This is a genomic window from Thermoflexus sp., from assembly GCF_034432235.1.
Taxonomy (GTDB): Bacteria; Chloroflexota; Anaerolineae; order Thermoflexales; family Thermoflexaceae; genus Thermoflexus.
The window spans coordinates 1-43,989 of sequence record NZ_DAOUCJ010000104.1 but is presented as its reverse complement, the minus strand read 5'-3'; the positions used below and the strand labels follow the sequence as shown (position 1 = coordinate 43,989).

General features: G+C 64.5%; 40 protein-coding genes and 3 pseudogenes. 37 read left to right on the top strand and 6 right to left on the bottom strand.

Annotated elements, in window-relative coordinates:
- The 25 genes and pseudogenes from acnA to VAE54_RS12230 all read left to right on the top strand — a co-directional run.
- Nucleotides 1-2,326: aconitate hydratase AcnA (gene acnA / locus VAE54_RS12340; protein ID WP_322802273.1), on the top strand; the 2,326-nt coding region annotated here is incomplete at its 5' end.
- A 33-nt stretch (nt 2,327-2,359) separates the two neighbouring features.
- Entirely contained in the window at nt 2,360-2,791 is a 432-nt protein-coding gene (locus VAE54_RS12335; protein WP_322802272.1) for a ferritin-like domain-containing protein, read from the top strand.
- Between the two features lie 104 nt (nt 2,792-2,895).
- Entirely contained in the window at nt 2,896-3,306 is a 411-nt protein-coding gene (locus VAE54_RS12330) for a nucleotidyltransferase domain-containing protein (RefSeq protein WP_322802271.1), read from the top strand.
- Between the two features lie 40 nt (nt 3,307-3,346).
- Complete coding sequence (locus VAE54_RS14680) at nt 3,347-3,451, top strand: hypothetical protein (protein ID WP_416223807.1); 105 nt, start codon at nt 3,347-3,349, stop codon at nt 3,449-3,451.
- Nucleotides 3,452-3,483: 32 nt separating this feature from the next.
- Nucleotides 3,484-3,609 carry a hypothetical protein gene (locus VAE54_RS12325; RefSeq protein ID WP_416223806.1) on the top strand — a complete coding sequence of 42 codons (126 nt, stop codon included), beginning with the start codon at nt 3,484-3,486 and terminating at the stop codon, nt 3,607-3,609.
- 114 nt (nt 3,610-3,723) lie between these two features.
- A complete protein-coding gene (holB, locus tag VAE54_RS12320; protein ID WP_322802269.1) occupies nt 3,724-4,719 on the top strand; it encodes a DNA polymerase III subunit delta' in 996 nt (331 codons plus the stop codon).
- Nucleotides 4,649-5,146, top strand: a pseudogene (locus tag VAE54_RS14675) (Uma2 family endonuclease); the annotation flags it as partial. The gene holB and the pseudogene VAE54_RS14675, both read left to right, overlap by 71 nt.
- Before the next feature lie 16 nt (nt 5,147-5,162).
- Entirely contained in the window at nt 5,163-5,387 is a 225-nt protein-coding gene (locus VAE54_RS12315) for a hypothetical protein (RefSeq protein WP_322802268.1), read from the top strand.
- A gap of 513 nt (nt 5,388-5,900) precedes the next feature.
- A complete protein-coding gene (gene glmS, locus VAE54_RS12310) occupies nt 5,901-7,745 on the top strand; it encodes a glutamine--fructose-6-phosphate transaminase (isomerizing) (RefSeq protein WP_322802267.1) in 1,845 nt (614 codons plus the stop codon).
- Nucleotides 7,746-8,963, top strand: coding sequence for a glycosyltransferase family 4 protein (locus tag VAE54_RS12305; RefSeq protein ID WP_322802266.1), 1,218 nt, complete (start codon nt 7,746-7,748; stop codon nt 8,961-8,963).
- Between the two features lie 111 nt (nt 8,964-9,074).
- Nucleotides 9,075-9,452 (top strand): VanZ family protein, encoded by a 378-nt coding sequence (locus tag VAE54_RS12300; protein WP_322802265.1) that lies wholly within the window; start codon nt 9,075-9,077, stop codon nt 9,450-9,452.
- Between the two features lie 55 nt (nt 9,453-9,507).
- Nucleotides 9,508-9,939 (top strand): methylmalonyl-CoA epimerase, encoded by a 432-nt coding sequence (gene mce / locus VAE54_RS12295; RefSeq protein WP_322802264.1) that lies wholly within the window; start codon nt 9,508-9,510, stop codon nt 9,937-9,939.
- An 83-nt stretch (nt 9,940-10,022) separates the two neighbouring features.
- Nucleotides 10,023-11,144 (top strand): glycosyltransferase family 1 protein, encoded by a 1,122-nt coding sequence (locus VAE54_RS12290; protein WP_322802263.1) that lies wholly within the window; start codon nt 10,023-10,025, stop codon nt 11,142-11,144.
- A 313-nt stretch (nt 11,145-11,457) separates the two neighbouring features.
- Nucleotides 11,458-12,225 carry a DeoR/GlpR family DNA-binding transcription regulator gene (locus VAE54_RS12285; RefSeq protein WP_322802262.1) on the top strand — a complete coding sequence of 256 codons (768 nt, stop codon included), beginning with the start codon at nt 11,458-11,460 and terminating at the stop codon, nt 12,223-12,225.
- A 27-nt stretch (nt 12,226-12,252) separates the two neighbouring features.
- Entirely contained in the window at nt 12,253-12,648 is a 396-nt protein-coding gene (locus tag VAE54_RS12280; protein WP_322802261.1) for a sensory rhodopsin transducer, read from the top strand.
- A gap of 9 nt (nt 12,649-12,657) precedes the next feature.
- Nucleotides 12,658-14,196, top strand: coding sequence for a sugar ABC transporter ATP-binding protein (locus VAE54_RS12275; protein WP_322802260.1), 1,539 nt, complete (start codon nt 12,658-12,660; stop codon nt 14,194-14,196).
- Entirely contained in the window at nt 14,193-15,173 is a 981-nt protein-coding gene (locus tag VAE54_RS12270; protein ID WP_322802259.1) for an ABC transporter permease, read from the top strand. Before VAE54_RS12275 ends, VAE54_RS12270 begins: the two co-directional genes overlap by 4 nt.
- Nucleotides 15,170-16,216: an ABC transporter permease gene (locus VAE54_RS12265; RefSeq protein ID WP_322802258.1), complete on the top strand. Its 1,047-nt coding sequence runs from the start codon at nt 15,170-15,172 to the stop codon at nt 16,214-16,216. The genes VAE54_RS12270 and VAE54_RS12265 overlap by 4 nt, the downstream gene beginning before the upstream one ends.
- A 77-nt stretch (nt 16,217-16,293) precedes the next feature.
- A complete protein-coding gene (locus VAE54_RS12260) occupies nt 16,294-17,373 on the top strand; it encodes a substrate-binding domain-containing protein (RefSeq protein WP_322802257.1) in 1,080 nt (359 codons plus the stop codon).
- A gap of 91 nt (nt 17,374-17,464) precedes the next feature.
- Nucleotides 17,465-18,703 (top strand): L-rhamnose isomerase, encoded by a 1,239-nt coding sequence (gene rhaI / locus VAE54_RS12255; RefSeq protein ID WP_322802256.1) that lies wholly within the window; start codon nt 17,465-17,467, stop codon nt 18,701-18,703.
- A gap of 38 nt (nt 18,704-18,741) precedes the next feature.
- A complete protein-coding gene (locus VAE54_RS12250; protein ID WP_322802255.1) occupies nt 18,742-20,802 on the top strand; it encodes a bifunctional aldolase/short-chain dehydrogenase in 2,061 nt (686 codons plus the stop codon).
- 101 nt (nt 20,803-20,903) lie between these two features.
- Nucleotides 20,904-22,472, top strand: a complete 1,569-nt coding sequence (locus VAE54_RS12245; RefSeq protein WP_322802254.1) for a rhamnulokinase family protein — start codon at nt 20,904-20,906, stop codon at nt 22,470-22,472.
- A gap of 212 nt (nt 22,473-22,684) precedes the next feature.
- Nucleotides 22,685-24,091 carry a LutB/LldF family L-lactate oxidation iron-sulfur protein gene (locus VAE54_RS12240; RefSeq protein WP_322802253.1) on the top strand — a complete coding sequence of 469 codons (1,407 nt, stop codon included), beginning with the start codon at nt 22,685-22,687 and terminating at the stop codon, nt 24,089-24,091.
- Nucleotides 24,088-24,780: a LutC/YkgG family protein gene (locus VAE54_RS12235; RefSeq protein ID WP_322802252.1), complete on the top strand. Its 693-nt coding sequence runs from the start codon at nt 24,088-24,090 to the stop codon at nt 24,778-24,780. Before VAE54_RS12240 ends, VAE54_RS12235 begins: the two co-directional genes overlap by 4 nt.
- Entirely contained in the window at nt 24,777-25,502 is a 726-nt protein-coding gene (locus tag VAE54_RS12230) for a (Fe-S)-binding protein (RefSeq protein ID WP_322802251.1), read from the top strand. Before VAE54_RS12235 ends, VAE54_RS12230 begins: the two co-directional genes overlap by 4 nt.
- A 265-nt stretch (nt 25,503-25,767) precedes the next feature.
- Here the strand turns inward: VAE54_RS12230 and VAE54_RS12225 are convergent, their stop codons facing one another.
- A complete protein-coding gene (locus VAE54_RS12225; RefSeq protein WP_322802250.1) occupies nt 25,768-27,954 on the bottom strand; it encodes a CopD family protein in 2,187 nt (728 codons plus the stop codon).
- 22 nt (nt 27,955-27,976) lie between these two features.
- Nucleotides 27,977-28,594, bottom strand: coding sequence for a copper resistance protein CopC (locus VAE54_RS12220; protein ID WP_322802249.1), 618 nt, complete (start codon nt 28,592-28,594; stop codon nt 27,977-27,979).
- Nucleotides 28,595-28,925: 331 nt separating this feature from the next.
- Between VAE54_RS12220 and VAE54_RS12215 the strand changes: the two are divergent.
- The 9 genes and pseudogenes from VAE54_RS12215 (at nt 28,926) to VAE54_RS12180 (ending at nt 35,692) form a co-directional block, all read left to right on the top strand.
- A pseudogene (locus VAE54_RS12215) lies at nt 28,926-29,169 on the top strand (DUF433 domain-containing protein).
- Nucleotides 29,166-29,399, top strand: a pseudogene (locus VAE54_RS14670) (DUF5615 family PIN-like protein); the annotation flags it as partial. The pseudogenes VAE54_RS12215 and VAE54_RS14670, both read left to right, overlap by 4 nt.
- 268 nt (nt 29,400-29,667) lie before the next feature.
- Nucleotides 29,668-30,174: a DUF4149 domain-containing protein gene (locus VAE54_RS12210; RefSeq protein ID WP_322802248.1), complete on the top strand. Its 507-nt coding sequence runs from the start codon at nt 29,668-29,670 to the stop codon at nt 30,172-30,174.
- 23 nt (nt 30,175-30,197) lie between these two features.
- On the top strand, nt 30,198-30,617 hold the full coding sequence (locus tag VAE54_RS12205; protein WP_322802247.1) for a hypothetical protein: 420 nt from the start codon (nt 30,198-30,200) through the stop codon (nt 30,615-30,617).
- A 1-nt stretch (nt 30,618) separates the two neighbouring features.
- The gene (locus tag VAE54_RS12200) at nt 30,619-31,035 is read left to right on the top strand and encodes a hypothetical protein (RefSeq protein WP_322802246.1); all 417 of its coding nucleotides are present in this window, start codon (nt 30,619-30,621) and stop codon (nt 31,033-31,035) included.
- A gap of 40 nt (nt 31,036-31,075) precedes the next feature.
- Nucleotides 31,076-31,825, top strand: a complete 750-nt coding sequence (locus tag VAE54_RS12195; protein WP_322802245.1) for a sulfite exporter TauE/SafE family protein — start codon at nt 31,076-31,078, stop codon at nt 31,823-31,825.
- Between the two features lie 64 nt (nt 31,826-31,889).
- Entirely contained in the window at nt 31,890-32,912 is a 1,023-nt protein-coding gene (locus VAE54_RS12190; protein ID WP_322802244.1) for an SPFH domain-containing protein, read from the top strand.
- Nucleotides 32,913-33,017: 105 nt separating this feature from the next.
- Nucleotides 33,018-34,535 (top strand): bifunctional phosphoribosylaminoimidazolecarboxamide formyltransferase/IMP cyclohydrolase, encoded by a 1,518-nt coding sequence (purH, locus tag VAE54_RS12185; RefSeq protein WP_322802243.1) that lies wholly within the window; start codon nt 33,018-33,020, stop codon nt 34,533-34,535.
- 44 nt (nt 34,536-34,579) lie between these two features.
- Nucleotides 34,580-35,692, top strand: a complete 1,113-nt coding sequence (locus tag VAE54_RS12180; protein ID WP_322802242.1) for a hypothetical protein — start codon at nt 34,580-34,582, stop codon at nt 35,690-35,692.
- Between the two features lie 21 nt (nt 35,693-35,713).
- On the opposite strand, the gene VAE54_RS12175 is transcribed toward VAE54_RS12180, so the two are convergent.
- A complete protein-coding gene (locus VAE54_RS12175) occupies nt 35,714-37,387 on the bottom strand; it encodes a R3H domain-containing nucleic acid-binding protein (protein WP_322802241.1) in 1,674 nt (557 codons plus the stop codon).
- A gap of 173 nt (nt 37,388-37,560) precedes the next feature.
- Nucleotides 37,561-38,418 carry a shikimate dehydrogenase gene (locus VAE54_RS12170; RefSeq protein ID WP_322802240.1) on the bottom strand — a complete coding sequence of 286 codons (858 nt, stop codon included), beginning with the start codon at nt 38,416-38,418 and terminating at the stop codon, nt 37,561-37,563.
- A 252-nt stretch (nt 38,419-38,670) separates the two neighbouring features.
- Between VAE54_RS12170 and prmC the strand changes: the two genes are divergently transcribed.
- From prmC to VAE54_RS12155, 3 genes are all read left to right on the top strand, one after another.
- A complete protein-coding gene (prmC, locus tag VAE54_RS12165) occupies nt 38,671-39,546 on the top strand; it encodes a peptide chain release factor N(5)-glutamine methyltransferase (RefSeq protein ID WP_322802239.1) in 876 nt (291 codons plus the stop codon).
- 68 nt (nt 39,547-39,614) lie between these two features.
- Nucleotides 39,615-40,070 (top strand): ribose 5-phosphate isomerase B, encoded by a 456-nt coding sequence (gene rpiB / locus VAE54_RS12160; protein ID WP_322802238.1) that lies wholly within the window; start codon nt 39,615-39,617, stop codon nt 40,068-40,070.
- Nucleotides 40,071-40,150: 80 nt separating this feature from the next.
- Complete coding sequence (locus tag VAE54_RS12155; protein WP_322802237.1) at nt 40,151-41,713, top strand: carbon-nitrogen hydrolase family protein; 1,563 nt, start codon at nt 40,151-40,153, stop codon at nt 41,711-41,713.
- Nucleotides 41,714-41,789: 76 nt separating this feature from the next.
- Here the strand turns inward: VAE54_RS12155 and VAE54_RS12150 are convergent, their stop codons facing one another.
- On the bottom strand, nt 41,790-42,956 hold the full coding sequence (locus VAE54_RS12150; RefSeq protein ID WP_322802236.1) for an alanine--glyoxylate aminotransferase family protein: 1,167 nt from the start codon (nt 42,954-42,956) through the stop codon (nt 41,790-41,792).
- Between the two features lie 105 nt (nt 42,957-43,061).
- Nucleotides 43,062-43,989: hypothetical protein (locus VAE54_RS12145; protein ID WP_322802235.1), on the bottom strand; the 928-nt coding region annotated here is incomplete at its 5' end.

The window sequence follows — 43,989 nt, the reverse complement described above, 5'->3', positions numbered from 1 at the left end:
GTTCGAACGCAACCGGGAGCGCTATGCGCTGCTGCGCTGGGCCCAGAAGGCCTTCCGGAACTTTCGCGTGGTCCCTCCCGGCACCGGCATCGTCCACCAGGTGAACCTGGAATACCTGGCGAAGGTGGTCCAGACCCGGGAGGTAAATGGGGAGGCGGTGGCCTTCCCGGATACCCTGGTGGGCACGGATTCCCATACCACGATGATCAACGCCCTGGGGGTGCTGGGCTGGGGCGTGGGCGGCATCGAGGCCGAAGCAGTGATGCTGGGCCAGCCTTACTATATGCGCATCCCCGAGGTGATCGGCGTCCGCCTGACGGGCCGGCTCCCCGAGGGCGCCACCGCCACCGACCTGGTCCTCACCGTCACCCAGCTCCTCCGCAAGCGGGGGGTGGTGGATAAGTTCGTAGAGTTCTTCGGGCCGGGCCTGCGAAGCCTCAGCCTTCCGGATCGGGCGACCATCGCCAACATGGCCCCGGAGTATGGGGCGACCTGCGGATTCTTCCCGGTCGACGATGAGACGCTGGCCTATCTGCGGGGCACCGGCCGGGATCCGGAGCTGGTGGATCTGGTGGAGCGCTACACGAAAGCCCAGGGCCTCTTTTACGATGGCCAGGGTCCGGATCCTGTATACACCGATGTGCTGGAGCTGGACCTGGGGACCATTGAGCCCACCCTGGCCGGGCCGCGCCGCCCCCATGACCGGGTGCCTCTGCGGGAGGTGAAGCGCCAGTTCTGGGAGAACATCGCCTCGATGCTGCCCGCCTCGAATCCCACGAACGCTCCGGCGGTCGGCCGGCTGGAGGGGGAGGGAGGCGCAGCCGCGCCGGCGCCGGCAGCGACAGCCGCCCCTTCCACGCCGGCCCCCTGGGTCAGCCTGGATGGTCAGATGGTGGCCCTGGGGCATGGATCCGTGGTCATCGCGGCCATCACTTCCTGCACGAACACCTCCAACCCCTCCGTGATGATCGGCGCGGGGCTGCTGGCCCGCAACGCGGTGAAGCGGGGGCTGACGGTGAAGCCCTACGTGAAGACCAGCCTGGCTCCCGGCTCGCCGGTGGTGGTGGATTATCTGCGCCGGGCCAACCTGATGCCGTATCTGGAGGCCCTGCGCTTCCACCTGGTGGGCTTCGGTTGCACCACCTGCATCGGCAACAGCGGCCCGCTCCCGGAGCCCATCGCCAAAGCGATCCGGGAGCATAACCTGGTGGTCGTCGCCGTCCTGAGCGGCAACCGCAACTTTGAGGCCCGCATCCATCCGCTGGTGCGCGCGAACTATCTGGCCTCTCCAATGCTGGTGGTGGCCTATGCCCTGGCTGGCCGCATCGATATCGATTTCGAACGCGAGCCCCTGGGATATGACCCCAACGGCCAGCCGGTTTTCCTGCGGGACATCTGGCCCTCCCAGGAGGAGATCCAGCGGACGATCCGCGAGAGCCTGGACCCGGAGATGTTCCGGGCCCGCTATGCCCGCGTCTTCGAAGGGGATGAGCGGTGGCGGAGCCTCCCCGTCCCGGAGGGGGATCTCTACGAGTGGGATCCGGATTCCACCTACATCCAGGAGCCGCCGTTCTTCCGGGAGTTCTCCCTGGAGCCGCCGCCGCTGCAGGACATCCGGGGGGCGCGGGTCCTGGCGGTGCTGGGCGATACCATCACGACGGATCACATCTCGCCCGCAGGCAGCATCGCGGTCAACAGCCCGGCCGGGCAGTATCTGATCTCCCGGGGGGTTCCACCCGCCGACTTCAACACCTACGGCGCGCGACGGGGCAACCACGAGGTGATGATCCGCGGCACCTTCGCCAACATCCGTTTAAAGAACATGCTGGTGCCGGGGACGGAGGGCGGCTACACGGTTTACCACCCCACCGGGGAGAAGATGACGATCTATGAGGCCGCGATGCGGTATCAGGAGGCCGGCATCCCGCTCATCATCATCGCCGGCAAGGAATACGGGAGCGGCTCCTCCCGGGATTGGGCGGCCAAGGGCACGGCGCTGCTGGGGGTGAAGGCGGTGCTGGCCGAGTCCTTCGAGCGGATCCACCGCAGCAATCTGGTGGGGATGGGCGTGCTGCCATTGCAGTTCCGCCCCGGCGAGAACCGGGAAACCCTGGGCCTCACCGGCTTCGAAGTCTACGACCTCGAGGGGATCGCCGCCGGGTTGCGGCCGCGGCAGGAGGTGACCGTGCGGGCCCGACGGGCCGATGGGACGGAGGTCGTCTTCTCGGCCATCGCCCGCCTGGATACGCCGGTGGAGGTGGAATACTACCGGCATGGGGGGATCCTCCCGGCGGTATTGCGGCGGATCCTTCAGGAGGCCGCATAGGCTTTCTCCATTCTCAGCAAAGGGGAGGTCACCATGGATGAGAAGCTGACGCAGCTCATCGAAGGGCTGAACCGGGATCTCAACGCCGAGCTCAACACCATCATCCGCTACATCCGCCACGCCAGCGTCCTCAAGGGCCTGGCCGGCCACGAGGTCCGGGAGCTCCTCCAGAAGGAGGTCATGGACGAGGTCAAGCACGCCATGTATCTGGCCGACAAGATCGTCGCCCTGGGCGGGACCCCCCGGGTCCAGCCGCAGGCGCCCACGGAGGTCTCCGACTGGCGGGGCGTGCTGGAGGATTCCCTCAAATTCGAGCTCGAGGCGATCGCCGGCTATCGGGAGCGGGCGGCCCAGGCCGAGGCAGTCGGGGACATCGGCCTGAAGGCCACCCTGGAGATGTTCGCTGAGGACGAAACCCGGCACAAAGAGGAGATCGAACGCCTCCTGGGCGGCCCCGCCTTTTAGGTTAGGGTTGAAAGGTCAGGGAGGTGCGGCCATCCGGTCGCACCTCCCCACTTCCCGGATTCAAGTTTTCTCAAATTGAAACCGGAAAATTGGAGCTAATTATAATGAGCATAAATCGAAAGGCCAATATTGAAGAAATTTACGAAATTGTTCAGCAAATTGTGGAGCAATTCCATCCACAATCGGTCATTTTATTCGGGTCCTATGCCTATGGGGAGCCCGGACCCGAGAGTGATGTGGATTTGCTGGTGGTGATGGATACGCCATTGAAAGAAGTAGATCAGGCCGTCGAAATATGCCGGCATGTTCGATGCAGTTTTCCGATAGATTTGATCGTTTATAAGCCCGATAATTTTTTAAAAATGATTAAAATGTGCGATTTTATGCTCATAGATATTGTAAATAAGGGGAAGATACTTTATGAACGAGCTCACGCGGGAGTGGATTGCGAAAGCGGAGGGGGATTGGAGAACCAGTGCGCGAGAGCTCCGGGCGCGGCGACACCCGAACTATGATGCGGTCTGCTTTCATGCTCAGTAAACCGCTGAAAAATACCTGAAGGCTTTTCTTCAAGAGCATGAAGTTTACTTTCCCAAGACACATCATTTAATTGAACTGCTTCAGCTTTGCGTCCGTGTCGACCCGGCTTCGAGTTTTTGAGAGATCTGCTGATTCTGCTGGATCGATATGCGGTGCGATATCGCTATCCGGGTGAGGCGGCGGATCGAGAGGAGGCACGTCGGGCATTCCAGGCGGCGACGCAGGTTCGGGCTTTTGTTCGCCGGCGTCTGGGGCTGGGGGAGGCTCCTTCTCTGTAGGCAGTTTGTTGGGTTTCCGGAGGATTTTCCTGCGCTCACCCGGGAACAGACCATTGAGGTTCTGGAGTATCTGAAAGCCCTTCTGTGGGGGATAAAAGGGAAATCGAGGGGTTTATGACGCTGGCTCGTTGGGTGGTAGGCCATCCGTCAGTGATCGGGCGACTGGAGCGCCAGCGGGCGGAGGGACGGATCGCCCACGCGTATCTGTTTGCGGGACCGCCGCAGGTGGGGCGGCGAACCCTGGCCTGGACGTGGGGGATGGCGCTGTTATGCCAGGAAGACGACCCCCCATGCGGCTCGTGCCGGTCCTGCCGGCGGATGCAGGCCGGTCATCATCCCGACGCGTTCCTCATCGCCCCGGAGGGGAGCAGCCTGAAGATCGATCAGGTGCGGGAGGCCCAGCGGCTCCTCGCCCACACGCCCGTGGAGGGGCCCTACCGGATCCTGGTGTTCGATCAGGCCCAGGAGATGACGACCGAGGCAGCCAACGCCCTGCTCAAGACGCTGGAGGAGCCGCCCTCCTATGCGGTGTTGATGCTCATCGCGCCCTCCCCGGAGTCCCTGCCGCCCACCGTGGTCTCCCGCTGCCAGGTTTTCCCGCTGGACCCCCTCCCGGTCCCGGTGGTTCGCCAGGCGCTCCAGGAGCGATGGGGTCTGGCGCCGGACCTGGCGGATCGCCTGGCTCGACTGTCGGGGGGGCGGATCGGGTGGGCGGTGCAGGCCGCGCAGGATCCGGAGGTCCTGTCGGCGTATGAGGAGCGGATCCGGCAGATCCACCAGCTGCTCACCCAGGGGCGTGCCGAGCGTTTTGCTTTTGCCGAGGCGATGGCGGATGAAGACGAGGAGATGCGTTCCGCCTTCCTGGAAACCGCTATGGCATGGTGGCGGGATGCCCTGATCCTGGCCAGCGGCGCGGATCTCCCCCTCATCCATGAGGAGGATCGCCCGGCCTTGCAGGAAGTGTCCAGGCGGATCGGGTTAACCGGGGCGCGGGCCGCGCTGGAGGCGACCCGTCGCGCATGGCTGGCGTTGCAGCGGAATGCCAACGTGCGGCTGGCTCTGGAGGCGATGTTCCTGGACTGGCCGGAGCCCGTGGGGGAGCGCATATAGGGAGAACGAGATGCGGGTTCGCGTGATGACCGATGCCGGTGAGGAGATCGAGGGGACGTTCCTCCTGCGCCTGAGCGGGTGGACCGAGGAACGTTACTTTCAGGAGGCCCCTGAGGATCGGATCTGGGAGTTTGAAGATGGGGAGGTGACTGTGCATTCGCCTGCAACGCTGCACCATCAACGGCGGGTCGGCTTTTTAACCTTCCTGTTGAAAGGATACGTGGAAGCGCGAGGGCTGGGTGAGGTCTTGAACGGGCCGGCGGTCCTGCGGTTGAGGCCTGGAGCCGCGAAAGAACCGGATCTGTTTTTCATCCATCGGGATCGCCGTTCGGGCATCCGGGAGGAGTGGGTGGATGGTCCGGCAGATTGGGTAATCGAGGTCAGCTCGCCGGGGACATGGCGTTATGATCGGGAGGAGAAGGCTCGCGTTTATCAGGAGGGAAGTGAAGGAATACGGGGCGGTGGATCCCGAGCGACGGGAGGTGCTGATCCACCGAGCGGATCATCCAGGATATCGGGTGGGCGGGATCTCGGAGGGCCGCCGGGTCTCGACCGCCGTTCCCGGATTCTGGATCGAGGTGGAGTGGCTGTGGAGGCACCCCCTTCCTTCTGCCCTGGATTGCCTTCGCCAGATCCTTGGCCCCGGCGGCCTGGAGGAGGGGGCTTAAACGGATGGGGGGCGGATGGTTTCATCATCCCCCCTCACCTCGAACCCTGGGCTCAAATCCCTGCGAAGGAGGTCCAGCGATGCCTTGTGAATGTGAAAGGGAAAGTGGGGGGAAGCCAGCGCCTGGCCCGTGAGGGATCCCTCGCGGGTGACGAGGGAGGCGGTTCCCCGCATACGCGGGGCTAACCCGGTGCCAGCCGGGGAAAATCGAGGGTTCGGCGGATGCCGCCGGGGGCCTGGCCGCGGTCCCCACTTCCCCCCCATCGAAGCCGGCCGACAAAACCATCGGGCAACCGGTGGGACAAAACGGCCGGCGGCGGCCTCATCCACATCCCCCAGAGCCAGGATGCTCGGGGACAGCGTCCGCTCCTGTGTTCCCAGGGAATCCATCGCGCAGGGGCTGTGGTTCGGGTGTTCCCGAATGCGGGCTGTGGATCGTTGTCCGGGTCCGCGGAGCGGGTGACCATTCGATTTGGATCTCCAGAACCTGCATCAGAACATCAGGAGGTTTTCCATGTGCGGGATTGTTGGCTATGTGGGGGATCGGGATGCGGTGCCCATCCTGATCGAGGGCCTGAGACGCCTGGAGTATCGCGGCTATGACTCCGCCGGACTGGTGGTGGTTCGGGACGGCCGTCTGGAGATCCGGCGGCGCGCCGGGAAGATCCGGGAGCTGATCGACCTGCTGGAGGCGGAGCCGGCCTCCGGACCCATCGGGATGGGTCATACCCGCTGGGCCACCCACGGTGCCCCGGCGGATCATAACGCCCATCCCCATCGGGATTGCACCGGGCGCATCGCGGTGATCCACAACGGGATCGTGGAGAATTTCGCCGAGCTACGCCAGCAGCTGGAATCCCGCGGCCATCGTTTCACTTCGGAAACGGACACCGAGGTGATCGCCCATCTGATCGAAGACTACCTCCGGGGGGGCGCGGATCTGGAGACGGCCGCCCGCCACGCCTTCCGGGCTCTCCGGGGCGCCCATGCGATCGTGGTGCTTTCGGCGGATCATCCGGACCGTCTGATCGCGGTGCGCATCGGCAATGCGGGCGGGGTGGTGATCGGGCTGGGGGAAGGGGAGATGTTCGTCGCCTCGGATATCCCGGCCATCCTGGAGCACACCCGCCGCATGCTCTTCCTGGAGAGCCGCCAGATGGCGATCGTGCGCCGGGATGCGGTGCAGGTGATGACCCTGGAAGGGGAACCGGTGACGCTGCCGGCGCATATCATCCCCTGGGATCCAGTGGCCGCCGCGAAGGGGCCTTACCGGCACTTCATGCACAAGGAGATCCACGAGCAGCCCCGGGCGGTGACGGACACGCTGCGGGGACGGGTGGACTTCGAACATGGCCGGGTGCGGCTGGAGGAGGTGCCCCTGACCGAGGACGAGGCCCGTCGGATCTCGCGCCTGATCATCGTTGCCTGTGGGACCTCTTATTACGCCGGCCTCGTCGGAAAGTTCTACTTCGAGTCCCTGGCCCGCATTCCCACGGAGGTCGATTATGGGAGCGAGTTCCGATATCGCGATCCGGTGCTGGGGGACGGGACGGTGGTGCTGGCCATCTCCCAGAGCGGCGAGACTGTGGACACGCTCGCGGCGATGGAGCGGGCGCGGGATCAAGGGGTGCGGCTGTGGAGCATCGTCAACGCCATCGGCTCCCAGGCCCATCGGATCGCTGATGCCTGTATCCTGATGCACGCGGGCCCGGAGATCGGGGTGGCCTCCTCCAAGGCGTTCACGGCCTCTCTGGTGGACCAGTTGCTGCTGGCGTTGCGGCTCGCGGAGCTCCGGGGAGCCATGGGCCCGGAGGCGATTCGGGAACACGTTCAGGCGCTTGCCCGCCTCCCAGACCTCCTGGGTCGGGTTCTGGATCGCGAGGGGGAGGTCGAGAAGGTAGCCCAGGGGTTCTATCGCTATGAGGACTTCCTGTATCTGGGGCGAGGGTTGCTGTATCCCATCGCCCTCGAGGGGGCCCTGAAGCTGAAGGAGCTGAGCTATATTCATGCGGAAGGCTACCCGGCGGGGGAGATGAAGCACGGGCCCATCGCCCTCATCGATGAGCGGATGCCCACGGTGGCCCTGGCGCTTCAGGATCCGGTGACCTATGAGAAAATGCTCAGCCAGATGGAACAGGTGCGGGCCCGGCGGGGGCAGGTGATCGCCCTGATCACCGAGGGAGATCCTATGGCCGCCGCCCGCGCCGATGTGGTCCTTGAAGTCCCATCTGCCCCCCGATGGCTGTTGCCGATGGTGGCAGTGATCCCCTTGCAGCTGCTGGCCTATCATATGGCGGTGCTGCGAGGCTGTGATGTCGATCAGCCTCGGAACCTGGCCAAGAGTGTGACGGTGGAATGAATGGGCGAGGCCGTCGTGAGCGGCGAGCGCTGTTCGGTTGTGATGATCGGCCCCTTCGGGCTGCGCCCGCGAGGGACGATGCGGGCGCGCGCGCTCCCGATGGCCCGGGCGCTGGCCCGTCGGGGTCACCAGGTGACGATCCTCCTGCCTCCATGGCCAGGCCCGGAGGATGCCGGACGGTCCTGGGTAGAGGAGGGTGTGCGCATCCATTGCCTGCCCCTGCCCCAGGGACCGTTTTTCCATCTCCGGCTCGCCGGGAGGATGGCGCGGGAGATCCTGCGGTTGCGGCCGGACGTGGTGCACGGCTTCAAGCCGAAGGCGTATCCGGGCCTGGTCCACTGGGCGTTCTGGCACCTGCGCCGGATCGGGCGATTCCGGGGGGCGCTGGTGGTGGATACGGATGACTGGGAGGGGCCCGGGGGCTGGAACGATCGCAATCCCTACACGCCATGGCAGCGCCGCTTCTTCGCCTGGCAGGAGCGCTGGGGGATGACCCATGCGGATGCCCTCACCGTCGCCAGCCGGGCCCTGGAGACCCTGGCATGGGCGATGGGGATCCCGCCGCAGCGGGTGTTCTATCTCCCCAACGCCGCTTGGTTCGTCGGCCCGCCGCGCTTGTTGCCCCCGGCTCCTCCCAAAGTGGTGCTTTACACCCGTTTTCTGGAATTCCAGCTTGACCGCCTGATCCGGGTGATGGAGGGCCTCGCCCGGCGCTCCTCCGATTTGCGCTTTCTCTACGTGGGACAGCCGTTGGGGGATGAGGAGGCCCGCTTCCGGGAGGCGGTGGCCGAGGCAGGTCTGATGCACCGCATCGATTGGGAAGGATGGGTGGAGCCCACGCGGCTCCCGGAAGTTCTGGGGCGTGGCCATCTGGCGCTCTACCTGATGGACGATGATCTGGTCAACCGGGCGAAATGTCCGATGAAGCTGATCGATCTGCTGGCGGCCGGCCTGCCCGTGGTCGCCGACGCCGTGGGACAGGTCCCGGAGTATATTCGCCATGGAGAAACCGGGTGGCTGGTGCCGCCAGGGGACGTATCCGCTATGGTGGAAGCGGCGTGGAGGCTTCTGCAGGATCCATCGGCCGCGTGGCGGATCGGGGAGAACGCCCGCCAGATGATTGCCGCAGCCCATCGCTGGGAGCATCGGCTTCCCACGCTGGAAGCCGCCTATGCGGAAGCCCTCGCCCGGGCCGGGGGGCGCCGGCATGCGGTCTGAGGCCTTCCGGGGAAGCCGGAGGGAGGGCCACGGAAAGCCGCTCCTGCCGGCCCCGATCGCCAATCCCATAGGCTTCCGCCCTGATCTTCCCCTGGCGAGGGGGAGAACCGGATGATCCTGCGCCGTCGATGGCTGGTGATCGCAAATGCTCCGACAGCTGTGCGGTGGGGGATGACCCTGCTCTGGATGGCGGTGATGTTTTTCCTGTCCGCCCAGCCGCATCTGCCGCAGGCACCGGAGCCGTGGCTTGATACATTGCTCAAGAAAACCGCCCATGGGCTGGAGTATGCGATCCTGGCCGTTCTGGCCCGCTGGACCCTTCAGGCCCATGGTGTGCCCTGTGCGGACCGCTGGGCCTGGGGATGGGCAGTGCTTTACGCCCTCACCGATGAGGCTCATCAGGCCATGGTCCCCGGCCGCCACCCCAGCGGGTGGGATGTGCTCATCGATGCCCTGGGGGCGGCGATCGGGTTGTGGGTGAGGAGATAAGGAAGCGGCGTTTACGCCACGCGTTGGTCATCATATCCCATGGAGGAACAGAGGGATGCCCCGACTGAACCACGTGGCCATTGTGGTGGAGGACCTGGAGGCCGCGCTGCCGTTCTTCCGCGATCTCCTGGGATTGCCCCTGGACCGGGTGGCGGAGGTGCCGGAGGAGGAGGTCCGGGTCGCCTTTTTCCCGATGGAAGGCGGCGAAATCGAGCTGGTTCAACCCACGACTTCCGAATCCGGTGTCGCTCGCTTCCTGGCCCGTCGGGGTCCCGGGTTGCACCATATCTGCGTGGAGGTGGAGGATCTGGAAGCCACCCTGAGGCGGCTGCAGGCGGCCGGCGTCCAGCTGATCCACGAAACCCCCCTGATGGGGCGGGAGGGGACCCGGTATGCGTTCATCCATCCGAAGAGCGCCTTTGGGGTGCTGGTGGAGCTTTACGAGCGATCCCAGACAGGGGAACGTGAGGCCCCGGCGGAGGCATAGTGTTCTGTCGCTGCCGGGGGATCTCCGCTGACGGAGGGGAGGGCCAGCCTCACCGCATATTTTCCTCGGAAAGGGCCAGCCGGATGATCCTCTTCGACGGCCGGGTGATCAACGATCGGTTCCCGGGGGTCGGGCGCTATGCCTATCGTTTATTGGAGGCGATCCTGGCTGTGGAGCCGGAGCTGGAGGTCGTTCTGCTTTATACTCCGGCGCTGCCGAACCGGCGCTGGGATCTGGGGCGTCTCACGGGGTCGCCTCGCCTGCGCCTGCTCACTGTTCCGATCCCTCCGTTTCATCCGGCCGAACATAGCCTCATCCCCTGGTTGCTTCGGCGCTGGCCGGAGGCCCTGGTCCACGTTCCCCATTATGCGGTTCCTGCGGGCCTGTTCCTGCGACCCGGTCCTCTCATCGCGACCTTGATGGATCTGACCCCTCTGCGTCTTCCTGAGGCCTGGCCGGTCCTTCAACGGGCGATTTACCGGCTGTGGCATCGTCTGGTTCTCGCCCGGGCGCGGGCGCTCTTCACCCTTTCCGAAGCGACCCGCCAGGATCTCCAGCGCTTCTTCGGTCCTATCCAGCCGCCGGTGATCATCACTCCGGCCGCCGCGGATCCGGGATGCACCCCCCGTTCGCCCCGGGAGGTCATGGCGATCCGGCACCGCTACGGCCTTCCTCCATCTTATGCCCTTTACGTGGGCATCAACAAGCCATCGAAGAACCTGGATCGATTGGTGGAGGCCTGGCGGAGGGTTCGACCCCGATTGTGTTCCGATGGGGAGCCTCCCCTCCTGCTCCTGGCCGGGCCGTGGGATCCTCGATATCCCTTGCGGCTGGGGGAGGGCGTTCGACACCTGGGGATGGTTCCGGAGGAAGCGTTGCCTGCCCTCTACACCGGCGCGCGGCTCTTGATCTTCCCTTCGCTGTGGGAAGGATTTGGCCTGCCGGTTCTCGAGGCCATGGCCTGTGGCGTTCCGGTGGCGTGCTCCGACATCCCGGCGCTGCGAGAGGTGGCGGGGGAAGCCGCCCGGTTCTTTGACCCGCGAGACGTGGAATCGATGGCGCGGGTCATTGCGGAAGCCTGGGATCATGCGGAAGATCCGGTGTGGCGCGCGCGGTGTCAGGCGCAGGCCGCCCGGTTCTCCTGGGAAGAGACCGCGCGGCGCACCCTGGAAACCTATCGAGCGGTGAGCGGTTCGCGCCCCTGACCGCCATCCGTGCGGAAGTTCCTCTCATTGCCAAAGGCCCCCTGGTGGATCCTTCCTCATGGCCTGGATCGGCCGAGCATCTGGAATGCAATCCCTGTCGGACTTCCCTTGATGGTTCATCACCTCGAAAGTGTCCTGGGATCGGGAAGATCACCGCTTGCGGATGGTCGCTACCCCAGAGAATCTCGCTGGCTTACCGAGCCCTCAGCGAGGGGATCGCCGCCGTGCTCAAACCGAACCGATCATCGGGTCTTGACAAACGATTGATTCTGATTAAAATCGAAGGCAGATTTTTCGAAATAAATCGAAACTTATGGTCCGCTTCCCCCATGAGCGTCGGCAGGCGATCCTGCGGATCCTGGAGGAGGAGGGCCGGGTGTCGGTAGCGGATCTGAGCCGTCGGTTTGCCCTGTCCGAGGTGACGATCCGCAAAGATCTGGCCTGGCTCGAGGCCCAGGGTTTGCTGATCCGCACCCATGGGGGGGCGCTGCCGGCCGATCGCAATCCGGCGGAGCTTGCCTTCGAAGTGCGGGAGCGGCTGAACCGGGAGGAAAAGCTGCGGATCGGTCAGGCGGCGGCCTCCCTGGTGCAGGATGGGGATAGCATTGCTCTGGATGCCAGCACGACGGCGATGTATCTGGCCCGCTTCCTCCGGGATCGCCGGGAGCTTACGGTTGTGACCAATGGCATTCGGGTGGCGATGGAATTCGCTGGCCGGTCGGGCATTACGGTGCTGATGCCTGGGGGCACGCTGCGCTGGGAGGCCTTCTCGCTGGTGGGAGCATGGGGCGAGGACATCCTGCGGCGGATTCACATTCAGAAAGCTTTCGTCGGGGCGAAGGGTTTGACCCTGGAGGAAGGGCTGACCGATGTGAACCCGGAGGAGGTTCGTCTGAAATCCGCCATTGTGGAGGCCGCTAAGGAAGTTATCGCCATTGTGGATCATACGAAATGGGGTCGTGTCGCATTCGCCACGTTCTGTCCTCTGGATCGGGTCCGGCTGGTGATCACGGACAACCAAGCGCCCCCGGATATGGTGGAAGCTGTTCGAGAGCGCGGCGTGGAAGTCTGGCTGGTCTGACCTATATCCTAGATCGGAGGGGCTTTGATGGCGCGGCGGCGTTCCTCGAAAGCCCATGGGCATCGCGTGTGGTATATCCCGGATGGGTATCTGCCGCCCCTGACCCCCGGGCAGGCCGATCTGGTCAGCCATGAATCTCTATGTCTTCTCAATCCCTCCGCAAAGGAAGCCCATATCACGCTGACAGTGTATTTCGAGGACCGGGAGCCGATTCGCGGGATTTCCCTCATGCTTCCCCCGGAGCGCACCTGGCATGTGCGCCTGGATAACCCCGAGCATCTGGGCGGTCATGTCCTTCCCCGAGGGGTTCCTTATGCCCTGAAGGTGGAAAGCGATGTGCCCATTGTTGTTCAGCTCTCGCGGATGGATGTCACTCAACCGAATCTCGCGCTGATGACCACGATAGGATACCCTGCGGGATAGGGGGGGGCGATGGCTTCCCCGATCCTGATCCTCCGTAATGTCTACAAGGCGTTTCCCGGCGTGCAGGCGCTGGCTGGAGTCTCGCTGGATCTCTATCCAGGGGAAGTCCACGCCCTGGTCGGCGAGAACGGAGCGGGGAAATCCACGCTGATTAAGATCGCGGCGGGAGTTTATGCCCCGGATTCGGGGGAGATCCTCTTTGAGGGGCGCCCGGTCCGACTGGAAGGCCCACGGCATGCGGCAGCGCTGGGGATTGCGGTGATCCATCAGGAGCCCTATTTGTTTCCCACGCTCTCGGTGCTGGAGAACCTGTTTGTGGGCTTTCAACCGCGCCGCGGGCCGCTGGGTCTGGTGGACTGGCGGACGATGGTCCGGCAGGCGGAGGGGGTATTTCGCGAGCTGGGGGTCTCGCTGCCCCTGGATCTGCCGGCCGGGGATCTCAGTGCAGCCCAGCAGCAACTCCTGCAAATTGCCCGGGCGCTTCTCCAGGACGCTCGTGTGCTGATTATGGATGAGCCCACTTCCTCGCTTTCCCAGCGGGAAGTCCAGACCCTCTTCGAGATCATCCGTCGCCTTCGAAGTCGTGGGGTGGGGATTCTATACATCTCCCATCGCCTTGAAGAGGTTTTCGCGCTGGCCGACCGGGTGACCGTATTACGGGATGGCCAGTGGGTGGGCACCTATCCGATCGCCGCCGTTACGCCAGAGACCCTGATCGCCCGGATGGTTGGACGCGAGCTCACCCAGCTTTTCCCCCACACTCCCCATCCGCCCGGCGACGTCCTGTTGCGGGTTCATCACCTATGCCGTGCAGGTCTCTTCAAGGGGATCTCGTTTGAAATCCGGGCCGGGGAGATCGTGGGGATGGCCGGGCTGGTGGGAGCCGGTCGCTCGGAGGTGGCTCAGGCGATCTTTGGCATTCTGCCTCCCGATGACGGCTTTGTCGAGGTGAACGGACGTCGGATCACACCCCGCGCGCCGTGGGAGATGATGGCCGCCGGCATCTTTTACATCCCGGAAGATCGTCATCGCCAGGGGATTGTGGCACCGCTTCCGGTTCGGTCGAATTTAACGCTCGCTATATTGCAGCGGTTGACCCGTTTCGGCCTGATCGATGAGCGGGCGGAGCGGGCCCTGGCCCAGGCATATCGGGAGCGCTTGCGGATTCGGGTCGCAGACCTGGAGCAGCCGGTGGGCACGCTCTCCGGCGGCAATCAGCAGAAGGTGGTTGTCGCCCGTGGGCTGGCGATCCAGCCCCGGGTGCTGATCCTGGATGAACCGACCCGGGGCATCGATGTGGGGACCAAGGCGGAGATCCATCGCCTGATGGATGAACTGGCCGCCCAGGGGATGGGGATCCTGATGGTTTCCTCGGAGCTGCCGGAGATCCTGGGAATGTCGGATCGCATCCTGGTGATGCGGGCCGGCCGACTGGTGGGCGAGTTACGGCGTGATGAGGCGACTCAGGAGCGGATTATGGCCATGGCAATGGGTCTGGTTCCCGGGAATGGCCAGGGGGATACCGGGATGCGGAGGGGGATCGCGTGAGGTGGAGGGGGCGGGAGCCGTTTTTGTTGATCATGAACGGACTGTTGATGGCCGTCCTGACGGCCACCACCCCGTTCCTGCTGCGTCGGGATGCGGGAGGAGCCATGACCCTGGATCTGAGTGCCCTTCGGCTTTTGCTGGATAACTACGCGGCGACGTTCATCGGCGCAGTGGGGATGACACTGGTGATCCTATCTGGGCAGATTGATCTCTCAGTGGGCTCCGCTCTGGCGCTTTGCGCGGTGATCGCGGCTCAGGTCTCCCAGATGGGGTGGCCGCTCCCCCTGGCTTTCCTGGCGCCCATCATGGTGGGCACGCTGATCGGGCTGGTGAACGGGACCATTGTGGCCTATGGCCGGATCCACGCCATCTTGGTCACCCTGGGGATGATGACCATCCTCCGCGGTCTGGTGGTCCATCTGGTTCCGGCGGGGTGGGTGGCGACCAGCGATGCCTTCAAAGCGGTGGGGCTGGCGCGACCGCTGGAGATTTCCACCTCGATTTGGATCGCGGGGGTGTTTGCTCTGATTGTTGCGTTTCTGATGCGCTACACCCGATGGGGGCGGGAAATCTACGCCGTGGGGAGCAATCCTCAGGCCGCGACCATCACTGGCATCCACCCTCATCGGATCTGGTTCTCGGTCCTTCTGTTCAACGGATTTACGATCGGGCTGGCCAGCGCGGTCCACGCCTCTCGTTTCGGGGTGATTCAGAACAACATCGGGCAGGGGTTTGAGTTGCTATTGATCACAGCGGTGGTGATTGGGGGAACCAGCATTTTCGGGGGGTATGGAAGCGTCTGGGGAACCCTGTTGGGCGTACTGTTCTTGGCGCTCGTCCGCTCGGCGTTGATCTATTTCCGCATCCCAGCCCTCTGGGAGCAGGCTGTGTATGGAGCCTTTCTCCTGTTCGCCGTTGGCCTCGATATCGCCCGGACGCGAGCCTGGTCCCGGGCCTTGCGAGGAGGGGCCACATGAGGGGGATGGCGGGCGTTCTGGCCCGGGGGCTGACCCGTGAACGGATCTTGCTGGTCATTGTGGTGGGATTGTTGGTGGTCATTGCCAGTCTCACTCCCAAATTCCTGACATCCACGAATCTCCAGATCACCTCCCGTTATCTGGTGGAGGTGGGGCTGGTGGCCATCCCGATGACCATGATCATCCTGATCCGGGGAATTGATATCTCCGTCGGCTCGATTGTGGCCCTCTCCACTGTTGTCCTGGGGTTCTCCTGGAGCGTTTATCAGGTTCCGATGGCGTTGGCTGTTCTCCTTGCTCTGGCGGTGGCGACGCTTTGTGGCTTTCTGAACGGTCTGGCGATCACCCGGCTGCGCGTGCCGGATCTGGTGGTCACGCTATCCACGCTGGCGATCTACCGGGGGATTGCGGAAGGGCTGGGAGGGGGAGGGCGAGTCTATCTGTATGAGGATCCGCTCATGCGTTTCCTGGGCGAGGGGCAGATCCTGGGGATTCCCGTGGGGTTGTTTGTGTTCCTCCCCGCTGTGGTGGCCGCAGGGGTGATGCTCGATCGAAGCGCCTGGGGGCGATGGCTTTATGCGATCGGGCATAACGAGACGGCGGCTCGCTTCGCGGGAATCCGGGTGGATCAGATTCGATTGCTGGTTTATACCCTCTCGGGCCTGGCCAGTGGGTGGAGCGCTGTCTTCCTGGCAGGGCGGCTGGGGACTGCCCGGGCCACTGCCGGGCTGGGGCTGGAATTCGAAGTCATCACAGCGGTTGTGGTGGGAGGCACCGCCATTTCCGGGGGTGAGGGCAGCATCTGGGGAAGCTTCCTGGGTGTAGTTATGGTCACGGCGCTGCGCAACGGGTTGAATCTAATCGGCGTGCCCTCGCCGATCCAGGCGATGATCATCGGTACCCTGTTGATCCTGACCGTGCTGGTGAATGAGAACCTGCGGTTGCGCGTTCGAGGATGGGTTCGCCCCGTTGTCCCGGCTCCTACGCCTGAAGCTGAGCCGGCGCACGTGGCCAATCCATCCTCCTCTCAAGAAAGGAGGTGAACGGCTATCGCAACTGGGGGTTCCATTGGGATTGCTTCACATTTTTAACTCCATATTTTAGGAGGAGGGAGGGTACCATGAAGCGTTTGTTGCCTTTGCTGGTCGTGGGGATGATACTGGCGGTGATTCTAGCCCAGTGCGCGCCGACTCCCACACCGTCGCCGACGCCACCGCCCGCGGCGCGGCCGACGGCGACCGCCCCTGCTCCAGCCGCGGCCCCCTCGCCGACGGCTGCCCCGGCCCGGAAGTTCGTGATTTACCATGTGCCCAAGGCCGTGGGCATTGACTACTTCAAGTCGGCCAACCAGGGCATGGAGGAAGCGGCGAGGGAGTTGGGGGATGTCGAGCTCCACTATGAGGGCTCCATCAACGCCAGTGCCGAGGAGCAGATCAAGGTGCTGGAGGACATCATCACCAAGAAGCCTCATGCCCTCATCGTTTCTGCCAATGATCCCCAGGCCCTTGTCCCTGTGCTCAAGCGGGCCCGCGAGGCCGGTATCACGGTGGTCACATATGATGCCGATGTATTGCCAGAGGCTCGGGTTTTCTTCGTCAACCAAGCGACCTTTGAGGGGATCGGCAAAGCCCTGATCGATGAGGCGGCTAAGCAGGTCGGGCCGGAGGCCAAGATCGCCATCATCTCCACCTTCCCCACGGCCCCGAACCAGAGCCGCTGGGTGGAGGAGATGAAGAAGTATATGGCCAAGGCCTATCCCAAGATGCAGCTGGTGGACATCCGCTACGGGGAGGACGATCAGGCCAAGAGCCGTCAGCAGGCTACGGACCTGATCACTGCTCACCCGGATGTCCAGTTCCTCATCGTCCCGACTTCGGTGGGCTGCCCGGGCGTGGCGGATGCCCTGGAGGCCGCTGGGAAGGTGGGCCAGATCAAAATGACATGCCTGGCGACCCCGAACGGGATGCGAGCCTATGTCAAGCGGGGCACCCTGGAGGCGTTCTATCTGTGGAACGTGGTGGATCTGGGTTATCTGGCGATGTATGTGACCCACGGCTTGCTGACCGGCGAGATCAAGCCGACGGACAAGAAGGTGAAAGCCGGCCGGCTCGGCGAGCGGGAGGTGGGGCCGGATAACGTGATCCTGCTCGGTCCACCTTTCCGCTTCGACAAGAACAACATCGATCAGTTCAATTTCTGAGGTATGGATCTCGGGGGAGGGTCGAAAGGCCCTCCCCCGGTTTCAGAATCCCGGAAGACCCTCCGGATTCCTTCAGAAGGAGGAGGGAACCATGGCGAACGCCCCTGGATATGAGCACCTGGCGGAATCCCTCGCCCGTCGGGGGATCGATGTTGAGGCTGTCAAGATGGCGCTGAAGCGCCAGCGGATTGAGACGCCCTCGTGGGGGTATGGGAATTCCGGCACGCGGTTTAAAGTTTTTGCATGGCCGGGGGCCGCTCGCAACATCTATGAAAAGCTGGCCGACGCGGCGGTGGTGCATCGCCTCACCGGCGTCTGTCCGACGGTAGCGATCCATATCCCGTGGGATAAGGTGGAGGATTGGGAGGGATTAAAGCAATACGCCGCGGATCTGGGCCTGCAAATCGGAGCAGTCAACCCCAATTTGTTTCAGGAGGATGATTATAAACTGGGAAGTGTCTGCCATCCGGATCCGCGGGTGCGGCGTCGGGCTGTGGAGCACATGCTGGAGTGCGTTGAGATCGCAGAGAAGGTGGGCTCCTCCATTCTAAGCCTCTGGTTCGCCGATGGAACGAATTATCCTGGCCAGGACGATTTCCGGGCTCGCAAACACCGGATGCTGGAGGCGCTGTCTGAGGTATATCGGCGGATGCCGCCCGGGATGCGGATGCTGATCGAGTATAAATTCTTCGAGCCCGCCTTTTACCACACGGATCTTGCCGACTGGGGCATGGCCTACGTCCTTGCCACACATCTGGGGCCCCGGGCCCAAGTCCTGGTGGATACCGGACATCACCCTCAGGGTACCAATATCGAGCATATCGTGGCCTTTCTTTTGGACGAGGGCCGGCTAGGCGGTTTCCATTTCAATAACCGCAAATACGCGGATGACGACTTGATTGTCGGTTCGATCAATCCCTTCGAGCTCTTTCTGATTTTCAATGAGCTGGTGGCCGCTGAGCGGGATCCGCGGACGGCGGATACAGCGCGAGCGGTGGCCTACATGATCGATCAGTCTCATAACATTGAGCCCAAGATCGAGGCGATGATCCAGTCGGTGGTCAATATCCAGACCGCCTACGCAAAGGCGCTGCTGGTGGATCGGAAGCGGTTGCGAGAGGCCCAGGAGGCCGGGGATGTTCTAGAGGCCCATCGAGTCCTCCTGGAGGCTTATGAGACGGATGTGCGGCCGTTGCTGGCTCAGGTGCGCCTGGAAATGGGGTTGGATCCAGATCCTGTTGGAGCCTTCCGGCGAAGTGGATATGCGGAGAAGGTGGCCCGGGAACGGGGAGTCGCCATGGTGGCCAGTGGCTATCCTGGCGCATCCTGATATTCTGTCCAGGCGTGATATTGAGGGAGGGATAAGGGATGCCGCGCAACCTCTGGAATGAGGCGGAGGCGGCGGGTTTAAGTGAGCTGGAGCTGCTGGTCTATCGCTCCCGCCTGCTGGGGGCTGATCGGAGCGTGTGCAACATCTTTGGAGGGAACACCTCGGCCAAGCTAATGGAGCGCGATTTCCGTGGACGCCCGGTGCGGGTGCTCTGGGTGAAGGGCTCAGGATCGGATCTGGCCACGATCACCCTGCAGGGATTCGCGGCCCTTCGGCTGGAGGATGTGCTTCCTCTAATGGAACGGGAAAGCCTCTCGGATGAAGAAATGGTGGACTATCTCGCGCATTGCTACCTGAAGCCGGGAATGCCTCGCCCTTCGATTGAGACCCTGCTCCATGCTTTCATACCTGCCCCTCATGTGGATCACACCCATCCGGACGCCATCGTCAGCCTGGCCACTTCGGAGAACGGCCCGGAGCACGTGCGACGGCTGTTCGGGGGGCGAGCGGTCTGGGTCCCTTATGTGCGACCCGGCTTCACGCTGAGTAAATGGATCGCCGAGGCGGTGCGAGCCAACCCGCAGGCAGAGTGCGTGGTGATGGCTAAGCACGGCCTGGTGACATGGGGAGAGGATGCCCGTTCATGTTATGAAAATACTATCCGGATCATCCAGGAAGCAGAGGATTATATTGCTGAGCGGGCGATGGGACGACGGATCTTCGGCGGGGTACGGGTTCCCGCGCTGCCGGAGGATCGACGCCGGGCGATTATGGCCGAGCTGCTCCCGCTCCTGCGGGGCGCGGTGAGTCGGACCCGCCGTCATATCCTTCGCTATGACGATAGCCCGGAGGTGCTGGACTTTGTGGGCAGCGAGCGGGCGCGGGAGATCGCCCTGGTTGGCTCCGCATGCCCGGACCATCTCGTTCATACCAAGCACTGGCCGTTGTTCATTGACTGGGACGGCTCGGATCTGGAAGGTTTGAAGGCTCGTCTGGTTGAGGAGGTGGAGCACTACCGGGAGGCTTACGTTCGGTATTTCGAGGAGAACCGAGGGCCCCAGGACACGATGATGGATCCCGCTCCGCGAATCATTTTGATTCCAGGTTTGGGGCTCATCGCCACGGGCAAGGATGCCTTCATGGCCGGGGTGGCCCGGGATCTCTATCACCGAGCCATCGCGGTGATGCGGGGGGCTACCGCCCTCGATCGCTTCGTCTCGCTCACGCCAGCGGAAGCTTTTGCGGTGGAATACTGGCCGCTGGAGCTTTACAAGCTGACGCTGCGCCCGCCGGAGCGGGAGTTGGCAGGGCGCGTGGTGGTTATCACCGGTGGGGCCTCTGGCATCGGTCGAGCAACAGCCTACCGGATGGCTCAGGAAGGGGCTCACGTGGTGATCCTGGATATCAACCGAGAAGGAGCGGAAGGCGTGGCGGCGGACCTGACGTCCCGTTACGGCGAGGGGAGGGGGATGGCCGTCCCATGCGACGTTACGGATGAGCGCCAGGTCATCGAGGCCTTCCGCCGGGTGGTCCTGACCTATGGGGGCGTGGATATCGTGGTCAATAACGCGGGAATCGCCCACTCCGCTCCGATCACCGAAACGTCCACGGCGGATTGGGATCGTCTTTATCACGTCCTGGTGCGGGGATACTTCCTGGTGGCCCGGGAGGCTTTCCGGATCTGGAAGGCGCAGGGGGTAGGGGGAAGCATGGTCATTGTGGCTTCAAAGAACGCTCTGGTGGCCGGGAAGAATGCGGCGGCTTACAGTTCAGCCAAGGCGGCAGAGGTCCATCTGGCCCGTTGTCTGGCGGAGGAAGGCGGCGAGATCGGTGTGCGGGTGAATGTGGTCTGTCCGGACGCCGTGATCCGCGGCTCCAGCATCTGGGATACGCGATGGCGTGAGGAGCGCGCCCGTACCTACGGCATCTCCCCCGAACAGCTGGAGGAGTATTACCGCCAGCGCACTACTTTGAAGGTCAACGTCTATCCGGAGGATGTGGCTGAAGCTATTTTCTTCTTCGCTTCGGATCGCTCGGCAAAAACAACTGGGGGGATCCTGACAGTGGACGGCGGGGTCTCGGCTGCATATGTGCGATGAGGCAGCCAGAGATGGAGTCGCTGCTGAGGCCGCTTCTTACGTCCAGTAATCTGATAGAGGATGCGGCCGATAGCCGCGCGGATTCCTGATTGGGGGTGCCTATGATCCGGATGATCGCTGTGGACGTGGGAGCGGAAAGCGGACGGGTCATCCTGGGATCCCTGGAGGATGGGCGGCTCTCCATTCGGGAAGCCCATCGTTTCCCTAACGTCCCTGTTCAAGCTCATGGAACCCTTTATTGGGATATCTTACGCCTCTTCTATGGGATCAAGGAGGGGATCGCACGGGCCGCTCGTATGGCGGGTGGATCCATCGTTTCCATTGGGGTGGACACCTGGGGGGTCGATTTCGCCCTTCTGGATCGCCAGGGCAAGCTGATCGGGAATCCGGTCCACTACCGGGATCGGCGCACGGAAGGGATGATGGAGGAGGTCTTCCGGCGGGTGCCGCCGGAGGAAATTTATGCTCGCACAGGCATTCAATTTATGCCCATCAATACATTGTATCAGCTATTTTCAATGGTCCTTCGCGGGGATCCCCAGCTGGAGATCGCTCAGACGTTCCTCACGATCCCTGATCTGTTCCATTACTGGCTGAGCGGAGTGGCGATTTGCGAGTTCACCAATGCGACCACCACCCAGTGCTATGATCCCTTTCATCGCGACTGGGCCCGGGATATGCTGGAGCGTCTGGGAATCCCTACGCATCTGTTTCCCGAGATCCGACCCCCGGGCACGGTGCTGGGTCCGCTTCTGAGGGAGGTGGCCGATGAGCTCGGCCTCTCCGGGACGCGGGTGGTGGCCCCGGCCAGTCACGATACCGGATCCGCTGTGGCCGCCGTGCCTTTCCAGCATCCGGATGCGGCGTATATCAGCTCCGGGACGTGGTCGCTGGTGGGAGTGGAGGTTCGAGCGCCGGTAATCCAGGAGCCAGCGCGACGCTATAACTTCACCAACGAAGGCGGGGTGGAGGGAACCTTTCGATTGTTGAAAAACGTGATGGGCCTGTGGCTGCTCCAGGAGTGCCGGCGAACCTGGGCTCGAAAGGCAGGGCTGTCTCTGGAGGCAGAGGATGAGGAGTTCTCAAAGGTCCGTGCTGCGGGAAGGGTTCATCAGGCCTGGGATTACGAGGCCCTGGTCCGCCAGGCGGAGGCAGCACCTCCGCTTCGCTCCCTGATTGACCCGGATGATCCTCGTTTTCTTCCCCCTGGGGATATGCCTATCCGCATTCAGGCGTTTTGCCGGGAAACCGGTCAGCCTGTTCCCGAGGAGCCCGGAGCGATCGTCCGCTGTATCCTGGAGAGCCTAGCACTGAAGTACCGCTGGGTGATCGAGCGCCTGGAGGAGCTGTTGGGTCGCCCCATCCCGGTGATCCATATCGTGGGTGGTGGAGCTCGAAATGCCATGCTCTGTCAGTGGACTGCAGATGCGACCAGGCGTCCGGTCCTGGCTGGCCCCGTGGAGGCGACGGCGATTGGAAATCTGATGGTACAAGCGATCGCGTTGGGTTATGTCGGTGGTCTCACGCAGGCTCGTGAGGTGATCCATCGTTCGTTTGCTCCTGCGATCTATGAGCCTCGGCCTTCCGGGTTATGGGATGAGGCTTATGAACGTTTCGTTTCCTCTATTCTTGTTCCCTCCAAAGGCGCTGTGCTGGATTTCTCTGGATAGCCATCGGGGGCCGTTTTGCTGCCGTTCCATCCCCCAACCTGTTGACAGAGGGGACAATATCTTCTTGTGGCGTGCGGGCCGCCGAAGAGGGCCTGCCTTCTCCGCGATAGCCCATCCTACAAAGCGTTCCTATCGAGCTCCTCAGGATTCGAATTGGCAATGGAGCCATCTGCGCTAAACTCGAGCCAGAGCTCTTTCTGGAGGCGATCCGCATGTCCATCCCCAGCCCGGCTTTTCGATCCCGTATTCGGGAGAGCCTGGGAAACGCTCCTCTTCAGGAGGCCTTGCAGCGGGCCACCCGCTCTTTCCTCATCAGCCGCTCGAAGGCGTTCGCGGATCTCCCCGACGCGGAGGCGGTCCGTGATCGCGCCCGGGCGATCCGCGCTCACACCATCGCTCATCTGGATCGTTATCTCGAACAGTTCGCCCGGGAGGTGGAGCGACACGGAGGGAAAGTCTTCTGGGCCGCTACCGCTCGCGAGGCCTGCGATTATATCGTGAGTCTGGCACGGTCCCGGGGCGTCGCCATGGTGGTGAAAAGCAAATCGATGGTCAGCGAGGAGGTCGGCCTGAACCACGCCATGGAGGCCGCCGGGATCCGGGTGGTGGAAACGGACCTGGGGGAGTTCATCATCCAGCTGGCCGGGGAACGGCCTTCCCATATCATCACCCCGGCGATCCATAAGCGTCGGGAGGATGTCTCGAAGCTTTTCCAGAAGCATCTGGGCATGCCTCCTACCGATGAGATCCCGGAGATGACCGCGGCGGCCCGCCGCGCCCTGCGCCAGGTTTTCCTGGACGCCCGGATGGGGATCAGCGGGGTGAACTTCGGGATCGCGGAGACTGGGACCCTGGTGCTGGTAACTAATGAGGGGAACGGCCGTATGGTGACCACCCTGCCGCCGATCCACGTGGCCTTGATGGGCATTGAGCGGGTGGTGCCTACATGGGAGGACGCTGAGATCATGCTGCGGGTGCTGGCCCGCAGCGCCACTGGCCAAGCCCTCACCGCCTACACGTCCTTCCTGACGGGCCCCCGCCGTCGGGAGGAGCCGGATGGGCCGGAGGAGCTCCATGTGGTGCTGGTGGACAACGGCCGCTCCCGCTGGTTGGGGACGCCGCTGGAGGAGGCGCTCTATTGCATCCGGTGCGGCGCCTGCCTGAATGCATGCCCGGTCTATCAGGCGATCGGAGGCCACGCCTACGGGAGTGTGTATCCCGGCCCCATCGGATCCATCATCACGCCAATGCTGGGGGATGGGGACGGCGCGGAGCTCGCTTACGCCAGCAGCCTGTGCGGAGCCTGCCAGGAGATCTGCCCCGTGCGCATCCCGATTCCCGATCTCCTGGTCCGCTGGCGGCAGATGCGGGCGGGAAGCTTGCTGCCGGCCTGGGAGCGGATCGGGCTGCGGGCGTATGCCCAGGCGGCCCGCCATCCTTCGCTATGGGCGCGTGTTGGACGCTGGGCGATGGGTCTCCTGCGCCGCCTGGGCCGGGAAGGCTGGCTGCGCCGGGGGCTCGGACCGCTGGGAGCCTGGACGGCCGTTCGAGACTTCCCGGTTCCCCAGCGACCGGCGTTTCGGGATTGGTGGACATCCCGGAAGGGAGGTGGCGAATGAATCATCCGGTGCTGGAGGCGGTGCGACGCCGGGTCACGCGCCGGGCTGTCCCACTGGAGCCTGTGCCCGCCATGCCGCTGGAGGCCCCGCCGGGGAGCGAGGAGGCGGTTCAGCGATTGTGGGCTTCATGGGCGGAGATCGGCGTTCAGGGGGTCCGGTGCGCCACCGAGGCGGAAGCGATCCGAGAGGTGGTCGCCCGGCTGCGGGAACGGAAGATCCGGCACGTCCTGGTCGATGCCCGAACCGCGCATGCTTATCCGGGCCTGATCCCGGCGCTGGAGGACGCGGGGCTGGCGGTGATGAGCGGGGGCCTTCCCCGAGAGGAAGGGCCGCGCTACCTCGGGCTGGGGCGCTGGGCGATGGCGGAGGCCGGGATCACCGATGTGCTGGCCGCCTTTGCGGACACCGGGACGCTGTGGGTGGCGGGAGGCGCCGGAGGGATGCGTTGCGCCTCCTTGTTGCCCCCCCTGCACATCGCCCTGGTCCGGCGAGTTCAGGTCTTCTCATGCCTGGCCGCCTGGCTGAGGGAGGCCCGGTCGTCCGGGGCCCTGATGGAGTGGATCGAGGAGAGCAGCGCGCTGATCGCCATCACCGGCCCCAGCCGGACCTCGGATATCGAGAAGACGCTCACGCTGGGTGTGCACGGGCCGAAGGAGGTGATCGCCTTTCTGATCGAGGAGGCCGGATGAGCCGGATGGTTCAGCTCTTCGTGACATGCCTGGTGGACTGGTTGCGGCCGGAGATCGGGATCGCGACCGTGCAGTTGCTGGAAAGGATCGGCGTCACGGTGCGCTTTCCGGAGGCCCAGACGTGCTGCGGGCAGCCGGCCTTCAACGTCGGGCGCTGGCAGGAGGCCCGGGCCATGGCCGAACATTGGGTGCGGACCTTCGACCCCGATCTCCCGGTGGTGGTCCCCTCCGGCTCATGCGCGGCGATGATCCGCCACGGCTATCGGGCCTTGCTGGAAGGGCGCCCTCTTTACGCGCGCTGGGAGGCGCTGGCCGCGCAAACCTGTGAGCTCAGCCAGTATCTGATCGATGTGCTGGGGATCCAGGACCTGGGGGTTCGACGGGAAGGGAGGGTAACGTATCACCCTTCGTGTCATCTCCTGCGGATGCTGGGGGTGCGGGAGGCGCCGGAGCGCCTGATCCGGGCGACCGGGGCGGCTTACCATCCGTTGCCGGATGCGGAAGCCTGTTGCGGGTTCGGAGGCCTCTTCTCCGTGCACTTCGAAGCGGTTTCCGGGGCGATGCTCGCCCGGAAGATCCAGGCCATCCGTTCCACCGGCGCGGAGGTCGTCCTGGGATGCGACTGGAGCTGCCTGATGCACATCGGTGGCGGCCTGCACCGCCAGGGCCTTCCGGTTCGCGCCCTGCATCTCGCCGAGTGGCTGGCGGAAGGATTATTATAGGATCACGGCGAGCAGCGGTTTGGCATCCATGGGGATGATGGATCAATGGACCGGAGGGAGCGCGGATTCCGACGATCGACCCCGGCGCGCGGGCTGGAGCCTTTGATCGCTTTTCTTGCCGCCCAGCTGGATGTAGCGGCCGCTTATGTCTTCGGATCGGTCGCGCGGGGTGAGGCGACGCCCCGCACGAAGTCGCGTATCTAAAAAGCGAAAGGGATAACATGACCGGACCCGATGGGCGTCAGGGGAAGCCCCCTGTGCTGGCTCAGGGAGCGCGGGGAGCGTCTGCTGGCGGCTCGATAGCGAGCGGGGCGTTGAAGTCGCGATAGCGCTGAACCATAAAGTGGCCGGGGCCCGCCATCATCACCTGGTGAAGGTGGAAATTATCCTCATCGATCCAGAAGGCCAGCGTTAGACGCCCGGAGAGGGCCCGGGCGACAACCACTCGGGTCCGAGCCTCGCCCAGCGGTTCCTCCCGCCCGAGGCGCGCGGCTTCCACCGTCCGGGCGTTCTGAAAATCCGGGAACCGGAAGGGATCCGCCAGGGTGAGCATCTGCCAGCGCCCATCCTCTTCCACATACTGGACCTTCCCGATTGTGATGGAGGATGCGCCGCCCTCGATCTGCAGCCGCATGCGATCGGGCGCCTGGAACGCATACGTGGCGAAAAGAACGCGTCCATCCCCATCGTTGAGCTCCTCCTCCATTCGGGCCGTTTGCAGGCGGTTCATGGCCTCATCCGCGCGCTGCAGAAGCGCCAGGGCCTGGGGATCGTTCGAAGCGGTCGCCAGAGGACCGCCTGGCTGGTAGAAGGGGAAGTCGCTGGAGACATCCTCGCGACCCTGCCGGCGGACGATCACCCGGATCCGCCAGAAGCCGGGCAGGGAGAGGGTCTCTTCCGCAAGCCAGTGGCCATCCGGCTGGAGCTGCGCCCGAACCCGTCGGACCCCGATGTCCGAGTCCAGCAGGGTCAGTTCCATGATCACCCGCTGGAGGTCAGGCAGGGGGCTTCCCCGTGGATCGGTGATCTCGATCTCAAAGCGGCGGGGCGTATCCGAAGGGATGAGGGCCAGCCGGAGACGCAAGTCTTCCGCGGGCCGGCCGAGGAGGATGCGGGCCGGGGCGACCGCCCCGGTCGAGGGCAGCGAACGGGGCGGCGGTGTCGCCGCAAGCCCAATGGCCAGGGCTACAATGGCTATCACCCCCAGCACTTCCCCGAGAACCAATTTCTGGAAGGGCCCGATGGCCTGCTCCGCATGCCCATTCCCCTGGGCAAAGCGAGGCTGCATCCGGAATCGATTCCAGGCAGCGATGGGCAGAAGCAACGTCAGGAGCGCGGACTTGGCGATAAGCAATCGGCCGTAAGAAGTCCTCCATATCCAATCTGGCGTCCCCACTTCGATCCATGCATTATAGAGGCCAGTGATCGCCAGGCCGATGACGCTGAGGAGGGCAAGGCGGGAGAAGCGGGGCACGGCGATGGCGAGATAGAGCCGGCGCGTGCCCGGTGGGAGGACCCGCAATGTCCCCAGCGTGCCGGCCAATCCGAAGAGTCCTCCGATCCAGAGGGCAGCCCAGACGCGGTGGAGAAAATCGAAAAGCCATGCGGAGAAGGTCCCCAGGGCGGCCCCGTGGCTGGTCGTCGAAAACGTCCCGAGCGCGCCCAAAACGAGGAGGGCCCTCGGAAGCCGGAGGCTTCGCTGGGCTCCACGAGGGGCCATCCCCATCAGCATCGCCCCGCTTATCATGGCCCCTCGGATCAATGCCTCGGTCCCCACTCGTTCCAGGAGCGCGCTTTGGGCCGTGGGAGGCAGATCCGGGGTCAGGGCGAGGAACTGGGCGATCGCCTGCAGCCCTTCAGCCATCAGGGCGAAGAGGAAGACCGCGTGGATCCTGCGTGCCCCGATCCAGGCGAGGGGCTGGCCCGTTGGTCCCAGAGTTTCCACCGCAGGCCGGAAGATCCATTCGTAGAAAATCAACAGGCCGAACCCGATCAGGAAGGCGAGTCGATGGATTCCCTGAAGCCCAAGGGCCCAGAGCGGGAACGAGACCGTCGAGGCGCTCGCGCCCGGGATCACCGCCCGCCCGACCGCGAAACTGAAGAATCCGCGGGTGAGATGGCCGTCCACCCGGGAGAACGCCTGCCAGACGACGGTATAAGCGCCTTCCGGGATCGGCTCCAGAGCGATCTGAAGGCGACGGGGATCGTTGGGATCGGCTATGAGATCCCCTCGATCCACCCGGCGGCGCGCCTTGTCGTAGACCTCAATGCGGCTGAGGGCGGGATCCACCGGCTCGCTGAACCATAGCCGCACCCAGCGAGGTGGCGCTTCCAGCTGGGATCCAGGGGCCGGATCGGATTGGACCAGGAAGGCATGGGCCATGGCCGGCGGCACGATAGCCAGCGCCCCGAGCAGCATCAGAAGAATCCATCCTCCCAACCGCCAGCGCACAGAGAATCCCTCCGATCCGGGTTTATCCACGCCGGCGGATGGCCAGCGCGGCGATCCCAAGGAGGACCAGGGCGATCAGGGCGGCTCCCGGCAGTGCCCATCGGGGAAGCCTCAGGTGGGCGGTAGGAGGAAAGAAGGGGGTCGGAGTGCTCGTGAGAAAGAGCGGAATCGAGGCGGGTTGCGATACGGGAGCTGTCGGTGTAGGGGAAGGGGTAGGCAGTGGGGAAGCCATGAAAGCGGGGGCTGGCTGAAGTGTGAAAACAAAGGTCCCTTCGGCAATATCGCCATCTTCCGCTGAACGTGTGCGCCAGCGCACCGTGTAGGTTCCGGGTTTCATCCGGCCTGGATCCAGGGAAACCACCAGTTGCTTGCGATCTGGATCGTTCAGGTCGACGTGGGCGTCTCCGCGATCCACGGCGTTCCCTTCGGCGTCGAGGACGGAGAGAGTGCTCCCCTTCGGATCCAGCTCCTCGGTGAACCAGCAGCGCACCTCCGAAGGGGGAGACAGGATGGAGGACCCCGGCGATGGTTCGCAGCGATCTATCTCCGCGTGGGCGTGCGCGGTGTAAGCGACAAGCCCGCTCAGACTCAGAACAAGAACGAGGCAAAGCGGATAAACCCCCGCGAGGGCTTTTCGCATGGGAGGTCTCCTTGAGATCCGCTCTTCGGACTACAGGCGTATGGCCATTATAAAGATAAAGCGTTCTGGCATCTTCTTCAAGTTTTCAGTCATTATTTCAAAGCTGGAGCTCCATATCATCGCCATGGGCTTGCATTTGCTAACGGCGATGCTGGATCGGTGGGCAGTTTTGCCAGGCCCTCGCGGTCGTCTTGGTTCTTCGCCAGCCGGCGAAGGACTTCGATGATGGAGATCCAATGGGTGGTGAGCGTGAAGCGTTTGACCATGCTCTGCTTGCGACTATACTTCAAAGGGCCATGCGTTGCCTCTTGTCGTCAATAGGAGGCGGAATATGATTTCGGTACCAGGTTTTGATCGGATCACTTTTGATCGAAATGTCATGGGGGCGAGCATGCATTCGCGGCATGCGAATCACTGTCTCGCTGATTCTGAATCTGCTCGCTAATGGCATGAGCGTTGAAGAGATCATAGAAGCTTATCCATATCTGGAGCCGGAAGACATTCGACAAGCCTTACGTTATGCGGCCTGGTTGGCTGAAGAAGCAAACTATGCGTTAGAGCCAGGTTCAGCATGAAGTTTCTCGCCGATGTGGGAATCTCTCCGAAAACCGCACATTTCCTCCGCAGCCCGGGGTATGATGCTGTCCACCTCCATGAAGAGGGTCTTGAGCGTCTCGAAGACCAGGCGATTTTGGCCAAAGCCCGGGAAGAGAACCGCGTGCTTTTGACCCATGATCTGGATTTCAGTGAGCTGGTTGCTGCCGGTGGTGCCCGCTTACCCAGCGTCATTGTGTTTCGCCTACGGAACATGCGCCCCGATAACGTCAACCGCTATTTGTTGCACATTGTTGCACATTATCGAACACTATCGAGAAGCTCTGATGAAAGGGGCCATCGTGAGCGTGACCGAGGGACGCGTTCAGGTTCGTGCTCTCCCTTTACGAGCTCCAGGTTCGGCTCCAGGATCTGTGACGAGAGGGACGGGCTGGACTTTGACTTGAAGCAAGGTGGCGCTGGGGGCGTTGGGGTATGCTGGATCCTGGGCGGGGATCCCCGGCCAGGAGGCGCGATCGATGCGGACTCTCTATTTCATTGCCGTGGGCCTGCATCTGCTAACAGCGATCTTCTGGATCGGCGGGCAACTCTTCCTGGCCCTCGCCGTCGTCCCGGCTCTTCGCCAGCCGGCGTTCCGCGCCCTCTCCCCGGCGCTTCTCCAGGCCCTGGGCCTGCGGTTCCGGACCATGGGCTGGATCGCCATCGGGGTTCTGATCCTTACTGGTCTGATCAACCTGGCCGCCCGGGAGGTGACGCTGGGGCTCGTGCTGGATCCGGCGTTCTGGCGGGGCGCTTTCGGGCGGGCGCTGGCCGGGAAGCTGCTCGCGGTGGTTATGGTCATCGGATGCAACGCGTTGCATGATTTCTGGGCGGGGCCCCGGGCGACCCGGGCGCTGGAGACGAACCCGGAGGGGGACGAGGCGGCCCGCTGGCGCCGGCTGGCCTCCTGGCTGGCCCGGCTGACGCTGCTGGCCAGCTTGATGGCGATGGCGTTCTCGCTTTTCATCGTCCGCGGTTGGCCGTGAGGGCCCGTATCGGAGGAGACCGGATGCCGCGTGTAACCCGCTGGTTTCTCCGAGCCGCCCTGGTTCATCTCGCCGTGGCGCTGCTCCTGGGGTGGCTGCTGGGGCTGGGGCGCCTCGTAGCGCTGCCCCCGGTCCTGGCTGCCGCCAGCCCGGTTTATTTCCACCTGTTCATGCTGGGCGGCGTGGCCCAGTTCATCATCGGGGTGGCCTGGTGGATGTTCCCGCCGCTCTCGAAGGAGCGCCCTCGGGGAAACGAGGCCCTGGCCTGGTCGGTCTTCTTTCTGTTGAACGGCGGGCTGATCCTGCGGGCGATCTGCGAGCCGTGGGTCGCCGTGGATCCGCAGCCCATCGCCCGCTGGGGCCTGTTGCTGAGCGCTATGGCCCTGGTGGCGGCGGGATGGATCTTCACGGGGCTGCTCTGGCCCCGGGTGAAGGGGAAGTGAGATGCCGCGGTTGAGTCGTTGCATGATCCGTGCGGCTCTCGGGCATCTGGCGCTCGGTTTCCTGATTGGAGGCCTGATGCTGGCTCACAAGGCCTTCCCCTATGCGCCGTGGGTGATGCGCCTGCTCCCATGGCATATCCACAGCCTCTTCATCGGCTGGACCGTTCAGCTGGCCTTCGGGGTGGCCTACTGGATCTTCCCGCGGTTTGCCCTGGAGCGCCCCGGGGATCCGCGCGGGCGGGCGGGGTGGGCCTGGGCTTCCTTCGGGTTATTGAACGCCGGTGCTCTCAGCGCCGGTCTGGCCGGGGCCGCCGGATGGGGCGTTGGGCTGGCCGTAGGGGCTGGCCTGGAAGCGCTGGGGGTCTTCGCGTTTGCGATCCACTTGTGGCCTCGCGTACGTCCCGCTGTTCTCCAGTAAAATCACTGGCATCAGCCATCTATGGGGGCGGAGGAGCTTCATGCGGGATGCGCCCATTGTCTTCATGGCCGCTTTTATCGCCGGGGCGATGAACGCCATCGCAGGCGGGGGGACTCTGGTATCCTTTCCGGCGTTGCTGTGGCTGGGCCGCCATCCGATCCTGGCCAACGCCACCAACACGGTGGCCCTCCTTCCCGGATCCCTCGCCGGAGCTTTCGGATTTCGCTACGAGCTCAAGCGGATCCGCCACTGGCTGCTGATCCTATTCTGGCCCTCTCTGGTCGGCGGATTCCTGGGGTCGTATGTGCTGCTTCACACCCCGGAACGGACGTTCCGGGGGATCATCCCCTATCTATTGCTGTTCGCCACGATCCTCTTGATGATCGGCCCTCAGCTCCAGCGCTGGCTGCCGCGGTCCACGACCTCGATCTCTGTCCGGCGGTGGGCTGCTCTTGTCTTCTTCCAGCTTCTGGTGGGATTCTATGGGGGATACTTTGGGGCGGGGATCGGCATCCTGATGCTGGCCGCCCTGGAATTGATGGGGCTGACGGATATCCATCAGATGAACGGGTTGAAAAACGTGCTGGCGTTCACCATCAATGGGATCGCCGCGCTTTACTTTATCCAGTCCGGCGCTGTGCTCTGGGGGGATGTGCTGTGGATGGCGATCGGCGCGCTGGCCGGGGGGTATGCCTCCGTTGCCATCGCGCGGCGAGTCGATCGCATCTGGGTGCGGCGGACGGTGGTGGCGATCGGTTTCCTGGTGGCCTTCCGATCGTTCTTCCATTAGACTGGACTAGACTGGACGCCAAGAGTCCGTGCCGCCGACAGAGAACGGAGAAAGGAGTATCGGGATGCCGCGGATCTTCGATGTGATCGAATGGGCGGATGACACCGGCCGGGAGATCGTCCGGCGGTTCCCCGAGGAAGGGGCAGGGGATTTCCGCCTGGGCTCCCAGCTCATCGTGCGGGAAAGTCAGGTGGCGGTTTTCTTCCGGGATGGGAAAGCCCTGGACGCGTTCGGCCCCGGCCGCCACACGCTCACCACGGCCAACATCCCGCTTCTGATCAACCTGCTGGGGCCGCTCTTCAGTGGCCGTTCCCCCTTCACCGCAGAGGTCTATTTCGTTTCCACCCGGGAGTTTGTGGATCTGAAATGGGGAACCCTGGAGCCCATCGTCGTCCGCAACCCGGGCATGGGGTTGGGCGTGGTCCTGCTTCAAGGTCACGGAACCTTTGCCATCCAGGTGAGGGATCCCCAGCTGTTCGTCAATAAGATCGTGGGGGTTCAGCGTCTGTATGAGACGGAGCGGATTGTGGATTACCTGCGCAGCATCCTGGTGAGCAAGCTGGCCGACGTTGTGGGCAACTTCAACCGGCCGGTGGTGGACCTCGCGGGGTTTTTCGAGGAGCTGGGCGCCGCGGTGCGGGCCAGGGCGCAGGAGGACTTCGGGGCGCTGGGCCTGGACCTGAAGGCGTTCTATGTGCAGTCCCTTCGGCCCTCCTCGAAGACCATCGAGGAGCTGCGGGCGATGGGGTTGCTGGACGTGCAGACATATGCACAGCTGCAGGCGGCAGACGCCCTGCGGGAGGCGGCGCAGCAGGAGCTGGGTGGGCTGGCTGCGGCGGGCGTGGGTGCGGGGGCTGGCTTCGGGCTGGCCCAGTTTTTCACCCAGCTGTTCCAGGGGATGACCGCCCGGCCGGCCGCCCCTGCAGCGGCGCCTGAGGTGATGACGGTGGAAGAGGCCGCCGCCTACCTGAAGGTATCCCCGGAGGATGTCCTGCAGCTGATCGAATCCGGCCAGCTGAAGGCCCGCAAGATCGGCACCACCTATCGGATCAGCCGCTCTGCGATCGAGGAGTTCCTGAAAGGATAACGCGCGGAAACCTGGCCTTTTTCATCGCACGAGGGGAACCATGACCTCCAGTTATGAAGGATTTCCTCCTTCTGCTCAGGATTGACCCGAAGGGAGGGCCGCCCGATGGCGGAACGTTACGCTTTATTCAGTGTGACGGACCGGAGCGGGCTGGTGGAGTTCGCCCGCGGTCTGGTTGAGCTGGGCTGGCGGATCCTCGCCACGCGGGGAACCGCCCAGGCTCTCTCCGCCGCGGGGATCCCGGTGACTCCGCTGGAGGAATGGACGGGCGTTCCGGAGATCCTGGGAGGACGGGTGAAAACCCTCCACCCCCGGGTGCACGCCGGGATCCTGGCCCGGGCCACGGAGGGAGATCTAATGGAGCTTGCCGCCATCGGCGGGCATCCCATCGACTTGGTAGCGGTGAATCTGTATGCGTTCGAAGAAGCGGCCCGGGGAGGAAGCCTGGAGGAAGCGATCGAAGCCATCGACATCGGAGGCGTGGCGCTCCTGCGGGCGGCCGCGAAGAATTTCGCCCGGGTGGTCGTATGCAGCAGCCCCGCGGATTATCCTCTCGTCCTGGACGCCCTTCGCCAGCACGGGGAAGTTCCCATGGAGTTGCGACGGCGCCTGGCGGCCCGCGTGTTCCAGATGACAGCCTATTATGATGCGATGATTGCCCGGTATCTGGATCCGGAGGGCCTGGGCTCCGGGTCGCTCCCGGAGCGGTTGCTCCTTTTCGGGCGGCCGGCGATCCCTTTGCGTTACGGGGAGAACCCCCATCAGGCTGGAGCCTTCTATCTGGACCCTCTCCGTCCCTTGCCGTTCGAGGTGCTCCAGGGGAAACCGCTTTCCTACAATAACCTGCTGGATCTGGAAGCTGCCTGGCGGGCGGCGCAGGATCTCCCTGTGCCGGCATCGGTCATCGTCAAGCACAACAACCCATGCGGGGCCGCGGTGGCGGATACGCCGGCGCAGGCTTTCCGGCGCGCCCTGGATAGCGATCCAGAGAGCGCATATGGCGGCATCGTCGCCTTCAACACGGCGGTCGATGTCGAAGCCGCTGGGGCGCTGCAGGGGATCTTTCTGGAGGTGATCGTCGCCCCGGCCTATCAGCCGGAGGCGCTGGAGCGCTTGGCGCGGAAGAAGGCGTGCCGCGTGATCCGCATGCGGGATGCGGTAACCTTACCCCTCGAGGTTCGGAGCGCCCTCGGTGGATTTCTGGTTCAGACCCTTGATGAGGGGGGAGATGATCCCAGGACGTGGGAAGTTGTTACCCGCCGGGCGCCCACCGAATCCGAATGGCGGGATCTCCGGTTCGCCTGGCAGGTGGTTCGCCATGTGCGTTCCAACGCCATTGTGCTGGCCCGGGAGGGCCAGACGGTGGGGGTTGGGGCGGGGCAGATGAGCCGCGTGGATGCGGTGCGAATCGCGGTGATGAAAGCGGGGGAACGAGCCCGGGGGGCGGTGCTGGCTTCCGACGCTTTCTTCCCCTTCCCGGATGGGGTGGAGGTCGCCGCGGCCGCCGGGGTGATGGCGATCATCCAGCCCGGGGGCTCTATTCGGGATCCCGAGGTCATCGAGGCCGCCGATCGCTGGGGGATCGCCATGGTGTTCACCGGAAGGCGTCATTTCCGTCATTGATATAAAATGAGATGGCCCGATGTTACCTCCAGGGGGGCTGAAGGATGGCGTTCACCGTGGAAGATTTCGACGATCTGATTCGCCTGCTGGAAGAGAATCGGGAATGGCTTCAGCGCCTGCGCCAGCTATTGCTGGGCGAGGAGGTGATGGTCCTGCCCGCGCAGGTCCAGGCCCTCCAGGCGGTGATCGGCACCGTGCTGGCGGAAGTCGCCCGTCATCAGCAGGAGCAAACGCGGGTCCTCTCCTCCATGCTCGCTGTGTTGCAAACCATAACGTCTTCGATTCAGGCCCTGACGAATGTTCAGGAACGCCAGGTCGAAGCGCTCATTCGCTTCCGTTTAGAGGTGGATCAGCGCTTTGCGGATCTAGCGGCGAACCAGGCCCGGCTGGAGGAGGCGGTGGCGAAGCTGGCTGAGGCCCAGCGGCAGGCGGAGGAGCGGCTGGCGCGGCTGGAGGAGGCGCAGATCCGGACGGAGGAGCGATTGGCCCGGCTGGAGGAGGCGGTGGCGAAGCTGGCTGAGGCCCAGCGGCAGGCGGAGGAGCGGCTGGCAAAGCTGGAGGAGGCACAGATCCGGGCGGAGGAGCGATTGGCGCGGCTGGAGGAGGCACAGATCCGGACGGAGGAGCGGCTGGCCCGGCTGGAGGAGACGCAGATCCGGATCCAGGAGGAGATCCGGGATCTGACTGCTCAGATCCGTCGGTTGGTCCTTGCGCAACAGGCGATGGGGGATCAACTCAACCGTTTCGGGTCCGTGGTGGGGATCGTGGCGGAGGAGCGCATGGCGGTCTATATGGAGCGATGGCTGGAAAGCCGGGGGTATCAACTCCAGATGCCGATCTCCTCTCTACCCCTGGATTCGGAGACGGAGATCGATGGAGTCACGCAGGTTCGGGATGCCGAGGGAAACGTCGAATGGCTTCTGATCTCTGTGCGGGTGAGGGCTCGACCCCGGGATTTCGAGGATTTCGCGGGGATCCTCAGCCGGGAACGCATCCGGAGGCTCCTGCGGGAGCGGGGGATCCAGGGGCGGATCCGCCCCTTTATTTTCGGGATGACCATGCAGCTGGGGGCCGTTCAGGCCGCTCATCAGCATCGCATCGGGTTGATTTTGAGCGAACGAGGGGAGATGGCGCCAGCGGGCCTCTGGGAGCTTTAAGGCTTCCCTTCCAACAGAATCTCACTCCCCGTAGATTCGAACATAACGGTTCGGCTCCTTCCCGTAGCTATGGGAGATCAGATTATACTGGCGGGCCAAGAGATGCTGCTGGCGCCGGATATATGCGTTCTGGGGAGATAGATCCACGTATTTCGCTTCCCCGTTGAGGATCCTCCGGATGGCCGCCTCCGCCTCTTCCAGCGCCTGCGCGAGGCGATCGTCCTCTTCCCCTTCCGCAGGGGCCAGGTTCAGGATGTCCGCCAGACAGCTTTCGATCTGGGTCACCGTGTTCGAGCGGACCACGTAGATAGGAACCCCACGGCCTTCCGCTTCGTGGAGCACCCGGGGGTGGCGCCGGTAATGGGCCTTCGTGGTGATCACCACGTCTGCCTCACCGATCTGCTCCACGATTTGAATGGGGGTCCCGAAGACGCTGGCCGCCCGCTGGAGGCGGTTCCGCGCCAGGCCCAGGGGATACACCCGCAGGGGGCGCCGCGGCCCATTGCCCGAGGGGAGCGGGGAGACCGGCCATGGGGCTTCCTCCAGCTCGCCCTCATCTTCGAAGACTCCGGCGCGTTCCACGGTCACCCGTGGGGAGGCGGGCAGGGATTCCCCCGTCGCGATCGGCGTGGTGGAGATGATCTCCCCGCGCCAGAAGGGGAGGGGAGACTTCCCCATCATCACCGCCCGCCGGAATCGGGGCTTCTCGATGTGGATGTGCCCTTCCTCATCCCGATAGCGCAGCTCCACGTCGGGCTGCTGGCCTCGCAGGAGGGCATCCACGCTGGCAGCCACGTCGTGATGAACCAGCAGCCGCTGGCGGTCCTGGATCTCGATGAGCACGTCGAAGGTGGGGGGCGCCCGCCGTTCGAGGACTGTCTTCTGCGTGCCCCGCCGCCGGGCCTCCTCGTCCGAGAGCGTCACGCTCTCAATGCCGCCCACGAGGTCGGAGAGGGTGGGGTTCATCAGCAGGTTCTCCAGGGTGTTCCCGTGGGCGGTGGCGATCAGCTGCACGCCGCGCTCGGCGATAGTGCGGGCGGCGATCGCCTCCAGCTCGCGCCCGATCTCATCGATGATGATGACCTCGGGCATATGGTTCTCCACCGCCTCGATCATCACCTCATGCTGGAGGCTGGGCTTGGGGACCTGCATGCGGCGCGCGCGGCCGACCGCTGGATGCGGGATATCCCCGTCGCCCCCGATCTCGTTCGAGGTGTCCACGATGATCACCCGCTTGTGCTCCGCCAGGACCCGCGCCGCCTCCCGCAGCATGGTCGTCTTTCCGACGCCCGGGCGGCCCAGCAGGAGGATGTTCTTGCCGGAGAGGATGATATCCCGGATGATCTCAATCGTGCCGTAGACGGCCCGGCCGACCCGGCAGGTCAGGCCGATGATATTGCCACGCCGGTTGCGGATCGCGCTGATCCGATGCAGGGTCCGCTGGATCCCGGCCCGGTTGTCGGCGTCGAACTCCCCGATGCGGGAGACCACGTATTGCAGGTCGGCTTCCGTCACTTCCCGCTGGCAGAGGGTCACCTCGCCGTCGGTATATCGGGCCTCCGGATATCGCCCCAGGTCCAGCACAACCTCCAGCAGGGCCTCGTTTCGATTGCGATCTCGCACGGCCTGGGCGATATCGGGGGGCAGGACATTCAACAGCGCTTCCAGGTCATCGGTGATCTGGAACTGGGTCATCCTTGCGATGATGCTCCTCCATTCAGAGTTCAGGGCATGCCCCCAGGGGCCATCCGGCGGGATGACCAGCCCCCCGCCGGAGCACGGGGGACGGTCCTGGGGGCTGATCCCTGGATCACCTTATTTTATTGCGATCCCCGGTGGCTGTCGAATCGCAGCCGATGGGTCGACGGTCACTCCTGGAGCGCCGCCCGCATCACGGCCAGGGGGGGCTCCCGGCCGGTCCACATGGCGAAGGCCAGCGCCCCCTGGTGCAGCAGCATCCCCAGGCCGTTGAAAGCGGGGATCCCCGCGGCTTCCGCCAGCGCCATCAATCGGGTCCGCGGCGGCTCATAGATGAGATCGATGACGCCCTGCAGGCCCCAGGGGAACGGGCGCTCCGGCGGCCAGGGGGACGCCTCGACCTCTGGCGCCATGCCCACCGGCGTGGTGTTAATCAGCAGCGCGATGTCTTCCGGGGGGGGCTCCTCCAGGCGGAGCACATGGGTGGGCGGCAGGCGAAGGCCAGCGGGGGGGAAGGTTTCCCGCAGTTCGGCGATCAGGCGATGAGCCCGCTCCGGGCTTCGGTTGATCAGGAAAATCTCCGCGGCCCCTTCCATGGCCAGGGCGGCCAGGACCGCGCGGGCAGCCCCGCCGGCCCCCAGGATAGCCACCGCCTGTCCCTGGGCGGAAAGCCCGGTCTCCGCCAGGGCCCGGCGGAACCCTTCCACGTCTGTGTTTTCCCCGATCCATCGCCCCTCCACCACCCGGAGGGTATTCACCGCTCCGAGCGCCCGGGCCAGGGGGGAGAGCTCATCCAGATAGGGGATCACCGTGGTCTTGTGGGGAACGGTGACATTGGCTCCCGCGAAACCCATCGCCCGCAAACCCCGCATGGCATCTTCCAGCCGCTCGGGCGGGACGGGCAGGGGCACATAAGCCCAATCCAGCCTGAGCGCGGCGAAGGCCGCGTTATGCATCTGGGGGCTCCGGCTGTGCGCCACCGGCCATCCCAGCAACCCCACCAGGCGGGTCGTGCCGCGGATCCTCATGGAACCTCCACGGTGCTCCGCTCATGCGCGAGGTTCTGGAGTCCATTGGAAGCCCCGATGTTAATGTTTATTATATCTTCGGTGAAGCGTCGCTCTCGGCAAAACTGGCCTCCGTTCGCTCTTCCGGCTATGCTGAGATCATGTGGGTCACAATGAGCTCGTTGATCTCCAGAGGTTAGGTGGGAAGATCCAGCCGCTCGTTTATCCCATGCCATATGTGGCGATCCGGGAAATATGAGGTGAAGCAGCCGGATGATTCATCAGGCCCCGATCCAGACTCTATCAATTCGAGAGGCCATCGCCTGGGCTGCTCAGCGGGTCCGGGCGACCCAGCCCCGGCTGGCGGCGGAGGTGCTGCTGGCCCGTGTCCTCGGGGTATCTCGCGCCTACTTGCTGGCCCATCCCGAGCGTGTCCTGACGGATCCGGAGTGGGAAGCCTTCGCCCGGCTGGTGGCCCGCTCCGCGCATGGGGAGCCCCTGTTTTATCTGATCGGAGAGCGGGAGTTCTACGGGATGCCTTTCCGGGTCACCCCCGCTGTCCTGATTCCCCGCCCGGAGACGGAACACCTGGTGGATGCCGCCCTGGAGTGGGCCCGAAGCCGGACCTACCGAACCTATGCCCCGCTCACCTTCGCGGACATCGGCACAGGATCCGGATGCATCGCGGTGACCCTCGCGGTTTATCTGCCCAACAGCCGGGGCTACGCTACGGATCTCTCCTCGGAGGCCCTGGAGGTGGCCCGGGAGAATGCGATCCGCCATGGGGTCGCCCATCGGCTGTCGTTCCTTCAGGGGGATCTCTGCGCTCCCCTGCCGGAGGCGGTGGATCTGCTGGTCGCCAATTTGCCCTACGTGGCCCGCTCGGAGTGGGAAGTCCTGGATCCGGCGATCCGGGAATATGAGCCGATCCTGGCGCTGGACGGCGGGCCTGATGGCCTGGAGGTCATCCGCCGCTTCCTGGCTCAGGCGCCGGATTTCCTCCGGCCAATGGGGGCGGTATTCCTGGAAATTGGGGCCGGGCAGGGCGCGGCCGTCCTCGACCTGGCGCGTTCAGCCTTCCCCCGAGCTGTGGTTCGTTTGCTGAAAGATAGCGCCGGCCTCGATCGGGTCGTGGCCATCACCCATTAGCGCAGGGTGCGGGCGAGGGCCGGACGGATTCAGCGATCTGTCCGATTCCTGGACACATGGAGGGGGAGATGCGGGTCGCCATCGGCGCGGATCATGCCGGGTATGCCTTGAAGGAGACCCTCGCCATGTATATGCGGGAGCGGGGGATCGAGGTCATCGATTTCGGAACCCACGGGCCCGATCCGGTGGATTATCCGGACTATGCCCGGGTTGTGGCGGAGGCCGTAGCCCGGGGGGAAGCGGATTTCGGAGTTCTGATCTGCGGCACCGGGGTCGGCATGGCCATCACGGCCAACAAGGTGGCCGGGATCCGCGCCGCGGCGGTCTCGGATGTATATTCTGCCCGTATGAGCCGCGCCCATAACGATGCCAACATCCTCTGCATGGGGGGGCGGGTGGTGGGGCCAGGGCTGGCCATCGAGATCCTGGAAACCTGGCTGCGCACCCCCTTCGAAGGGGGGCGCCACGCCCGCCGGGTGGAGAAAATCCGGGCGCTGGAAACCGGTTGCGGGACCCCCTCTTGAATCGGCCTCGCCGGATGGAGGTTGAGGGCCTCGAGGAGGGGTCATCCCATCGCCAAGCTGATGGTTGGGGAGCTCACGCGATGACCGCGATAGGGATCGCCTGTGTGCAGCTGGAGGCAAAGGATCTGGAGCATGCGGAGGAAGCCCTGGGGCGGGCGCTGGATCGGGTGGAGGAGGCTGGCCGTTACCAGCCGGAGATCATCCTGCTCCCAGAGTGCACTTACCCGGCCTATTATCTGCACTCCCTGGAGGCTTATCGACGATCCGAACCGCGCCCGGTAGAGGAGATCCTCCGATTGTTCGGGGAAAAGGCCCGCCGCCACCGAGCGTATATCGCGGTAGGCCTCGCTCGCCCGCACCCCTCGGGACGGCTGCGCAACTCGGTGGCCCTCATGGATCCCCAGGGCCAGGTCCTGGGCTTCCACGATAAACTCTTCCTCTGGCACTTCGATCGGGAGTGGTTCGATCCCGGATCGGAGCTCCCGGTTTTCGATCTCCCCTTCGGACGGGTGGGCCTGATGATCTGCGCCGACGCCCGCATGCCCGAGATCCCCCGCGCCCTGGCCCTGCGCGGCGCCCGCCTGATCCTGGACGCCACCGCTCTGGTGACTGCGACAGGGGCTCCAGGCGCCCGCACCAACCCGCAGGTGCTCTATATGCTCCCGGCGCGGGCGATGGAGAACGGCGTGTGGATCGCGGTGGCCAACAAGGTCGGAATGGAAGCGGACAGCGTCGTCTATTGCGGCCGCAGCGGGGTGATCGCCCCCGATGGACAATATCGGGCGATGGGAAGCCCGGATCGAGAGGAGATCGTGCTGGCCGAGGTCGACCCGGAAGCGGCGCCGGGCCCCCGGGTTCGGCCGGACGCATGGGATCCTCTGCTCACAGCCCCCCATGAGAATCTGCCGATCGCCCGATGGCTTCAGGAGCCCATCCCTCCCGATGCCCTGTATCTCCGGATGGGCTTGCTCCAGCTCAGAGCGTATCCCACGACGACGCAATGGATCCAGCGCGTCGCCACGCTGGGGGAGACCCTGATCCGCCAGGGCGCTTCCCTGCTGGTGGTATCTGGACTGCCGCCGGATCCCGACCCCTCGGCCCTTGAAGCCCTGGAAGCTCTCAGCGCCCAATGGTCATGCGGGTGGATTGTTCCGTTCCCTGAAAAGGGAGAAGCGGGCTCGACAGGGGCGGCTCTTCATCTCCTGGACCGCGGGCGGTGGATCGGCCGCCATCCGGGGGATAGGCGGGCAGGATCCCCCGTGTATTCCATCGGCGGGGGCATGGTGGGGGTGCTGTGGGAGTCCGAGGGATGGGCACCGGAGATCGCCCGCGGCGCGATGTTGCGAGGGGCCGAGCTTCTGATCTGGTGGGTGTCCGCCGCGGCGTCAGATCTTCATACCCTGGCCCGCGCCCGGGCGGATGAGAATCGGGTGTTTGTGGCTCTGGCCGCCCCGCCGGATCAGGCGGAGGGGGTCGCCTCCGGCGTTTTCGATCCGCTGGGTCAACCCCTGGCCACCGGGGTTCCCGGGGCCGAGCACGGGATCTTCGTTTCCCTGTTCCGACCCCTCACCCGTCATAAAGAGATGGCCCCTGGATCCCATGTGGTGTTCAGCCGGAGGCCAGAGACTTTCATGGGCTCCTGATGGAAGGCTTCCTGTGAGTGCTTCGGGGAATCGGACAGAAAGCAACGGGGCGGTGATCCCACCGCCCCGTTTTGTTTCACGCTCCGCGCGTCCATTCGGCCTGAGCGGCGGCAACGCCTGCGCCGGGGGGGAGGGCATGGCCCAGGCAGCGCAGGGCGATCTCGATGGCGCTCAGGGTCTGCAGAAGGGCCGGCAGCCCGATCTCTCCCATATGGCCGACCCGGAAGGAGCGGCCGCGCAAAGCCGGGTGGATCGCTCCCGCCACGGTCACCCCGGCCTGCTCGATTTCCCGGATCAGATGATCATCCACTCCATCCGGGTAGTAAATCACGCTCAGCGTCACGGCCGCCCAGGCAGGATCCCGGGGCACCATCTCCAACTCCATCGCCCGCAGCCCGGCCCGGAAGGCGCGGGCGATCCGCTCGTGGCGGGCCCAGCGGGCCTCCAGCCCCTCGGCGCGGATCCGGCGGAGGGAGACGGCCAGAGCCGCCACCAGATTCACGGCGGGGGTGGCGAAATAGGCCGGGCGACCGGCCTGGAAAGCCTCCATCACCGGGAGCCATTTCCCCCAGTCCGCATAGTAAGATCGCGGGCGGGTCCGCCGACAACGATAGGCCTCCAGAGCCGAAGGACGGGCGACGACAATCGCCAGCCCCGGCGGGACGGCGAGGGCTTTCTGGGAGCCGGTGAGGGCGACATCGACTTCCCAGGCCGTCTGATGGAAGCGCTGCCCGCCGACCGCGCACACCCCATCGACGACCACCAGGGCTCCGTAGCGGTGCGCCAGAGGCGCCCAGCGCTCCACCGGAACCACCACCCCGGTGGAAGTATCCACGTGGGTGAGGGTCAGCACTTTGACGCCCTGCCGGAGGGCGGCCTCCAGCTCCCCCTCATCGGGGAGGGCGCCCGGCTCCGCCGTCACCCGGATGACCTCCGCGTCCAGCCATTCGGCGATCTCCGCCATCCGGGCAGCAAAGTAACCGGTGTCCACCACCACCACACGATCGCCCGGCTCGACCAGGTTGGCCAGCGCCATTTCCATCGCCAGGGTGCCAGATCCCGGGACCAGGAACGGCTGGCCGTCTGGGGCATCGAAGACTTCCTGCAGGCCGATTAGGGACTCCTGCATCAGGGCCGCGAAGGCCGTGGACATATGGCTGAGGGGAGGGCGGGCCATCGCCTCCAGGACCTCCGGGTCCACTTCCACCGGACCGGGGATCATGAGCAGGGTGCGGCTGGCCATGGGTGAGATTCTCCGGGAGCGAGATGAATGGGTCACGGACTAGGCCTGCTTCGATGCGGAGGCTCGGCTCTCCAGGACAGTCCATCGGGCCGATCGAGCGATCCCTCAGCGAGCCCCCGCGCTGGAGCGGCGACCTTTCCGGGCAGCCGCTCGTTTCCGCTTTGAGACAGGAGGGCCATCTTTCCCCCAGATGATCCGCCCGTAGGAGAAAACCAGATGGAAACCCAGGTTATAGATCCGCTCCCGCACCTCGGGGCGAGCCCGATAGCAGAAGCATACGGGGATGAGGAGGCGCTTTTCGTTCTCCCCGTGCTCGTAATTCAGATATCGGGAGATCATGGGCAGCTTCCGGGCGAATCGATTGACCTCTCCAATGGTGATGTTGTATTTGGTCTCGCCGACGATCCAGATCTCATATCCGGGGCGGGCGGGATCATGGGCCCGACCGATAAGATCGACCTCTAGGTCGTGACCGTCCCAGCGAAGGTGGGCGCGTTCCAGGACGTCCACCTTCCATCCCAGCTCCCGGGTGAAGGCGTCGTGGATGACGATATAGGCCGCATCCTCCAGGTCGCCGCCGATCACGTCGCTCAGGGCGCCGACCTGACGGGCCATCCGTTCCATGGCCCGCTCCAGGCGGGTGACGCGTTCTTCGGTGCGGGCCTGGGCTTCGGCCAGGCGGGCCAGGGCCTCCTCCAGGCGGCGCTGGCCCTCCTCCAGGCGGGCCGTCCGCTCTTCGTTGCGAGCCTGAGCTTCCTCGATGCGGGCGAGGCGCTCCTCGGTGCGGATTTGGGCTTCCTCCAGGCGGGCGACGCGTTCTTCGGTGCGGGCCTGGGCTTCGGCGAGGCGGGCGAGGGCTTCCTCGACGCGGGCGAGGCGCTCCTCGGTGCGGATCTGGGCTTCCTCCAGGCGGGTGACGCGTTCTTCGGTGCGGGCCTGGGCTTCGGCGAGGCGGGCGAGGGCTTCCTCGACGCGGGCGAGGCGCTCTTCAGTGCGGGCCTGGGCTTCGATCAGGCGGGCCAGGGTGGCCTCG

Bases quoted from the DNA above. Each gene is read 5' to 3' on its own strand.
- VAE54_RS12335 (WP_322802272.1), top strand. From the start codon at position 2,360: ATGGATGAGAAGCTGACGCAGCTCATCGAAGGGCTGAACCGGGATCTC.
- VAE54_RS12330 (WP_322802271.1), top strand. From the start codon at position 2,896: ATGAGCATAAATCGAAAGGCCAATATTGAAGAAATTTACGAAATTGTT.
- holB (WP_322802269.1), top strand. From the start codon at position 3,724: ATGACGCTGGCTCGTTGGGTGGTAGGCCATCCGTCAGTGATCGGGCGA.
- glmS (WP_322802267.1), top strand. From the start codon at position 5,901: ATGTGCGGGATTGTTGGCTATGTGGGGGATCGGGATGCGGTGCCCATC.
- VAE54_RS12305 (WP_322802266.1), top strand. From the start codon at position 7,746: ATGGGCGAGGCCGTCGTGAGCGGCGAGCGCTGTTCGGTTGTGATGATC.
- VAE54_RS12300 (WP_322802265.1), top strand. From the start codon at position 9,075: ATGATCCTGCGCCGTCGATGGCTGGTGATCGCAAATGCTCCGACAGCT.
- mce (WP_322802264.1), top strand. From the start codon at position 9,508: ATGCCCCGACTGAACCACGTGGCCATTGTGGTGGAGGACCTGGAGGCC.
- VAE54_RS12290 (WP_322802263.1), top strand. From the start codon at position 10,023: ATGATCCTCTTCGACGGCCGGGTGATCAACGATCGGTTCCCGGGGGTC.
- VAE54_RS12285 (WP_322802262.1), top strand. From the start codon at position 11,458: ATGGTCCGCTTCCCCCATGAGCGTCGGCAGGCGATCCTGCGGATCCTG.
- VAE54_RS12280 (WP_322802261.1), top strand. From the start codon at position 12,253: ATGGCGCGGCGGCGTTCCTCGAAAGCCCATGGGCATCGCGTGTGGTAT.
- VAE54_RS12275 (WP_322802260.1), top strand. From the start codon at position 12,658: ATGGCTTCCCCGATCCTGATCCTCCGTAATGTCTACAAGGCGTTTCCC.
- VAE54_RS12265 (WP_322802258.1), top strand. From the start codon at position 15,170: ATGAGGGGGATGGCGGGCGTTCTGGCCCGGGGGCTGACCCGTGAACGG.
- VAE54_RS12260 (WP_322802257.1), top strand. From the start codon at position 16,294: ATGAAGCGTTTGTTGCCTTTGCTGGTCGTGGGGATGATACTGGCGGTG.
- rhaI (WP_322802256.1), top strand. From the start codon at position 17,465: ATGGCGAACGCCCCTGGATATGAGCACCTGGCGGAATCCCTCGCCCGT.
- VAE54_RS12250 (WP_322802255.1), top strand. From the start codon at position 18,742: ATGCCGCGCAACCTCTGGAATGAGGCGGAGGCGGCGGGTTTAAGTGAG.
- VAE54_RS12245 (WP_322802254.1), top strand. From the start codon at position 20,904: ATGATCCGGATGATCGCTGTGGACGTGGGAGCGGAAAGCGGACGGGTC.
- VAE54_RS12240 (WP_322802253.1), top strand. From the start codon at position 22,685: ATGTCCATCCCCAGCCCGGCTTTTCGATCCCGTATTCGGGAGAGCCTG.
- VAE54_RS12235 (WP_322802252.1), top strand. From the start codon at position 24,088: ATGAATCATCCGGTGCTGGAGGCGGTGCGACGCCGGGTCACGCGCCGG.
- VAE54_RS12230 (WP_322802251.1), top strand. From the start codon at position 24,777: ATGAGCCGGATGGTTCAGCTCTTCGTGACATGCCTGGTGGACTGGTTG.
- VAE54_RS12220 (WP_322802249.1), bottom strand. From the start codon at position 28,594: ATGCGAAAAGCCCTCGCGGGGGTTTATCCGCTTTGCCTCGTTCTTGTT.
- VAE54_RS12210 (WP_322802248.1), top strand. From the start codon at position 29,668: ATGCGGACTCTCTATTTCATTGCCGTGGGCCTGCATCTGCTAACAGCG.
- VAE54_RS12205 (WP_322802247.1), top strand. From the start codon at position 30,198: ATGCCGCGTGTAACCCGCTGGTTTCTCCGAGCCGCCCTGGTTCATCTC.
- VAE54_RS12200 (WP_322802246.1), top strand. From the start codon at position 30,619: ATGCCGCGGTTGAGTCGTTGCATGATCCGTGCGGCTCTCGGGCATCTG.
- VAE54_RS12195 (WP_322802245.1), top strand. From the start codon at position 31,076: ATGCGGGATGCGCCCATTGTCTTCATGGCCGCTTTTATCGCCGGGGCG.
- VAE54_RS12190 (WP_322802244.1), top strand. From the start codon at position 31,890: ATGCCGCGGATCTTCGATGTGATCGAATGGGCGGATGACACCGGCCGG.
- purH (WP_322802243.1), top strand. From the start codon at position 33,018: ATGGCGGAACGTTACGCTTTATTCAGTGTGACGGACCGGAGCGGGCTG.
- VAE54_RS12180 (WP_322802242.1), top strand. From the start codon at position 34,580: ATGGCGTTCACCGTGGAAGATTTCGACGATCTGATTCGCCTGCTGGAA.
- VAE54_RS12175 (WP_322802241.1), bottom strand. From the start codon at position 37,387: ATGACCCAGTTCCAGATCACCGATGACCTGGAAGCGCTGTTGAATGTC.
- VAE54_RS12170 (WP_322802240.1), bottom strand. From the start codon at position 38,418: ATGAGGATCCGCGGCACGACCCGCCTGGTGGGGTTGCTGGGATGGCCG.
- prmC (WP_322802239.1), top strand. From the start codon at position 38,671: ATGATTCATCAGGCCCCGATCCAGACTCTATCAATTCGAGAGGCCATC.
- rpiB (WP_322802238.1), top strand. From the start codon at position 39,615: ATGCGGGTCGCCATCGGCGCGGATCATGCCGGGTATGCCTTGAAGGAG.
- VAE54_RS12155 (WP_322802237.1), top strand. From the start codon at position 40,151: ATGACCGCGATAGGGATCGCCTGTGTGCAGCTGGAGGCAAAGGATCTG.
- VAE54_RS12150 (WP_322802236.1), bottom strand. From the start codon at position 42,956: ATGGCCAGCCGCACCCTGCTCATGATCCCCGGTCCGGTGGAAGTGGAC.